The organism is Cohaesibacter haloalkalitolerans, assembly GCF_003574655.1.
Taxonomy (GTDB): Bacteria; Pseudomonadota; Alphaproteobacteria; order Rhizobiales; family Cohaesibacteraceae; genus Cohaesibacter; species Cohaesibacter haloalkalitolerans.
Genome location: NZ_QNUM01000006.1, coordinates 346028 through 403698, shown reverse-complemented (window position 1 = coordinate 403698; position 57671 = coordinate 346028). Strand labels below are relative to the sequence as shown.

Sequence of the window (57671 nt, the reverse complement as noted above, 5' to 3'; positions counted from 1 at the left end):
GCCTCGTTCATGGCGTCCTTCAGGGTGCCAGCCCCGGCAGTGACCGGATGGACGACGCCGCCCAGAAGGTTCATACGGAAGACGTTCGGCGCCTGACGCTCGACGTCGGTTGCACCCATGTAGACCTCACAGGGGAAACCGAAGCGGGCGCAGACGGTGGCCGTTGCCACCCCATGCTGACCGGCACCGGTCTCGGCGATGATGCGGGTCTTGCCCATGCGTTTGGCAAGCAGGATCTGGCCAAGGCAGTTGTTGATCTTGTGGCTGCCGGTGTGGTTCAGCTCTTCGCGCTTGAGATAGATCTTCGCGCCGCCCAGATGCTCGGTCAGGCGCTCGGCGAAATAGAGCGGGCTCTGGCGACCGACATAATTCTTGTGCAGGTCTGCCAGCTCGGCGTGAAACGCAGGATCTTCCTTGGCTTGGCGATAGGCGGCATCCAGATCCAGAATGAGCGGCATCAGGGTTTCCGAGACGAAACGCCCGCCATAGATGCCGAAAAAGCCACGGTCATCAGGCCCCTGGCTGACGCTGTTGGGCAATGAAGTCGGGTCAGTCATGTATGCTTCCTCGTTCAAAAGCTGTCCACGCCCGACTGCCGCCCTTGGAGCGGCTCTCAGAGCGGCTCTTAGAGTTGTTCGGCAGCCGACTTGGCGGCATGGACGAAATCAATAATCTTCTGCCGGTCCTTGACCCCCGGCGCACTCTCTATGCCCGAGGAGACATCAACTCCCTGCGGGCGTGTCAGGCGAATGGCTTCGGCAACATTGGCCGGATTGAGCCCGCCTGACAGGACGAATGGCTTCTTGAGCTTGAGATTCTGTATGAGGCGCCAGTCGAAGGTGATGCCATTGCCGCCAGGCAGTTCAGTGTTCATGTCCCGTGGCGGTTTGGCGTCGAACAGCAGGATATCGCTCACAGCCTCATAGGCAGGTATGGGGGCAAGATCCGCTTCATCCCGGATGGACAGGGCTTTCATGACGGGGCGGTTGAAGAGCGCCTTGATCTGGGAAACGCGCTCGGGCGTTTCCGTGCCGTGCAATTGCCAGATATCGGGATTGATCGACCGGTCGATGGCCTCAAGCTCATCGTCACTCGCATTGACAGTGAGGGCAACTATGGACGCTTTGCCGCGTACCGGACCCACCAGTTCCTTCGCTTTCCCATAATCCACATGCCTCGGGCTTTTCGGAAAGAATACAAATCCAATCCAGTTGGCACCACATTGCAGGCCCGTCGCAATCGTTTCTGGCGTCGACAGGCCACAGATCTTTACATACATTGGGAACCCTCTTGTTGCAATGGCTTTGTCTAGTCGCCCCTTTATGCGAAAGCCTACACCCGATGGAAGCAAGCCCTTTCGACCCGTTCTGACTGGTCCGGGTGCGGACAGGATATTGCACGACTTGCCGCACAAACAGACTGGCAAACAGAAATGCCAGCCGCAGGGCTGGCATCACTTCTGTGTCAGATCGAACAGCTTACGCTTACTTCCGCGCTCCGCCCAGACTTCAGCTTACGCACTGGGCGGCGCAACGGCCAATCCCTACATCGCCACCTTGGTGATGGCCGTCGGGCCGGACGCAGGCAATGCCGGAACATCGCTCTTCGGGTCGGCTGCCAGCTTTTCAAGGCGCTTCTGCTGGCGATCCGCTTCGTTACGCCATCTCTGCGCTTCATATCGTTTCTCACGGGCAGCCTTGCGATGACGGCCCTGCTTCAGCCAAGCCATGAATCCACCAATGAAAACACCGACAAGCAGCGCGCCGAAGATCACCATATACAGCGGCAGGGTGAAATCCAGAACCGGCTGTTCCGGCGAAAACGGATCCAGAGCAAGCTTGACGTCATGACGGTTGGCAACGGCCAACGAGATCATCACGATGCCAAATGGCACCAGAACGATCAGCTGCAGAAAGCGTTTGATTATTTTCATAATCGAAAGATATCCAGTCTTGATCGGCAGGTCTATTCGCTATCGTCCCCGTCGTTGAGACGCTCGCGCATTTCCTTGCCGGTTTTGAAGAAAGGAACATATTTCTCTGCCACAGGAACCTTTTCGCCCGTTCTCGGGTTGCGCCCGACGCGAGCCGGACGGTTCTTGACCGAGAAGGCCCCGAAGCCGCGCAACTCGACCCGATCACCGCGCGCCAGGGCGTCGGAAATCTCATCAAGAATGGCGTTGACAATATGTTCGACATCTCTCTGATAGAGATGCGGGTTTTGTTCTGCGATGTGTTGTACCAATTCGGACTTGATCATCGTCCGCTCCCCTTCATTGCTACCCTTACAGATTCGAATTCATTATTGAGCAGATCCCGACCAAATAAAATGCGTAAAATGCTCTTATTGTTCGTTTTTTTGAGCCTGCCAAACTGAGACCAGTCCGTCAAGTTGAACCGCATCATTTCGTTGGGCAAACAGGTCAATAATTGGTTGAGGCAACAGGCTTGCCATCATCCTGCTGGCAAATCCGAACGGAAAACTCTGGCTTATCGGCTCCGGCTTCCACTCGACCAGCTTCAGATTTGTATCGAGATTATGCTGTTTAATCAACCAGTTCTTGGCTTCTTCCGGTCCACCCAGCTCGTCGACCAGCTGCAGTTCCAGAGCCTGACCACCGGTGACCACCCGACCATCGGCCAGTTCGAGGGCGCGCGCCCGGTCAAACGGTCGATTTTCAGCAACAAGGTCAACAAACCATTGATAGGAATCATCAATCATCTTGGCAATCATTGCCTCGGCCTCCGGATTCTTGCCGGAGAACGGGTTTGGCTCGGCCTTGAGCGGCGCACTCTTGATCGATCTCATCTCGACACCGACCGTCCCCATCAGCTTGGACACGTCGGTATACTGGAACAGGACACCAATCGACCCGGTGATGGAAGTGCGACGGGCAAAAATGCGTTCTGCCGGCAGGGCGATCATATAACCGGCAGATGCAGCCAGGGCATCCATGCTGGCAACAACCGGCTTCTTCTTGCGCAGTTCCACGAGCGCATCATAGATCGCTTCACCGCCCGACGTTGCGCCACCGGGGCTGTTGATCGAGACGACCACACCCTTGACGTGGTCGTCCTTCTCCAGATCCTTGATCAGCTTCAGTTTGCGTTCCTGACCAACGATGGTGCCAGCAAAGACGATCTTGGCGATCTGGTCTTTCTTGGTGGTCAGATCTGCGGCATCCAGAATGAGGGACATGGAAGACCCGATCACCAGAATGAACAGCGCAATAACAGCGATGATGCGCCAGACCGAGAGTTTGCGCCTGAGCTGGCGACGCTCTATCAAATGATCCAAATCGAAAGACATGGTGGTGCTTCCCTCACGCTGTTCCACTGTGGTTTATCGCCCGCGACGGCTTAATTTGCAACGTCAATATAGGTGCGGATTCTAAAAAGAGTTTGAAAATACATGACAAACAAAAATGCCGCAGGCAGAAAACGCCTGCGGCATTCGTCATTTTTACCAATGCCATGAAGGCTTGGATAGCGACTTATTCGTCGTCGCGAGCCTTGAGGGCAGCACCAAGGATGTCGCCGAGAGAAGCGCCAGCGTCGGAGGAACCGAACTGTGCAATGGCTTCTTTCTCTTCTGCAACTTCAAGAGCCTTGATGGATACGCCGAGCTTGCGGTTTTTCTTGTCGAACTGGGTAACGCGGGCGTCAACCGTTTCACCAACCTGGAAGCGGTCGGTGCGCTGGTCGGCGCGGTCACGGGCCAGGTCGGCACGACGAATGAAGGAGGTCATGTCAGAGCCAACAACCTTGACTTCCAGACCGTTCTCTTTCACTTCGGTGATTTCGCAAGATACGATTGCGCCACGTTTCAGTTCGCCAGAAGCGTCTTCGAACGGATCGGATTCAAGCTGCTTGATACCGAGGGAAATGCGTTCCTTCTCGACATCCACATCCAGAATGACAGCCTTGACAACGTCGCCCTTGTTGAACTCTTCCAGAACCTGTTCGCCAGGACGGTTCCAGTCCAGATCGCTGAGGTGAACCATGCCGTCGACTTCGCCTTCCAGACCGATGAAGAGACCAAATTCGGTCTTGTTCTTCACTTCGCCTTCTACGACGGTGCCAGCCGGATGGGTTTCTGCAAAGACAGCCCACGGGTTGTCGAGGGTCTGTTTCAGGCCCAGAGACACGCGGCGTTTTACAGGATCGACTTCCAGGATCATCACTTCTACTTCCTGAGAGGTAGAAACGATCTTGCCCGGATGGACGTTCTTCTTGGTCCAGGACATTTCGGAAACGTGGATCAGGCCTTCGATGCCCGGTTCCAGTTCGAGGAATGCGCCGTAATCGGTGATGTTGGTCACGCGACCGGTGAACTTGGAACCAACCGGATAACGCTGTTCGATTTCAGACCATGGATCAACTTCAAGCTGCTTCATGCCCAGAGAAATACGATGGGTATCCTGGTTGACGCGAACGATCTGAACCTTGACGGTCTGGCCGATGGACAGCACTTCGCTCGGATGGTTGATACGACGCCATGCAATGTCGGTGACATGCAGCAGGCCGTCGATACCGCCCAGATCCACGAATGCGCCGTAATCGGTGATGTTCTTGACAACACCCTCGACGGTCTGGCCTTCCTTGAGGTTCTGAACCAGTTCGGTGCGCAGTTCTGCGCGGGTTTCTTCCAGAATGACGCGGCGGGAAACAACGATGTTGCCACGACGCTTGTCCATTTTCAGGATCTGGAAAGGCTGTGGGGTGTGCATCAGAGGGGTCACGTCGCGAACCGGACGGATATCCACCTGAGAGCGAGGCAGGAAGGCAACGGCGCCGTCCAGATCCACGGTGAAGCCACCCTTGACCTGGTTGAAGATGGTGCCATTAACTTTTTCTTCTGCTTCGAAGGCTTTTTCCAGCTTGCCCCAGCTTTCTTCGCGGCGGGCTTTGTCACGAGACAGAACAGCTTCGCCCATCGCATTTTCGATACGCTCGAGGTAAACTTCAACCTCGGAGCCAATCTCAAGACCACCGTCTTTTGCCTGCGCACCAAACTCCTTCAGTGCGACGCGGCCTTCAACTTTCAAGCCAACATCGATGATTGCCATGTCTTTTTCGATGCCAACAACGGTGCCTTTGATGACTGAGCCTTCATGCGGCTCGGTTTCACTAAAGGACGCGTCAAGAAGGGCGGCAAAATCTTCCATGGACGGATTAAGATCGCTCATAAAAACTCCTAAACAACCCCGTTTTCGGGGCCCTTCGCGCCAATTGGTTCGTGTTTCACCATGCTCCTGTCCCAACCATGTCTATTAAAAGACAAGTCCATCCTTTGGTATAAAGGAGTGGTCCGGCGCGTATGCGGTCGGTAGGGAGCTCAATTTTTACGGCACTCCGAAGAGGGCCCGCAGAGGCAAGACAGCAGGAAGGACAACTGGAAAGTCAAATCCGCCTGCGCACCACCCCAGCGCAACAGACTGATAGATAAAAGAAATCACCGAATGCTTGCGACTGATTGCATAGCAAAAAGGCCACAATCGGGTCCCCGATTGACGTGCCTTTATTTTTCCTGCGTTTCCTCAACAATCCTAACAGCTTGCTGGAATGCGCCTTCTATATCCAATTTTGTTGTATCAAGCAAGTGGGCATCTTCAGCCGGAATGAGCGGCGCAACCGCGCGGGTCTGGTCCCGTTCGTCCCGCTTCTTCACGTCTTCCAGAATCTGCGCATAGTCTGCAGCCTGCCCCCTGGCGAGGATTTCGTCGGTTCGGCGCCGGGCACGTATCTCGGCGCTGGCGGTCACGAACAGCTTGACGTCGGCATCCGGACAGACAACCGTGCCGATATCGCGCCCATCCAGAATGGCCCCACCCGGACGGTTGGCAAACGCCCGCTGAGCCTCCAGAAGAGCCTGCCGGACGCGCGGCATCACGGCGACCTTCGAGGCAGCCTCTCCGATGGCATGGGCAGACAGAACCGAGCGATCGAGAGCCGCCAGATCAAGAGCCTGCGCAGCCGCCTCCGCCAGATCCTCATCATCCAGAGGCTTGGCTGCGGTCAGCAGCGCATGGGCCACGGCACGAAAGGTCAGCCCCGTATCAAGATGCGGCAAGGCGAAATGCTCGGCCAGTTTGCGCGACAAGGTGCCTTTGCCAGAGGCCGCCGGGCCATCGATTGCGATGATCATAGCTTGTCCATCCGGTTTGTGTTGCCCATCCCGGACTTATGGTTCCGGTCAGATCCCGTTTTTGCCGACAGGACCGGCCTTTGAGGAAACGGCGGCTTTGGCCTCATTGTTTCCTTCATCCGGAGCCGGGTCACAGGATTTGTGCTCAGCTGTACCAGAGTCGGGTGCCAACCAATAGGCCTCGTCATAGATTTTTACAGAGTTTATGAGACAGGCGATCCTTGTATCCAGAGGCGCCATTTTCGCGGGAGCACAATAGAAACCCTCCAGCAAGAAGCCGTTGTGATAGTCCGGGCTTTGAAACGCCGTGCAGAGTTTACTCACCCCACTGTGCTTGTAGCCAAAGCTCGCCAGAGCCACGTCTCCAAGACTGGTCGAAATCTTGCGGTCAGGTCCCCAGAAGGACAGCCTGATTTTTCGGTTTTTGAATTCATTCAGCTTGGACACAGAGGCGCGCAAGCCATTCTTGCGTCCGCCAAGAGGGCTTGGCAATGTATATCCCAAGACAAATTGCTCGTCTTCATCGCCGATGGATCCATAGTGGATCCATGTTGCATCCCCATAGGAAGGCTTGTCGGAGATATAATTCCACGTGTAATTCAGCGACGTATTTATGAGATCTTCATCTAGAAATATTTTTCTCGGCTGATCGTATCCGGCGGTCAATGTGGCCGGTGCGTGAAGATCTATCTCTTGGCGAAACGAAGCTGCGATAGGCTCCATGGCCTTCTGGCTCAGTCTGTAAGGCGTGCCTCCCAGTCCCATCCAGGCAATTCCGACCATCAATCCGACCGAGAAATACATTATCCGCAACATCTGCCGTCTCCATCAAAAGCAATGGGAAGACAATACAATCTCAGGGTGTAGACTTTCTAACCACACAGATCCACCCCCAGCTTCTGCCTCCTATGGTTAAGCCGCCCTAAACGCCCTAGGGGCGAAGATATTGCTCAAGGAATTCAAGGCTTCTGATGCCGTACCAACTCAGGCGCTCACCATCAACAAAGGCATGGGCAAAGGGCAGCTCCGCCATTTGCCTTTTCCGTCCCAGAAAGGGGTAAGGTTCGGAGGAGCACAACAGGAGAGTCGTTTCCGGATCGAAAGCGGCAAGATCAATGACCGGGTATTTCTCTTCGAAGGCCTCGATCTCGACGCCGAGCCGCGCCAGACTGTCGCCGATGAAGCTTTGCCTGCTCACTGCCATCCATGGCTTGCGCCAGATAAGATAGAGTATCTTGCGGATCGGCTGCGTGGGACGTCGTCCCCAGTCCATCAAGGCTGGCAGCGGCAGATCGGACTGCCAGGGGTCACGGCTCAGACCATGCAGCGCCCTGCTCCGCTCGGCCATGGCCCGGAGCCCTCCAGAGCCGAGGCGGTCGGCAAGCCCCTCCAACGCCAAGGTCATGTCATCAAGCGAAGACACATGGGTAACGTGGCAGGGCACCTCGTCCTGTTCGGCCATGAAACAGGCATTCTCTTCCCGATCAAGCAGGATGAGGTCCGGATTGACGGCCAGCACCTTGTCCCAGTTCCAGTCCTTGGTGCCACCGACGACCGGGATTGCTCCGACCGTCGCTGATGGATGGATGCAGAAGCGCGTACGACCCACGACGGCAATGTCCGCGGCGAGCAGGGTTTCCGTCCAACTGGGGACAAGGGAAATCACGCGCATCGGCTTCCTCGATATCGGCTTTATTCGAAGGTGGCGCCAAGGGCTTCCATCAGGTCGGCAAAGCCGGGGAAGGAGGTGTTGATGATGCCTGCATCATCAACCGTGACCGGCTTTTCACAGCCGAGCCCCAGCACAAGGAAGCTCATGGCAATGCGGTGGTCCAGATGAGTGATGACACGGCCACCGCCAGCAACGGCTGCCCCGCCCTTGACGACGAGATAGTCCCTGCCCTCTTCGAAGGTGACGCCATTGGCCTCAAGCCCCGCTGCAACGGCGGCCAGCCGGTCGCTTTCCTTGACGCGCAGCTCTTCGAGCCCCTCCATGCGGGTCTCCCCTTGCGCAAAGCTCGCGGCAACGGCCAGCACCGGATATTCGTCAATCATCGATGGAGCCCGCTCGGCAGGTACGGTCACGCCCTTCAGCGCCGAGGAACGCACACGAATGTCGCCAATGGTCTCGCCACCACTGTTGCGCTCATTCTCGATTGTGATGTCAGCCCCCATTTCGAGAAGTGTGGTGATGAGGCCGGTGCGGGTCTCATTGAGCAGGATGTCTTCCAGCACCAGCTCGGAGCCTGGCGTGATCAGCGCGGCCACAATCGGGAAGGCCGCAGAGGACGGGTCGCCCGGCACGATGACGTCCTGTGCCGTGAGCTCCTGCAGCCCCTCGATGGTCAGCACGGTCTCGCCTTCGTCGTTGATCTCTTCGCCGAGCGTCGCGCCAAAGCCGCGCAGCATCTTCTCGGTGTGATCGCGGGTCTTGACCGGTTCGATGACGGTGGTGGTGCCAGCCATGTTGAGGCCCGCCAGCAGCACGCAGCTTTTGACCTGCGCCGATGCCATTGGCACGCGGTAGGTGATCGGCTGGGCCGGGTCAGCCCCCTTGATGGTCAGCGGCAGGCGATCGCCGGACCGGCTCAGCACCTCCACGCCCATCTGACGCAGCGGATTGAGCACGCGCGCCATCGGTCGACTGGACAGCGAGGCATCGCCCATGAAGGTCGTTGCAAAAGCATGGGCTCCGGCAACGCCCATGACCAGACGCGCCCCGGTGCCAGAATTGCCGAAATCAAGCACGTTGGCCGGTTCGAGGAGAGACCCGGTTCCCAGCCCCGTCACATGCCAGACGTCCGCTTCATCCTTGCGCACAGAGGCGCCAAAGGCGGCCATGGCCTTTGCCGTGTTGAGCACATCTTCCGATTCCAGCAAGCCGTGAATGGTGGTGTCCCCGCGTGCCAGCGCACCGAAGATCAGGGCGCGGTGCGATATGGATTTATCGCCGGGAACACGCAAATGGCCACGCAGGCCAGAGGACTTGCACGCGGCAAGCGGAGACAGGTTGGTGCTATCGTGAGCCATTTCCACCTCTTGCTTGGAGTTCTCGTTGGCCTTCTGCCCAGTTTTGCCAGGTGCAGAGGATAAGTCCAAGGCCATTTCTTCGTTGAAACCGGCCCCGACTTACACCATATTGCCCACTACGTCACGCCAACATCCGAAGAAAAGAGTTTTTTGCGGCCTTTTTCGACTTTTAGCTTTTGACAGGCCGTACAAGGTTAGCTAATGGAGTTGGTCAATTCTTAGAATCGAAAACCTTGCTAGGTGAAGAGGCAAAGCTGTGGCACGACCAGAACTTGGAACCAAACGCGTCTGTGCAGATTGCGGCGCTAAATATTACGATCTGAACCGCGATCCTATCGTCTGCCCGAAATGCGGATCTATCTTCGAGATGACCAAACCTTCCGCAATCGAAGTGGCGGAAATTGATGATCATGACGATGATGTCATGACTGCGACCGCCGCAAGCGCAAGCGACGACGACGCAGATGTCATCTCCCTTGAGGACGCCGATGCCGAACAGGCATCCGATATCGACGTTCCGGATCTGGATGACGATGACGACAGTGACGACGCGGATGTCTTCCTTGATGACGAGGAAGACGAGGAAGCCCTCGACGCTATCGGCCTCGACGTGGCTGTTCCGAGCGAAGACGAAGAATAATCGTCTCCCTTTCGACAAGCGCCCGTCGGTTTCCCTCGGGATGACAAGACAGGGCGTCCATTTTCAAAAGCGCGGCTGTAACCAGCTGCGCTTTTTGTTTGTGCGGTGTTGTAGCACCAAGACGTTCCCCCTCTTCTTTCTTCCGCCAGCCCTCTGGCAACTCGTCCTGTTGTCCATCACGAGCACAAGCCCTCTCCCGTCTACGGCTCCCCAGCCCACCAACAAGTCAAGCCCTCAGCTGCCTGCCACCTCGTCTCCGGGAAGATGTTTTCCAACAGTATTTTCAGCTCTGTTCGAAACCGGAAGAGAGCCCTCCTCCGCAGAAACCCGCGCGATCCGTTTCCTGCCAGACAGCTTCTTCATCAAACTGGGGAAAGAATCCACATTTTCATGAAAATGGGGATTGATTTCACATAAGCGCTTCAATATGTTCCGCTTCACCACGAAGCGATTATGTCGCTTTGAAGTGGGGCTATAGCTCAGTTGGGAGAGCGCGTGAATGGCATTCACGAGGTCAGCGGTTCGATCCCGCTTAGCTCCACCATTTCTTCCTTGCATGAATGTTCTATACGTTATCAATCCCTTAGACAGACGTGAACTTTGACTGCGTACCCACGTTCGTAGCCAGATTGCGTACCCATGTGGATAATGCCGCTCCTCTCCTAGCGCTGTCGGTCCGAAGCATCCCTTTTCCTGCGCTGTCTCGCTCAAATGGTTGTGTTGCCCCCACATCTTCACCTTGATAGTGTGGAGCCGTTCGCTTCCACTCTCAGGCATCCCCATGATCCCCGATTATCAAACACTCATGCTCCCAGTCCTGCAAACGGCCGCCGACTCAGAAATCAGCACCAAGCAGGTGGTCGAAATACTCGCCGAGGAGTTTTCGCTGTCCGAAGATGAACGAGAAGAGCTCCTTCCGAGCGGACGGCAAAGGCGTTTCGACAATAGGGTGGCTTGGGCTAAGGGCTATTTGAAGCAGGCAGGTTTGGTAACCTACACCAAGCGTGGCTTTTTCATTGCAACAAACAATGGGAGACAAGTTCTCTCAACCGGGCCACAACGCATCGACAACGAATTTCTCTCGCAGTTCTCTGCGTTTCAGGATTTTCGAAGCAGAACCGGCACTATGACCGAGAAACGCTTGGCAGAAGCGCCTTTACCCGCTGAACAAGAGCACCATTCAACACCTGATGAAGTCCTCAGAGAGGCGTACACCAAGATCAATGCATCCCTGGCTGACGATCTTCTCGAACGCGTCAGAAGCGCTAGTCCCACATTCTTCGAAGAGCTCATCATCGAGCTTCTACTTGGCATGGGCTATGGGGGTACATCCAAGGAGGCAGGGCATGCTCTCGGGCGCTCAGGCGACAACGGGGTGGATGGAGTGATCGATCAGGATCCTCTCGGTGTTGATCAAATCTATGTTCAAGCCAAGCGTTATGCAGAAGGCAACAATGTCGGAGCCGGTGAGCTTCGAGATTTCTTTGGAGCTCTCCACCTCAAGAAAGCGACCAAAGGCATCTTTTTCACGACATCTAGTTTCAGTCCTGCAGCAACGCAAACTGCCAAGGATCTCGGCTTGCGCATCGTGCTGATCGATGGCCAGAAACTAGCTGCTCTCATGATCCGCTACAATATTGGTTGCAGAACCGAGGAAGTCCTGCACCTGAAGAAAGTCGATGAAGATTTCTTCGGCTAGTTCTCACTCGTTGAGCAACACCTCGGCCCAATCATCAAGCTTGGCCTTGATCGGCAGCCAGCCGGGTTGGTAGAGGTCCAGCAGGTCATAAAAGGCCTCGCCGCGATCCTTATCTCTCCTGGACTTGCCTTGGATGCTGTTATTGGAGCCAGAAGTCCACTCAAAGCCAATCAGGCTGCCGCAAAATAAGAAATGAACACAAATATCCCACAGTGAAATTCATGCAACGTCAATGACCCTTACAAGGAATTGCATACCCAGAGGGCTGCCGGAGGAAGTGGGAGCGTACTTTGCGTTTCTCTGCTCTGACAAGGCAGGCTTTATCACAGGGCAAAATCTGCTGATCGACGGGGGCGGCTACCCCGGCACCTATTGAGCAGGAAAAGCCGAACGCTGTCATGCCGTCAAAAACGGAGCCCCCAATAGGCTCGAACCCCGGGCGTTGCCCGGCGTTCAAACATCATTTCATCGCATTTCGCTGGTCGTGCATCTGGCGGATCTGGGCTGGCCAGCGGCTTTTGATGTAGGAGAGTGCGGCAGTGATTTCCTCATCGCTCAGCACATCCTTGAACACCGGCATGTCGGTCTGGTAGTCCGGCATGTTGGCGATCTGGGCCAAGCCATATTTGGTGACCCCGAACAACACCTCGTCCGCATGATGCCAGGTGTGGCCTGTTTCATCATGCGGTGGCGCTGGCAGGCGACCCTTTTCATTGGCCTCGCGCCAGTTGGGCTGGCCTTCGAGGTTGTCGCCATGACAGGAGGCACATTGTTCGGCATAGATGATCTTGCCTTGTGCCACAATCGCCTTGTCATCAGGGCGCAAGAGACCGGCAGGGCTCCGGTCTCTTGCATAGAGCATCCCGCCAAGGCCTGCTGCAAGCAGGCCCGACAGGATGGTTGCCAAGGTGACAACTTTTGGCATGGATCGTTTCGCGCGGCTTGTCTTCTTGCGCCCCATCAAACCACCTCAAACCAAGTTGTCATGCCAGCGGCGGCATGTTCGAGCATGTGGCAATGAAGCAGCCATTTGCCGGGATTATCCGCAACAAAGGCGATTTTTGTTGTCTGACTGGGACCAATCAGAAACGTATCCTTCCACGGTCGTCCTTCATCGATTGTGCTGCCCTCGCGCTCCTCGATGCGGAAGTGATGGCCATGAACATGCATCGCGTGCGGCCAGGCGGTGTCGTTGACCATTTCGATGATGACCGTTTCTCCGCGTTTGGCGGTGAAGAATTGCTGCTCCGGCAGGTTGGCAACCCCATTGAAAGCCCAGAATTGCCTGCTCTGCATCATGCTTGCCCGACCGAGGGGCTTCCCCTGATAGGTAATGCCGTCAAACCGCCCCATGGCACCGCCGGTGATCAGCAGAGGATGAACCGTTGCCTGCGCCAGATCCGGCTCTGCAAGCGGGTTAGGCGTGAGCTTCGGAACCATGGCTGGCCCGGTGCCGGTGCCCGTTCCCGTCACACGGAAGGTGAGGAAAGGAAAAGGCGAGTTACCGGAAAGCTCTTCCAGGGCAAAATCCTGCCCCTGTTTCGGGATGACCAGCAGATCGACGCGCTGGGCCGAGGACAGCAGATAGGGCTCATAGGGCATGGCAATCGGCTCTGGCAACGGCTGACCGTCAAAGGCCAGGATCTTCGCGTCGAAACGGTTTGGATCCAGCTCCAGCGTACGGGCATTGCAGACGTTGATGAGACGCAGACGATAGGCCTCCCCGGCCTTCAGGGTCAGTTCCGGGTGGCTGATGCCATTGACAGTGATCCAGTTGCCCAGCCTGCCGCCGTGGCTCCAATCCATCATCATGCCCATCGAGCCTTCATCGAACTGGCCGTTCTGATTGAGCAGCCAGTCATCGATAACCAGCGTCATGTCATGCTCGGCATCAAATGTCGGGTAAGGCTCCTCCACAATCAGCGGGCCATAAAGCCCCCGCCCAACCTGACTCCAGCTCTTGTTGTGGGCATGATACCAATAGGTCCCGGCATCGGGCGCCACGAAGTCATATTCGAAACGCTCACCGGGTTTGACGGCCTCCTGTGTGAGGCCGGGTACGCCATCCATGGCGTTGTCGATGCGGATACCGTGCCAGTGGATCGAGGATGGCTCCTCCAATTCGTTGATAAAGCGAACCCTCACCCGCTCGCCCTGTTTGACGCGAATTTCAGGGCCGGGTGCTGTGCCGTTATAGGTCCAAAGGGTTGATGTCGGGCTATCCGGATAGAGCGATTGCGCGGCTTTCACGGCCCGGATTTCCAAAAAGCCGTCGTCGGCAAGGGCAAAGTGATAGGGGGCAAGGACAGTCGCCGCCGTGGCGCCAGCACCGAGCCGGAAAAAATCTCGTCTGTTGATCTTCATGGGTCTATTCCAATTGTAGATCGCAGCGCGGGCACCGGCTTCGGCTTTCCCGTTTGCGAACAATAACAATATCTCCGCCCCCTCTATCAGGGGCAGAGGATGAAGAGATCAAATGGGTTTTGGCGAAGAAACAAGAGCGTATCGATCGGCACGCCCGTCACGCGTCAGGCGATACGCGGCGGCGGCGGATCGAGTATAAAGATATGTGCAATCAGATCGCGGGCATTGTGCACAGGGACGTCGTAGAAGGGGACCGGTCGGTGAACGACACTCTCTGAGCTGAGAACCAGCATTGGTGCGCCACAATGCATCTGATGCCCATCCTGCATCGCTGGACAGCTTTGGCAGGGCAAAGCTTCATATCGTGTTGCCTGACTTGCCCTTGTGTGATGGTCTGTCTCCATCATCGGGCTCGCCATCTGTGATGCGCTGGCGGGCGCGAAGCTGCCGCCCGAATAGACGAGACCAAGCACGCTCATCATAAGGAGCATCCGTCCAATCCATCTCAATCGAGCTGCAAGGCGCATCATTCCAAGGGTCCTGTTGCCTGAAGTACCCGCACCATGCCACAAAATGATGCATAACGGGGTCATAAATTCGCAAAGACCATAAGGGCTCCAGTGGCGGGAAGGTCAAGCCCCAACTTTACAGCCGCTCCCAGGTCTGGATTTCCCGTCTATTTGCTTACACGAACTGGGCACCTCTGGATCTGACGACATGCATTCAGACGCCATGCCAGAGCCCATGCCAGAGCCGGATGGCGTTGCAAAGATTTCTGCGCTCGGCTTCTACAGTATGATGACCATCGGCGCGTATCATCAGAGGCATCCCCTGAAGATTGCCGAGGGCCATCATCCACACTGAAGAACGTGCCGGTCCTTAGAGGCAGAGGCAGAGGCAGAGCGTCACTTCAGCAGATATTTGACGAGAGCTGCGATGATCAGGATACCGATGATCAGAATGATCCACATCCCGATGCCGCCAAAGCCGAAGCCCATTCCAAATCCCATTCCGTTACCATACATGGTTCAATCCTTTCATTCCCGGGGTCAGCCAGAGGATCCAATTCCCCATAGTTAGAGGTCGACCCGCCTTAACCTGAGGGCATTGGCAATAACCGAGACGGACGACAGGCTCATGGCCGCCGCCGCGATCATCGGCGAGAGCAGCAGTCCGAACACCGGATAGAGGATACCGGCAGCCAGCGGCACACCCGCCGAATTGTAGACAAAGGCAAAGAAAAGATTCTGCTTGATGTTGCGCAGCGTCTTTGTCGCCAGCTTTCTCGCCCGCACGATACCGGAGAGATCGCCACCAAGAAGGGTGATACCTGCGCTTTCCATCGCCACGTCTGCACCGGTCCCCATGGCGATACCGACATCGGCCGCCGCCAGCGCCGGGGCGTCGTTGACGCCGTCGCCTGCCATGGCAACGAAGGCGCCCTTCTTGTGAAGCTCCTCGACAAGCACCTTCTTGTCTTCCGGCAGAACCCCTGCCCGCACTTCATCAATGCCAAGCTTGCTGGCCACTGCCTTGGCCGTGCGTTCGTTGTCGCCGGTGGCCATGATGACAGTCAGCCCCAGCGCATGCAGGTCCTCGATGGCCTTTGCTGTCGTTTCCTTGATTGGATCGGCAACCGCCACGATGCCAGCAAGTTTGCTGTCAATTGCCACGAACATGGCGGTCTTGCCCCCTTCCTGAAGAGCGGCGGCCTTTCTGGCGGCTTCATCCGTATCGATCGACAGGGCGTCAAGCATGGCGGCGTTGCCAAGGGCTACGTCCCTGCCCTTCACGGCGCCTTTCACACCCTTGCCTGTCATGGCCTCGAAGTCGGAAGACTCAAGTCGTTCCACACCACGTTCCCTTGCGCCGCTGACAATGGCCTCCGCCAGCGGATGTTCAGAGCCCCTTTCGAGAGCCGCCGCCATCGCCAACACGGCCCCCTCGTCGAGGTCGCCGAGCGACAGTACATCGGTCAGTTTCGGCTTGCCTTCTGTGAGGGTGCCGGTCTTGTCGACGATCACGGTGTCAACCCGTGCCATGCGTTCGAGCGCCTCGGCGTCCTTGATCAGCACACCAGCCTGCGCACCGCGCCCGGCAGCTGTGGTGATCGAAATGGGAGTTGCCAGACCAAGCGCACAGGGGCAGGCAATGATCAACACCGACACAGCCGCTGCGATGGCGAAGGCAAGGGCTGGATCAGGACCAAAGATCAACCAGACAACAAAGGCGAGCAACGCTACGCTGACAACAGTGGGTACGAATATCGCCGACACCTTGTCTGCGAGCGCCTGAATGGGGGCGCGGGATTGGCGCGCGCTGGCGACCATGCCGACGATCTGGGACAATACGGTTTCCGCCCCGATATGGGTGGCGCGGATGGCTAGTGTGCCGTTCTTGTTGATGGTGCCGCCGGTCACCTTGTCGCCTTCGTTCTTTTCGATTGGCACAGGCTCACCGGTGAGCATGCTCTCGTCGACCGAGGAGTGACCTTCTGTCACTTCCCCGTCCACCGGAATGCTGTCACCGGGGCGAACACGCAACAAATCGCCCGCCACCACATTCTCCAGAGGCGCGTCATATTCAGTACCATCGGGCAGGATACGCCGTGCCGTCTTGGGGGCAAGGTCTAGCAATGCCCGGATGGCATCGCCCGTCCGCTCGCGTGCTCGCAGCTCCAGCACCTGTCCCACAAAAATGAGGGCAACAATGACGACAGAGGCCTCGAAATAGGTGCCAACCCCTTCGCCGCTCCGATACTGCTCGGGGAATATACCGGGCAGGAAGGTTGCAAAGAGCGAGTAGATATAGGCCGCGCCAACGCCGAGTGCAATCAGCGTCCACATGTTGGGCGACGCATTGCGGATCGAGTCCCAACCGCGCTTGAAGAAGGGTTGCGCCGCCCATAAGACGATCGGCGTTGCAATGACAAATTCAATATAGGCGGACAGCTGGTGGCCGAGCCATTCCCGCACGGGAAGACCAACCATGCCACCCATGGTAAGGATAATCAACGGAACGGCCGCTGCCACGCTGATCCAAAGGCGCCGGGTGAAGTCGACCAGCTCATCCGACGGTTCGTCCGAGGGAACCGTCGGCTCCAGCGCCATGCCGCAAATGGGACAGGAACCGGGCTCGTCGCGGATGATTTCCGGATGCATCGGGCAGATCCACTTGGTGCCCGGCTGGGTCTGTTGCCCTGCCTCCCTGGCGTTGCCGGAGGCATAGAAGTAGGGATCCGCCTTGAACTTTTCCTGGCAGCCATCGGAACAGAAATAGAAGGTCTGGTCCTGGTACTGCTCGGAACGCACACCCTCCTTCACCGTCACCTGCATCCCGCAAACCGGATCTGTCGCCACCTCAGCTCCCGGTTCCGCCGGGCCATGATGATGGTGCTGGTGGCCATGGGTATGCCCATCGTGATGGTCGTGCATATGGGGGTGCTCATGACCATGACCATCGCCATGCATCATGTGGTTATGATCATGATGATCGTCATGATCGGGGTGTTCATGCGTGTGTTCCTGGTTGGCCATGACGGCCTCCTGTCATCCTGTTTTCATTCAAAAGAGTGTGCTACCCCCCAACTGCTCCGCCAACGACGCATCAGGCGGCATCATCTTCCGGCTCGGCAACGGTTGCCGAAAAGCCAAGCTCGCTGACGATGGCGGCAAGCTGTGCGGGATCGGTTCGACCTTGCCAATATTTGATGGCTGCCTTGCCGTCAGCCAGATCGATATTGGTATGCAGAACCCCTGGCGTGGCTTTGAGGGCGCTCTCAACCTTGCTGACACAGCCATTGCACTTCATCCCACCGACGGCGAGTTCTGTCAGTGATGTGACGGCAGAGTAGCCAATCTTGTCTAAAGCCTCCGACAACTGGCTTTCATCAATCGGGTGATCAAAGGCAAGGGAAATTGTCTGATGGGCAAGGTCGACGGTGGCACTGGAAACGCCATCAATGTGCTCGGCCACTTTCTCGGCGTGCCGGGCGCAATTTCCGCAGGACATGCCCTGCAGTTGGTATGTGCCATTCGATGTCTGGGTCATGGTCATCCTCTCCATCCTTCGGCGCAGAACTGTCTTGGTCTCGCACTTCAGGGCTTTGTTGTTTTCCCCGTCCGAAGCCGGAATTGCACCATGGCCGCGAAGGGTTTTCTCATTCGATGACCTCAATATGGAGTTTCCAGTAACTGGAAGGTCAATGGGGCCGTGGGCAATTTGTTCCAAATAAATTTCTGCTTGACCTTCCACCAGCTGGAAACTTTAAGCTTGCGTTTGAAGGGAGCGCTTCGCCAGTCGGTGAAGCCTTTAAGACAGAGTAGAACCAAGCATCGCCATGTCGCGCCAACTGCAAAGCACCATCGCTGCCGTGATCTTGCTGTTCGGGCTTTTCGCCGGAACAGGGCAAGGCTCTGCGATTGGGCCGTCAAACCCGGTCTCCTGCAGTGAAGCAACCGTCGCACTCGCCTCGGTCGCAGCAGAGGTGCCCGGATGCGACAAAGCCATGCAGCACCAGACCTGCACATCTGATGGTGTCTGCTCCTTCCTGATCATCAAGGCTGCGGTTGATAGTTGGGCTCATCTTGAGCTGCCTGCCCCCTACCCGATGGGGATTGCCGACCTTGTTGGGGCGCATACGCCGCCTGAAACACCACCTCCGAATTTCTTGCTCTGATAGCAGCCCTGTCAAACCTTTCGATGCCACAGCTCCATGCGGCGACAGGTCTTGATGAGGCCCCCCCAACCAACCACACCGGGTTGCTACCCTGCACCCCCGGATACAGGCCGGTTGCCACTCCGCCCAATCGGAAAAAACAGGCGACAGCAGACCGGCGTCTATCAGACCAACTATTTTACGGAGAGATCCATGCGTAAATTTCTTCTTTTCACCACAACCAGCCTTCTCGTTGCTCTTGGCATGAAAGCGGCCTTCGCCAATCCGGCGCATCACCCGGACCAGTCCCCCCAGATGATGCAGGGCGAAATGATGTCCGAAGGAATGATGGGTAACGCCATGATGTCCGGAGGCAAGGCGTCCGCAGGAATGATGGGAGGCATGATGGGAGGCGGCATGATGAATCCTGACATGATGATTGTCATGCTGGACACAGACGGGGACGGTTCCCTGTCGTTGGAAGAATTCCAGAGCCTGCATGCCCGCATGTTCGCCTATATGGACAAGAACAAGGATGGCAAGCTGGAAGCTTCCGAGTTTGCCGCCCATCACGCGGGTGGCATGCCTATGTCACAGAGCAACAATCAGGACTGAGGAGCATAATGATGAAGAAACGATCAACTGAACTTGCTCAGGCTGGCCTTGTCGGTGCTGGCATTGTGGCCTTTCTCCTGACCATCCCGGCAGCCATGAGCGCTCAGCCAGACATCCCGACCGGAGCCGGTATTTCATCCTGGGTCGAGAACGGTTCGGGCGGCAAATACACCCTCCAGATTCTGGAAGGCACTCTGCCTGCGGCGGGCCAATCCGTCACGGCCAAAGTCCTCACTGACACCGATTGCGCTCCGGACGAGGAGGGCATCAATCACTGCCGCAACGAGATTGAACTCTCGGACGGCAGCAAGCTGACGGGGATCGACAATCACCGGATGAGTGCCAATCGATGCCTTCGCCCAGGCGAAGAGGTCACCGTCTCCATGCTGACGGATGGCTGGGCTACGGTGCTGGTCAAGGACGCAGAGAAGGTCGACTAGTCCTTCACTGTCATGACAGGAAGGGCCGCATGACCATGCGGCCCTTCAGAATGCTGCGTGGTAAGGCTTTGCCTGAGGGAGGCCAACGGGCCTTGGCCCAACCACCGATCTACAGATCAGAGGCAAAGAACTGGCACTAGCACAAAGCCTTCAGGATCGAGTGCTTGAGGCCGCCTAGCCCTCCAACAAGCCTAGTCCTCCAACAGCCAGACCAGCATGCCCCCCGGTTCCCGGTTGGCCCACAGGTGATAGGGAATGGCGGTGATGGCTGTTTCTATCATCGCCGGTTTCTGCCGTGCATAGAGCCCGTCTTTCCAGCCTGCGCCATCGGCGGCCATTGCGTGCCCCTTGAGAATGGTGGCTCCCCCCAGAAGGCTCTCGTCAAAATGGGCTTCAAGGCTCGCGTCTTGCGGCAGGCGCAACCGCTGTGGCGGAAAGCCGATATCGGTCTCTTCCATGCAATAGACAACCGGACCGCGCTTGATGGCCACGCGGCCGAAAGCGTCCGAAACATCCGGATGGGCATGAAGGCGCTCCACAGGCATAGGCAAGGCAAGGCGGATCACATCACCGCGTTGCCAGTGGCGCTGCAGGGTCGCATAGCCCTTGACCATGACGGCGGGCAGATCAACCGCTTCGCCATTGACCGTGAGGCGAGCCTCATCGCTCCAGCCGGGGATGCGCAGACAAAGGGCAAAGTCCATGGCCTCTTCCGGCTCAAGGGTGAGGCATATGTCGCCATCCCACGGGTAGGCGGTATCCTGTCGGATGGTAACGGCCCGTTCCCCCAGCATCACCTTTGCCTCGCTTTCCGCATAGAGGTGAACGGCCAGAGCATCGGGCTTGCTGGTGTAGACATATCCTCCAAGCGAGGCGATGAAGCGAGCGATATTGGTCGGGCAGCACGGGCAATAGTGCCATTTCCAGCGCCTGTGCTGACCGTGGCTTTCCAGCACATTCTCATAGAAATAATGCTCCCCGTCCCGCGCGATACCCGAAAGGGCACCGTTATAGGCGACCAGTTCGAGGATGTCGGTATAACAGGAATCAAGATCGATCTGCGCCATGCGGTGAACCCAGAAGCCCAGAGCAATCGCTGCGCAGGTTTCGGCATAGGCCGTTTCGTTCGGAAGGTCGAAGTCGCGGGTGAAGCCCTCGTTGTCCCCCGATGAGCCGATGCCGCCGGTGACATAGAGCAATTTCGCCGTCATGTGGGCAAACAGCTTCTCAAGCGCCGTCCAAAGCGTCGGGTCGGCGGTCTCGAAAGCGAGATCAGCCATGGCGCTGAACAGATAGGTGGCGCGGACGGCATGGCCTTCCACTTCTTCCTGCTCGCGCACCGGCTTGTGCGCCTGCGAATAGGCGTAGGTATGGAAGACATAATCGTCAGGATCTTCCCCTCGCCGACGGGCCTCCTCATCGAAATAGGAAGGCATCTGGCCGCGTTCGTCGACGAAATAACTGGCCAGCTGGCGATGGCGCTCCTCGCCGGTCAGGCGATAGAGCTTCATCAGTGCCAGTTCCACCTCGGCGTGGGCATCATAGCCCCTGAGCTTGCCGTCTTCGGTGCCGAAGGTTTCGATGATGTGATCCACGGCCTTGAGCATGATATCCAGAAAGGCCCGCTTGCCCGTGGCCTCGAAATAGGCCACCGCCCCCTCAAGCAGATGGCCCATGGAATACATCTCGTGCAGGTCGCGCAGATTGGTCCAGCGCTTTTCCGGCTCGCGACGGATGAACCAGGAATTGAGATAGCCATCGGGCATCTGCCCGTCACCGAGCCTTGCGACAATGTCATCGATCCGGGCTTCGATTTCAGGGTCGCGCCGATATTTCAGCATGTAGCTCGCCGCCTCGATCCATTTGCCGAAGTCGCTGTCGAAGAAATGCTGCATCGACAGGCCCGAGGGCTGAATGGGGCGGGCGAGCGGACCGGGAGGGCTGCGGAAATCGAGGACTTCAAGAAACTTCTCCTCCTCCAGCCGCATATACTGGGTGGGAATGGTGATGTCGCGCACCGTATCCTGCCAGCTTTTCCAGAAACCGCCCGTGAAATGCACCGCAGCGTGATCCACCGGCACAAAGCGCCCCGCGCCGCCGGAAAAAAGCGTCGTTCCGGTCTGGTTGCCCTTATTCATGAAGCTATCCTCGCATTCCCTTCGGAGCCTGTTCGCAGTCAACCGGGCTGACCTCAGCCAGTCCGGAGCAATGCCGCTCAAGTCACTTTCGATTGCGGGCGGACACCGGTCTGCTCGCGTTCGGTTCAGCTTAGCGCAGAACAAATTAATGTCTACACAGTGTCGACAAACAGTATTCAATGCGGTGTAATTGGACTCGAAAGCCTCGAAGGCTTGCGCAAGTGGCCTTGCGGAGGCTCTCGACTACCAGTTGTAAGATGATGTTTTTAATTACTAAATTTCGATCCTGCTAACAAACCTGTTCATCCGTCTGAACCTGGTTTGCGTAGCGGAACAAGGAGAAACCCGGTTCCCGATTGCCCCAAACGGCTCCGTAAAACGCCCGATTGAACGGCAAAAGAGACAAAGTTATCCCCAGTTTCGTTTCCTTCAAATTGGTCAGACCTATTACCAAAGAGCACTTCGTTGAAAGACCGCAAAAAGACCATCGCAGGATTGAAACCGCTTCCTCAACAAGGGCGCAGCGAGCAAGTCATCAAGGCGCTGGCCAAGTTCATTGACCGCCAGAAGATGGTGCCGGGGGACAGGCTGCCGCCCGAGCGCGACCTTGCCGAAGCATTGGGCGTGGCGCGCACCAGCATCCGCGAAGCGGTGAGCCAGTTGGCGGCGCTTGGCATTCTGGAACCGCGCATCGGATCGGGCACTTTCCTTCTGCGCACCATCACTTCGGACACGGTCTACATGCCATTGTCGCTGGATACGGACGGCCTTGAAGACCTTCTTCTGAAAGCACTGGAAGTGCGGCGCGGCATCGAGGTGGAGGCCTCCATTGCGGCAGCCAAGCGGCGCACCGAGGAGGACCTGCACCGCATGGAAGCGGCGCTTCTGCACATGGAAAGCCTGTTCAAACCGGAGGGCGGCAGCGGCCCGGCAGACCTCGCCTTCCATCTCAGTATCTATGACGCCGCCCACAATCCGCTGTTTCGCCAGCTTCTGGAACAGTTTCGCGACCTGTTCCAGCGCTTCTGGACACGCCCCTATGGGCGACCGGATTTTGCGTCCAATTCCTTCCCCTATCACCGGACCCTGTTCGAAGCGATACGCGATCAGGACCCTCACAAAGCCGAACAGGAGACCCGAAAGCTTCTGAATTCGGTCGAAGACGACATCAGGATGATGAAACCATGACTTCAAGCGTGGAACGGGCACAGCTGATCCTGGCCCATGACGATCACAATCCGCAGGACGCTGTTGTTCCCCCCATTGTGCAAACTTCGCTATTCACCTTCAGCAGCTATGAAGAAATGGTCGCCACCTATCGTGGCGATCTGGAACGCCCGGTCTACAGTCGCGGCCTCAACCCGACGGTGCGGGCGCTGGAAGACAAGATGGCCGCCCTTGAGCTGGCCGAAGACGCGATCGCCTTTGCCTCCGGCATGGCCGCCATTTCGGCTGCGGTGCTGTCCAATGTCGCTCCGGGCGACCGCATCGTGGTGGTCCGCAATGTCTATCCCGATGCCTTCCGGCTGTTCGGTACCTATCTCAAGCGCATGCAGGTGGCCGTGACCTATGTGGATGGCACCGACCACGACGCTGTCGAAGCAGCCCTGCCCGGCGCCCGCCTGTTTTATCTGGAAAGCCCGACGAGCTGGGTGATGGAAGCTCTGGATGTGGGCGCTCTGGCTGCCATGGCCAGACGGCACGGGGTTTTCAGCGTCATTGACAACAGCTGGGCCACGCCGATCTTCCAGAATCCGCTGGAGCTGGGCGTTGATCTGGTCGTTCATTCGGCTTCCAAGTATATCGGCGGGCACAGCGATGTCGTGGCCGGGATCGTCGTCGGGTCGAAAGAGGATATCGGCCGCATCCGAGGCGAGATCTACCCCTATCTTGGCGGCCGTATCGCGCCAATGGATGCCTGGCTGCTGCTGCGCGGGCTGCGCACGTTGCCCCAGCGGGTGCTGGCCCATCAGGAAAGCGCGTTGACGCTGGCCCGGCGCCTGTGTGAGCGGCAAGAGGTAGCTTGCGTCTATCATCCGGGCCTCGCCTCACTGCCAGCGGGCTTGCGGGGAACCACCGGCCTGTTCTCCATCGTGCTTGCGGATGACATTGACATGCGCACCTTCTGCAACACGCTCAAGCTGTTCAAGCTTGGGGTCAGCTGGGGTGGGCATGAGAGCCTGATCGTGCCGGGTGATGTCGGGCTGCAGCAGAAGTCCGAGCCCAACTCCGCCCGCGCCTTTGGACAATCGCCACAATCGGTGCGCCTGCATGTCGGTCTGGAAGGAACCGAGGCGCTCTGGCAAGACCTCAGCGGTGCCCTTGTCGCCGCACACAAGCCTTGATCGCCTTAACCCTCAGCAGAATTGTCAGGCCCGGAAAGGAGGTTTCAACTGCGCCGAAATGATATGTCGACAATTATTATACAAATCATTGACGAATTAATATTCAATGATAATACTGCTAGAATACAAAAATAAAAAACACACCTAACCAATCACCATCTTCAGAGGAGAAACTGATGTATCAGTTCAGTATGAAGACTCGCAGCCTCTCCGGTGCCATCACCCGGACGCTTCTGTGTGGTGTTGCTGCCGCAACAACCTTGTCTGTTGGCCTTGAGGCCAACGCGGCCCCGAAAACTGGAGGAACCCTCAAGGTCGTCGGAACCGCCGATATCGATCGCTTCGATCCGACCAGTGCCGGTCTCGTGACCACCAACAACTTCCTGCGCCCGACCCAGCGCACCCTGATCAGCTACGAATCCTCGACCGATGAGACGGTCCGGATCACACCGGTCGGCGACCTTGCGACAGGCGTGCCGCAGCCAAGCGAAGACGGCCTTTCCTACACCTTCACCCTCCGGGATGGTGCCAGCTGGAATGCTCCGGGCGGTTCCCGTCAGATCACGTCGGAAGACGTCGAACGCGGCATCAAGCGCATGTGCAATCCGGCGCTCGGCTCCTTCGCGCTGACCTATTACACCTCCCTCATCGAGGGCATGGACAGCTTCTGCGAAGGCTTCTCCAAGGTCGAGCCGACCGTGGACGCCATGAAGGCCTATATTCAGGGCAACGACATCTCCGGCATCACCGAAGTCGACGACAAGACCGTCACCTTCAAGCTCAAGGAAAAGGCTGGCGACTTCATCTACATGCTGTCGCTGCCAAGCGCCACACCCGCTCCAGTGGAAGTGCTCGACTACATGCCGGACAGCCCGGACTATCGCGATCATTATATCGCCTCAGGGCCTTACACGCCGGTCGATTATGTGCCGGACAGCAAACTGGTGCTGAAACGCAACCCGTCGTGGAAAGCCGAGAGCGATCCGCTGCGTGCAGCCTATGTCGACACCATCGACATCACCTTCGGGCTGCAGGCCGATGCTGCCATCCAGCAGCTTCAGGCGGGCGATGCTGATGTGGTCTGGGATATCATCATCCCGCCTGCCATCCTGCAGATGTTGACCATGACGGGCGACGAAAAGCTGATGACCATGGGTGTGGGCCGCACGTCCTTCATCTTCATCAACACCGTTTCGGACAACAACAAGGGTGCGCTCAAGGACCTGAAGATCCGTCAGGCCCTCAACTATGCAATCGACAAGACCGCAATCGTCCAGCAGATGGGTGGCCCGGCTGTTGCTGCGCCACAGAATGGCATCTTCGGCCCCGGCGTTCTGGGCTATCATGACTTCGACCTCTATCCGTCCGATGGTTCCAAGGGCGATCCGGAAAAGGCAAAGGCCCTGCTGGCCGAAGCCGGATATCCGAACGGTATCACCCTCAAGATGCCATACCGCAACTCGGGCATTCTGCCCGCCGTTGCCCAGACCGTTCAGGCCTCCATGGCAAAAGCTGGCATCACGCTGGAGCTGACGCCGGTTGCTCCGGCTGACTATTATTCCAAGTTCATGACCAACCAGCGCAACACCAAGGAAGGTGCGTGGGACATTGCTCCTGTAGGCTGGTCTCCGGACTGGGTCGGCGGGGCGGCTCGTTCTGTCTTCCAGCCGCAGTTCTCCTTTGATGGCAACCATCAGACCTACAACTACACCGACTACGACAATGCGGACGCAACGGAGCTGGCCAAGGCGGCCATCAATGCGACCACACCGGAAGAGACGGCCAAATTGTGGGGTCAGGTGGACGAGCTGGTCATGAAGGATGCCCCGGTCGTGCCGATGGTCAGCGAGAATATCGTCATGTATCACGGCGAGGCTGTTCAGAACTTCCAGCCATATGCGCTCAGCGCACAGGGTGACTACACCAATATCTGGCTGGATCGCTAAGGCGCTTCTCATCGCAACAAGGGCAGGTCCGGTCCCGTTTCGGGCCCGGGCCTGTCTATCCATCCCTGTCTGTCGCCGGTCTTTTCCGGCGGCAAGCCCCTATGCCTTGCGCAAGGCCCGATGAACAGACGAACGGAAAGCCGCCGATCATGCCGCTAATCGAAGCACACAACGTCACGATCCGCATTCCCACCGAGGATGGGATCATCTATGCCGCCAATTCCATTTCCTTCTCGGTGGAAGCCGGCGAGGTCTTCGGGATCGCGGGCGAATCCGGTTCCGGCAAGAGCGTTCTGATGCAGGCCATTACCGGACTGCTGCCCGGCGCGGAGATTTCCGGCGAGGTGCTGTTTGAGGGGCGCGACCTCCTGAAGATGTCGCAGCAGGAGCTGCAGGCCCTCAGGGGCTCTCATATCGGCATGGTCTTTCAGGACCCGCTTTCCAGCCTGCATCCCTATTTCACCATCGGCTCCCAGATCACCGAGATGATCCATGCCCACAGCAAGGTCAGTGCAGCAGAAGCGCGGGCGATGACCGTGGACATGCTCGGAAAAGTCGGCATCGAGAATGCCGAGAGCCGGTTTGATGACTATCCGCACCAGTTTTCCGGCGGCATGCGCCAGCGCGTGATGATCGCCATGGCGCTCGTTCTGCATCCGCCGCTGATCATCGCCGACGAACCGACAACCGCGCTCGATGTGACCGTCCAGATGCAGATCATGGAACTGCTCGACGAGATGCGCAAAAGCTTTGGCACCACCATCATCATGATCACCCATGATCTGGGGTTGCTGGCCAATATTGCCGATCACGCCATGGTCATGTATGCGGGCACACGGCTTGAAATCGGCGCGACGCGCGGGATGTTCTCCGCCCCAACACACCCCTATACGCTCGGGCTGCTCAAGTCTTCCCCCTCCAGCGAAACCGCTCAGGGCACCAACCTGGTACCGATCGAGGGTAATCCGCCGAGCCTTCTCGATCGGCCGCAGGGCTGTATCTTTGCCGAACGCTGCCCCGATGTTCAGGCGCTGTGCCGGTCCACCTATCCGCCGGTGCAGATCTATGACGACGGAGCCGAGGCTCTCTGCCATTTTGTGCCCGGCGACAAAGACATGGTGCTTCCCGCAAGAGCGGCCTCCCCTGACCACGCCTCGCGCCCCATCGTCGTCGACGTACAGGATGTCCGGCTGACCTTCACTGCCAAGAGCGGCTTTGGCAAGAAGCGCTCCATCGAGGTGCTCAAGGGCATCGACCTGCAGATCCGCAAGGGCGAAACTTTCGGCCTTGTTGGCGAATCCGGCTGTGGCAAATCCACCCTTGCCCGTGTCATTGCTGGGCTCATCCCCGCAACTTCCGGCGAGGTGACCCTCGACAGCGTGCCAATCCATTCGGTGACCGGCGAACGCTGGCGCCAGATGCGTCGCCACGTGCAGCTGGTGTTTCAGGACCCGGTGGGATCGCTCAATCCCCGCCGCCGGGTCGGGGCCATCATCGGCGATCCCTTCCGCATCCACAATGTCGCCCATGGCGAGGAGCAGAAGAGGCAGGTTCAGGAACTGATGGAAATGGTCGGCCTCAATCCCGAACATTACAACCGCTTTCCCTCGGAGTTCTCCGGTGGTCAGCGCCAGAGGATCGGCATCGCCCGGGCCCTCGCCATCAAGCCGTCCCTGATCATTTTCGACGAGCCGGTCTCGGCCCTCGATGTATCCATTCAGGCGCAGATTCTCAATCTGATGCATGAGCTGCAGCGGGATCTCAATCTCACCTATCTCTTCATCAGTCACGATCTGTCGGTCGTGCGCCATGTCTGCGACAAGATTGCGGTGATGGATGCGGGCCAGATCGTTGAACTCAACGAGTCCGATCGCCTGTTTGCCGATCCTCAACACCCCTTCACGTGCAAGCTGCTGAGTGCCATCAAGGATCCGCCACCGCTTGCAGGGAACAGTGACCGCCGCATCATCAACACGCGCCCGGCCTCTCCCAATGCCGTCATGATGGAGGCCGTTTGATGACCAACCAGACCACGCACCCGAAAGCGCCCTCCGCAGACAACGGAAAGATTTCCGAACAGGTGGTGCAGCGCAGCTCCTTTGAGCTGACCATGCGGCGTATTCTCAAGGACCCGGCCTTGCTGACGGCGGTGGTTTTCATCGTCCTGCTGACGCTCTTTGCGGTTTTCGCACCGCTTGTTGCCTACTGGACGGGCCATGATCCCAATACCCAGTTCCGCGAAACCGGCATGTCGCCCTTCGGCCTGCCGGTGGGGCCCAACCATGAGTTCCTGCTGGGCGCCGACCAACTGGGCCGCGATGTGCTGGTGCGGCTTGCCTATGGGGCACGCATTTCCCTCGCCGTCGGGGTTTTGGCTGCGCTTGCCTCGGCCCTGATCGGCATCACGATCGGCATGATTTCCGGCTTTTTTGGCGGTTGGGTCGATGTGGTTCTGGGGCGCATCATGGATCTGGTCATGAGCGTACCCTTTCTGTTGTGCGCTCTGGCGCTGGTGTCTGTATTCGGGCCATCGCTCGGCCTGTCGATCGGCGTGATTGTCTTCTTCAGCTGGACCACCATGGGCCGCGTGATCCGGGCCGAAACGGCCTCTCTCACCAAGCGCGAATTCATCGAAGCGAGCCGCAGCCTTGGTGCCGGACCCATATCGATCCTCATTCGGGACATTCTCCCCAATCTTTCCGTGCCGATCATCGTCTACACCACGATGATGATCCCCAGCTCCATTGTCTTTGAAGCAACGCTCAGCTTTCTGGGTCTCGGCATCACGCCTCCGACGGCAAGCTGGGGCGGCATGCTGGCCGACGCGGGGGCCAATTCAGTCTATCTGGTGGCCTGGTGGCTGGTCATCTTCCCCGGCATTGCCCTGCTGACCTCAACCCTTGCCTTCAACATTCTTGGTGACGGGCTGCGCGACGCGCTGGACCCCAAGGGGCGCCGCATCAAGCCGAGAAAGAAGAAATCGGTGCTGTCAGGCTGGCTGACCAGCAGAAAGACACCCGAGGGAGGACCCAATCAATGATCCGTTACCTGATGCAGCGGTTGCTGTTTGCCTGTCTGGTGCTTGTCTCGCTGTCGGTGTTCGTCTTTTTCCTGTTTTTCGTCGCTCCCGGCGATCCGGCCCGCGTGGTTGCCGGTGACAAGGCAACCGAAGCCCAGCTTGTGCAGATTCGCGAGAATCTCGGCCTTGATCGGCCCATCGTCGTGCAATATGGCAGTTTCGTCAGCAAGGCACTGCATGGCGATCTGGGCTATTCCTATCGCAACCAGCAACCGGTTCTCGACCTCATCACCCGCCGAATTCCGGCGACCGTTTCCCTCGTTATCGGTGGGGTGATCGTATGGCTGGCCATCGGCATTCCCATCGGGGTCATGTCAGCCCGCAATGCAGGCACAAGGAAGGACCGGCTCGGGCAGACCTTCATTCTGATCGGGCTCAGTTTTCCCACCTTCGTGCTCGGAATGCTGTCGCTCTATTGTCTCTATTTCCTGCCGCGCAAGGCTGGCTTCATGCTGTTCCCGGCTGGCGGCTACAAGCCATTTCTGGACAATCCCCTCGATTGGGCATGGCACCTCGTTTTGCCATGGACCACGCTGGCGCTCGTCACCTCGGCGATCTATGCACGCCTTACCCGCGGACAATTGTTGCAGGTGCTTGGCGAGGATTATATCCGGACTGCCCGCGCCAAGGGGATTTCCGAGCGCAAGGTGATCTACAAGCACGCCATGCGTGCCACACTCACCCCGCTGATCACCCAGCTTGGCGCCGATATCGCCTTCCTGCTTGGCGGCTCCATTGTCATCGAGCAGGTTTATGGCCTGCAGGGGGTTGGGGCGCTGGCCGTGCAGGCGGTGGCCAATCAGGACCGACCGATCATCATCGGTGTGGTGATGCTGGGAGGATTGTTCATCGTGATTGCCAACATCATTGTCGACCTTCTCTATACCCTTCTGGATCCACGCATGCGCTAGCCGCCGAGGCCTTGAGCAGCCCCGGGCCGGAAGATCGCCCGCGCCGGAAACACACTTTGCAAGAGGATGCTTTGTCATGAGCACCGAAACAACCCTGACGTTCCATGCTGACCGCCTCGCCGCCTTGCGCCTCTGGATGAGCGGGCAGCAGGTGGATGCCTATCTCGTTACCAGCGCTGACGCGCACCAGAGTGAGGATTGCCCCGGCCATGATCGCTGCCTGCACTGGCTGAGTGGCTTCTCGGGCTCGCTTGGCCGGGCGCTCGTGTTGAAGAAGGGGGCAGTCCTGTTTGTGGATGGTCGCTATCAGGTTCAGGCAAGCAGGCAGGCCGATCCGGGGCTATGGCAAATTGCACACCTGCACCAGACCCCTCCGGGCAAATGGATTGCTCGGGAGACCGGGCACCCCTGCTTGCGGATCGGCTATGACCCCATGCTCTGGTCGGTCAATCAGGCTGATGACCTGCGCAAGGCCCTCGCCTCTTGCGGCGCGGAGCTTTTGCCGCTGCCAGACCCGTTCAGCACAATCTGGGCAGACCGGCCTGCCGCGCCAAAGGGCAAGGTGCGGGTCATGCCCGAAGCCCTGTCCGGGCTTTCTGCCAGCGAGAAGCTGGAGACGATACGCAAGGACATGGCCGGAGAGCAGATCGATCTGTGGGTTGAGAGCCGTCCGGATGAAATCGCATGGCTGCTCAATCGGCGCGGCAGTGATGTTCCGATGCACCCTGTCCCGCTGTCCTTTGCCCTCATTCCGATGGACGGAGCCGTCAGCTGGTTCATTGATCCGGCAAAACTGGCGGACGACAGTCTTGACGCACTGACCGTCAAGACCGAGCCCCCCGAGGCCTTCCTCCCCCGACTTGCAGAGCTGGCGCAAGGCAGGAGGGTCGGGTTCGATCCGGTCTTTGCGCCGGATGCCGTTACGGTCGCAGCCCGGAAGGCCGGTGCCGAGCTGGTGCCCTCAACCAACCCGATCATGCTGCGCAAGGCCCGCAAAACAGCCGCCGAGCTCAAGGGATACCGCGATGCCCATCATGCGGACGGGATCGCCTGGGTGACCTATTGCCACTGGCTCAGCGTTGAAGTGCCACGACGCGCCGCCGCTGGCAATCCGGTGACCGAATGTGAAGCGGGCGACCGGATCAATCAGTTCCGACAGGCTGTGGCCGGTTATCTGGAGCCCAGCTTCAAGCCGATCTCTGCAGTTGGGCCGAATGCTGCCATGTGCCACTACAATCCGACACCGGGCAATGATACGCCACTCATGCCGGGCTCGCTCTATCTGCTCGATTGCGGCGGCCAATATGAGAGCGGCACAACCGATGCAACCCGCACCTTTGCCTTCGGCGACTGCCCCTCTGGTTTGAAAACGGCGGCGACAGCGGTGTTGCGGGGCTTCCTATCCCTGTCCATGGCGTGCTTTCCCAAGGGAACCTTTCCGCACCAGCTGGATGCACTGGCCCGCATGCATCTGTGGCAGCTTGGTCTCGATTATGACCACGGCACAGGCCACGGCGTGGGCCACAATCTGCTGGTACATGAATATCCCCATCGCCTCGGCAAACTGCCCAACCCTTTCGGGCTGGAGGCGGGCAACATCATGACGATCGAACCGGGCTACTATCTGGAAGACGGTTTTGGTCTGAGGGTGGAAAATCAGGTCGAGGTTGTGGCCGGAGATAATGGCTTTTGTTCCTTCCGTCCGCTGACGCTGGTTCCCATTGATCTTGGGCTATTCTCGCTTGATGCCCTGTCGCCGGAGGAAATCGGTTGGCTTGATGCCTACCACGCCCGCGTCAGGGCAGAGCTGATGGACGAACTCAGCCCGGAAAGCCGGGTCTGGCTTGCAAGCGCAACCCGCCCTATTGCCGCGCTTCAGTCCGGGGAAGCCTGAAGCCGGATAGACGACAGACAGACAGACGGGCGGATGGGTGGAAGGACGGGCGGAACGAAACTTCGTCCGTCCAGATGCTCTGTCCCTATGCTCTTGTCAGGCCGCGTCTCGCGCCGTTTCCAGATGCTCGATCGACTTTGAGAGGGCGTCAAGATGACTGATGACAATATGGCTGGCGCGGGTCATCTCTTCGAGATGCTTGAGAGCCGCGTCCTGATCGGCAGTTTCATGCGCAGCCAGCGCCTGTTGCGCACAGGCGTGGACCTTGCGATGCGGGTCCAGCAATTGCGTGAATTCCGGCATTGCCTTGATGTCCCGGTCGGCAAGAGAGCCATACCACTGGCCGAGGCGGCAGAGCTCGTGGCTGCTCAGTTCGTTTGACTTCAGCTTGATCCTGTCCATCACTGCATCGATAACCCGCTTGGTGAAGATGATATGATCCACCTTGGCCATTTCGCACAGGCCTCGAGCATCCTTCAACGCAGAGGTGTCGTCGGCATTCTCTGCCATTTCATCGTTGATCTCGGCAAACAGGGTGGAGATTTCCATGACCTGTGCCTGGCTTTCGTCCGCCAGCCGGGCAACACCGTTCACCCGTTCGGCAATCTCGGCGCTGGCTTCCTTCTGATGGGACAGGATCAGATTGATCTCCTGCATGCGTGTCGTGACATCGGACACCCGCTGCTGGGCCAGCTTCATCGTTTCGGTCGATTTCAGGATCGACTGATTGCCGCCACTCACTGCGGATCTGGTCTGATCCATCGTTTCCGAGATGTTGTTCATGCCGGACCTAAGCAGATTGATCCGGCGGGCAATATCCTCGGTCGTCTTGCTGGTCTGGTTGGACAGGCTCTTCACTTCATTCGCAACCACGGCAAAGCCCTTGCCTGCTTCACCGGCGCGCGCCGCTTCGATGGTCGCATTGAGGGCAAGCAGGTTGGTCTTCTCGGCAATATCCTCAATCACCGTAAGAATCTGGCCGATCTGGTCAGAGGCGCTGGACAGCTCTGACAGGCTTTCCACCGATGTCGCGACGGCTTTGGAAATGTCCTGAATGGCGCGTTCCGCTTCGCTGGCCGCGTCATTGGCACGTCTGACCATGTCGTCGGCGTCCTGCGCATGCTCGGCCGCACTTTCGCTGTTTCTCGAAATCTCGTCTACCGAGGTGACCAGTTCGGCGGCGGCGGCGGCGATCGACTGGCCGTTCGAGCTGACCTGCCCCGAGTGCCTGTTAAGATGATAGAGATTGATGGCGGTCGAATTCACCGATCCAAGGGTCGTTGCCATGTTGCTGATGCGGCTGATGTCTGCGTTCAGCTTGCTTCGCTCCTGAATGCGCCGCGCGTCTTCCTCCATCTTGCGGATTTCAAGAATGTTGCTCTTGAAGACGCTCATCGCCGAGGCAATGGCACCCATCTCGGCATTCTTGCTGAACTGGGGAATTTCGGCATCCATGTTGCCCTTGGCCATGTCTGCGATGACATCTGCGATTTTGCGAATTGGATTGCCGATGGAACGGCCAATCATGACCGACACGATCAGCGCAAGCAGAAGGGCGACGAACGAGATCAGCAGCGACAGATTGCGTGCAGTCGACAGGGCCTGCATGTTGGCCTCGGTTGAACTGCCCACCACAATCACACCAATCGGCTCGTCGGAATAGTTGGTCACCATCTCGGCATAGACGGCAAAGGGCTTGTCATTGAAATCAAGGTCGGAAAACTGCGTGTCGCCGGAAAAGGCGCTGTCGAGAGCCACAGTCGAGAAAGGTTCGACATCGCCGAAGGTTGTGGCGAATTTCTCATAGCCGTTGTCGCGCTTGAGATAGAGCGCTGCGTCGACCCCATAGTCCTGTTTGAATTTCTCAAAGAAGGCCGTTCCGAAGGACATCCCGAATTCGACCGATCCCAGATGCCTGCCTTCATTGAAGACGGGGACCATGCCCCTTACACCAAGCCCGGCGACCCCGACCTCCAGTCCGTAGGTCGGCTTTTTGCTGGCGTTGGTGCTGACCACTGTCTTGCGGAAGGAAGAAAGATCATCGCCGAATTTTTCCGGCTTGTGGACCCGCGCAAAGGATGTGGCCGGTGGCGTGTGGAACTGGAACTGCCGGACCGCATATTGCTGCTTGAGAACCTCAAAGGAGGGCGCGAACATCGCCAGCAGTTCATCCCGCTTGCCTTCGTCAAACCGCTTCTGCGCCTCGGGAATGTTGGCAACCAGAGCGCTCAGGCTCTCGGCGCGTCTGGCTTCGGCGATAATCGAGCTCTTGAGGGTCTTGTAGTTGCTCTCCAGCTTCGACCGGAAGGCCGTGTCCGAGAGCCTTTCCATCAGATACTCGTTTGCAAACACAATACATAACAAGGAGATCGAGAAAATGGACACAAACGCAATAATAATCTTCTTGCCAACAGACATTGCCCGCGCTCCTGCTTTATAAGGACACGCAAGAGTAGGTTGTTTATGATTAAAAATCCCTAAATTGTAAGTTCATGACTAAAATAGACGCAAATTCAAGTTGAACTACTTGCCGTTTTATTCTCGTTCAACCAGAGAAAATCCGGAGCAGGATTGGTTTTGTTACTGGAATGCCGCAGTGCGCAGAAAACCATAGATGAGGGCTGGCGATCGACACCGTTTTCGGCGATAGTGGCCCTTTAAAGATTCCTATATTGAGCATCTTTCTCTTGCAGCAGGACACCAGTTTGTTGAACCAGCCAAGCCTTGCCAATGCCCCCACCGAAGACTTCCGCCCACCCTGCCCGACGCGAGATCCGGGCAAGGTCAAGGTGTTTCGCCTGCTCAAGAAGGCAAGAAAGAACTATCTAGCCATCTGGTCCATCAAGGACTTCGACCAGCGCCTCATTGACTTCAAGATCCTGAACCGCCAGTTGATGGTCTGCAACGATCCCGATGTGGTCAAGGAAGCCTTCCAGACCAACCATCAGGCGCTGCAACGCAAGACGCCGCAGATGCGCAACGCCCTCAGCCCACTGATCGGCGATGGCCTGTTCATCAGCGACGGCGAGATCTGGACGGCCCGGCGCAAGATCGTTGCACCGATCATCCATGGCTCGCGCGTACCGAGCTTCGTGCCGATCATGATCGAGACCATCGAAGAGAAGAAGCGCGAATGGATGGCGCTGGAAGAGGGAGCCGAGATCGACGCCCTGTCGGAAATGGCCCATCTGACGGCAGAGATCATCTGCCGGACCATTTTTGGTCAGGATCTGGGCCGCGAATTCGCCACCGAGGTTGTCGAGGCCTTCTCCGACTATCAGCGTCACATCGACCAGATCGACCTGGTCTCCCTGCTCGGCCTGCCCGAATGGTTGCCGCGTTTTACCAAGCCCTCCGTCAGGAAGTCGATCAAACGCATTCACTCCGTCCTTGACCAGATCATCGATCGCTATGCCCACACCAAGTCGGAAGGCAGTGTCTCGGTGCTTGGCGGCTTGCTGGAAGCCTGCGACGAGGACGGCAAACCTCTGAGCCGCGAGGCCATCCGCAACGAAGCGGCGGTCATTTTCATGGCCGGTCATGAAACCACCGCCAATACACTGGCCTGGGCCTGGTATCTGCTGTCGCAATCGCCGCGGGTGGCCGAGCAGCTGACAGTCGAACTCGACAGCGTGCTCGGGAACAAGCCACTCGCCTTTTCAGAGGTTCGCAAACTGTCCTACACCAAGGCTGTGGTGGAGGAGACCCTGCGCCTTTATCCGCCGGTTCCCATTCTGGGCCGCGAAGCCATCGAGGCGACCAGCATTGATGGCCACCCGGTCGGCAAGGGCACCTTGTTGCTGGTGGTGCCGTGGCTCTTGCAGCGCAATTCCAATTTGTGGAACAACCCGCATGTCTTTCATCCGGAGCGCCATCTGGAACCGGAAGCATCGCTAAACGGCGAGAAGCGCTCGAAATACAGCTATGTTCCCTTCAGCATCGGCCCACGCATCTGTCCCGGGTTGGCCTTCGGCATGACGGAAGCAATCCTCAGCCTTGCCATTCTGGCACGTGATCTGGAGCTGCGCCTGAAGCCGGGCGAGGATGTGCAGCCTGTCTGCCGCCTCACCGTGCGTCCGGGTGACACCCTGCCAATGACGGTGCATCACAAGAACAGACAAGAGCCATAAGTCATGAAGCCGCTGCTCCTGTCCGACATTCCGATCGAGGATACCCGCCCACCCGAGCCGGAAGGCCCGCCACTGTCCTGGGCCTTTTCTACTGATCGAAACCAGAAGGCCGCCTGGCGGCTGTACTGGGTATCGGAGCCGGTCATGGGCGGTCTCAACTATGTGACCCACCATGCACTGCGCCTGCTGACGGTCTCCGGCTGCTCCCGCTTCGGCGCAGCGTTGGCGCCATTTGCCAGAGCACGGTTTGCAAAATCCAATTTCGCCAGGAGGATCGAGAAGAACCTTAGCACCCTGCGTCCCGACCGGGCGGCATCCGATGAGGACTTGAATGCCCTGCTGACAAGCTGGTGGGACAATATCGGCCGGGTGTTTGCCGAGTTTTCCGTTACCAACCGCCATTTCAAGGCCGGACTTGTAGAGGTCTCCGGCAAGGAGCATTTTGAGGCGATCCGGTCTCGCGGGCAGCGGGTGATTTTCGTTTCGGTGCATGTGGGCCATTGGGAAGCACAGATGTTCGCGCTGGCCGAGGCGATGGGCACTGTGTTGATTGGCCCCTTCCAGCCAGAGCCAAGCCGCTTTACCAACCGTCTGGTCTATCAGTTGCGCAAACGCCGCGGACAATTCCTCTTCCCGCCGGGCCGCAAATCGGCCTTCCGGCTCAACAGGCTGCTGCAGGAGCGGGAAGCGAATGCCCTGATCTATGTCGATGACGTAAGGGACCGGCAGATCCATCTGCCACTATTCGGCCGTCCTGCCCCGGACCGGGGCAACGCCGTGGCGGCCATCAAGCTGGCGATGGCCAATGATGCCGCACTCATTCCGGTCTACATGGTCCGCACCGAGGGGGCACATTATCACCTGAGGATGCTACCGCCGATAGAACCGGCAAGCGGCAGCGGCCGCGCGGAAGATATCCGCCGGACCATCGAGGCACTCAACAGTGCGCTGGAACCGGTGGTGCTGGAGCATATCGACCAGTGGTACATGCTGGCAGAGCTGAGGTTCTGATCCCGCCAGTGAGGCGCCGCCACTCCGGAGAGTGGCAGCAAGACTTTCAGTTGCCAGACGCTTCGAGCATTGCTGTCAGATTCTGCTTCACCGTCGCGCCAGCCTTGAAGGTCGCGCTGCCCGAGACAATGACGTGGGCACCCATTGCACGGGCAACGGGGAAAGTCGAAACAGTGATACCGCCATCGATGGCGACAAGCGGGTCGACACCCTGCTCCCCGGCCATGACCTTCAGCTCGGCGATCTTTTCGGCGACCACCACATCGGGGGCGCCTCCTGACCAGCCCGGATCGACGGCGATGAATGTCACCATCTCCAGCGACCGCAACAGCGGCTTGAGGATCGAAACCGGCGTGCCCGGATTGAGCGCCACCGAGCGCAGAACCTTGCGGCCACTCTCGCACCCGGCCACCGATACATCGAGTGCGACAAGCGCCCTGTGCAGATGGATCATGCCCTCGGCATGAACATGGACAATATCGGCACCAGCGGAAAGATGGGCCGGAATCTGGGCCAGCGGATCCGCCACCATCAGATGGACATCCTTGAGCATGGCGGTCTTGCTGGCCTTGACCAGCCCCGGTCCGGCTGTCATCTGGGGGCAGAAGACGCCGTCCATGATATCAAAATGGAGAAGAGATACACCGGCCTCTTCCAGTTCGGTGATGGCCTTGCCATAGGCCATGGCGTCTGCGGCCATGAGGCCAACGCTGATGTGCGGCCCGCCGCTGCGCAGCCATTCTACGAGGGCCTCGCGGCTGGCAAGATCCTTTAGTGAAAGATCCGGCATCTGTTTCTCCCGGGGGATTGTCGTTTGTGAAACTGCGGGTGCAGAATGATACGAGTCTGGCGCCTAGCGGGGCAGCCAGACGCCTGTCAGCACCTTGTGGGTGCGCGGGCCGGTCATGATGTCTTCCAGCTCGGCCTTGACCTTGAGATAGTGCGGGGTCTGCTTGTGGGCCTTGACCGCGTCCTCGTCTTCATAGGCTTCGTAAATGGTGAATTTGGTCTCGTCTTCCGGATCGCGCAAAACATCGAAGCGAATGCAGCCCGGCTCCTTGATCGAACCGAGGTGATTGGGGTGGAAGACGCGCAGAAAATCATCGACGCGATCAGCTTTGACCTGGATTTCAACGAGCGTTACATGCATGGGTCTGTCCTCACAGTGAGAATGGCAGGGAAGAGGGCAAAAAACGGTGACCAAAGGGGCGCGCCCCTCTGGTCCTGCTAGTCGATCTTCAGCTTCCGTTGAGGCTTAGAAGTCGAAGTTGTCGATGTTTTCCTTGGTGAAGACCTGACGTTCCGGCAGGATGATGATGCCGTTGCCGTCAGCTTCATAGTCATAGCCCTGAACGCTGTTCGGGCTGACTTCCACGGTGCCCATGCCAGGAACATCGAGCTTGTCGCCGACATTCATCGGGCCATCCTTGACCAGTTTGTTGGCTGCATAGATGGTGAGCGCGCCCTGTTTGGTCACGTCCCAAAGGCCGAACTGTTTGACCGTGTCGCGTTTGACATAGGGGCGCATGACGTTCGGGGTGGAGAAGCCAACGATGGTTACGTCACCAGCGCGTTTCAGGTTTTCCGCAGCCTGAGCGGCAGCAGGCAGAGCGTTCGCATCCGGGCAGAGCATGACGTCCAGATCAGGATAGGCCTGCAGGATGCCTTCTGCGGTCTGCAGGGATTTCTGGGCATCGTTGTAGCCATACTGGGTGGTGACGATTTCCCAACCCGGATATTTCTCGGCCAGCACTTCCTTGGCGCGTTTTACCCAAGCGTTCTGGTCGGTAACGGTCGGGCTGGAATAGAAGAAGGCAACCTTGGCCTTTTCCTTGGTGACCTGATCTGCGGCCATTTTCACGAGCATTTCACCGAGCTGATCAGGTGTACCCTGGTTGATGTAGATGCTGCGGCATTCCGGGTTGGTATCAGAATCCCAGGTCAGAACCTTCACGCCGCGTTTCATGGCGCGTTTCAGAGCCGGGCACAGGCCGTCCGGAGAGGTTGCGCCGATTGCGATGGCGTCATAGCCCTGGTTCACAAAGGTATTGATATACTGTACCTGACCGGAAACAGATGGTTCGGTCGGACCATCATAGGTAACGGTTACACCCAGATCCTTACCGGCAGCAACTGCGCCCTGACCACCAGAGTTGAAGAAGCCAACGCCAACCATTTTCGGAATGAAGGCGATTTTGGCATCAGCCGCCATGGATGGCGTCATCAGGCAGACTGAAGCAACCCCGAAAGCCAGTGCAGCAGAGATTTTGCCAAGATGTTTCATAATTCTACTCCCAAATATTCCTCGTTATACCTGCGAAAGACAATGAGCGTCTCCGCCGATAACCTCCCAGAAATGCGCTGAATCAGGCTTTTTGCTTGCCAGCGCTGTTGAGGACACGCCACAGAAGAAAATAGGCGCGTCCGATTTCACTCAGGCTGCGCATCGCGACAACCACCACCAACAGGGCTCCGGACAGAGCGCTGGCGATATGGCTGGAAACCCCGATGATTTGCAGACCTGTTTGAAAATACCCGACTACAAGCACAGCCAGTGCCGTACCCAGGATGGTGCCAGAACCGCCGTAGATACTCGTTCCTCCCAGAACAACGGCGGTGATGGCAGGCATCAGTGCGTCCGAACCGAAGTCCGAGCGGGCTGAGCCGAAGTAGGATGCCAGGACAAGACCGGACAGGGCGGCCATGAAACCGGTCAAGGCATAGGCGATGGTCAGGGTCCGGAACTGCGGAATGCCGGCATAGCGCGTGGCCCGCGGATTCTGACCGATCAGATAGATGTAGCGACCAAAGCGGGTGCGATGCAGCAGCACCATGAAAATCGCCGTTGCCACGATGAAGATCACCAGCGGAAAGGGCATGCCCATGACCTCAAGGTTGGCCAGTTCGACAAAGCTGTCGTCAAAGCCGGAAATGCCCTCGTAACCGGAAGCGCCACCAAGACCGGACAGCACCAGAGCAGCACCGGCATAGAGGAAGCTCGAGCCGAGCGTGATGACCAGCGGGTTGACCTGGGCAATCTGGATGGCAACCGAGTTGATGATCCCGGCCATGGCACCCGCACCAAGGGCACACAGGCAGGCAACCCAGATGTTGACACCAGCCACCCACAACAGCCCCAGCGTAATGGCCGACAGCCCCATGACCGATCCGATGGACAGATCGATGCCGCCAGTGATGATCACCAGTGTCAGGGCCAGTGCCACGATCCCCACATGAATGAAGTCACTGGTGGAATAGAGCAATGTGCTGACATTCAAGAAAGCCGGGTTGATGGCTCCGAAGAACAGGATCTCGACGACCAGAAGCAGTGCCAGAACGGCCTCCCAGCGTTTCAATAAGCCTAGGGATTTCATACTCTTGCCTCCTTGGAATGGGTTGCGAGGGCGGCATCCTTGGTTCCGGCCTTGCCTGCACCGGTCAAGGGTTCGGCTGGTGTAGCAGCATTGGCAGGAGCCGGATCGGCAGCCCGAAGCTCGTCCGGTTCCAGGAACTTGCGATATTTCTGATAGCGCAGCGACTGGGCCATGGCTTCGCGGATGCGACCATCACCGATCAGCACGATGAGCAGGATTGCGCCAGCGATCATGTCGTTCCAGTAGGCATCAAAGCGCAACATGACCAGAACCGAGTCGATGGAGGTCATGAAGAAGGCCCCGAGTGCAGCCCCGATCACGGTGCCGGTGCCACCCAGGAGGCTGACGCCGCCAAGAACGCCAGAGGCAATGGCACGCATTTCCATGCCGTTGCCCGCCGTGTTCGGAATGAAACCGATCTGGGCGGCAAAGATGATGCCCGCCAGTGCCGAGAGAATGCCGTTGATCGCATAGGCGGTCAGCTGCACCGTGTTGACGCGGATACCCAGAAGACGGGCACCTTCGCGGTTGTCGCCGACAGCAAAGATGGCGTGTCCGAAGGCCGTGTAGCGCAGGAACACATGAGCAGCAGCCAGCAGCACCAGCACCAGCCAGGCAAAGGGCGACAGCCCCAGCACCCAGGCATGGGACAGATCCTTGAAGGATTCCGGCAGACCTTCGATCCAGCTGCCGCCGGTGGTCAGGTGCACACAGCCGCGGAAGAAGCCCAGGGTGCCGAGCGTAGCCACAATGGCCGGAACGCGCAGGATGGCGACCATGAAGCCGTTGAACAGACCACAGCACAGTCCCACGAACAGGGCGATGCCAATGGAGGCGACAATGCCGAACCCGTCGTTCATGCAGACACCGGCAATGGCTGCCGACAAGCCCATGATGGAGCCAACCGAGACATCAAGCCCGCGCGTGGCCATGACCATCGTGGCGCCAATAGCCAGCACGAACAGCGTCAGCGAGTTGCTGTAGATCGAGAGCAGTGTCTCGACCCTCAGATAGGAAGGATCGGAGATGGCGAGAATGGCCAGCAGCATCACGATAATGATGGCAACCGAAGCTTCGCGATTGTTTTGCAGAAAACGTATCATCAGGATGCTTTCGCCTCCTCTGTCTTCAAACCAAACGACATTTGGGCAATGGCATCGACCGTGATCTCATCCCCTTCGAGGATACCCGTCGGATAGCCATGCGCCATGGCCAGCACGCGATGGCTGAGACGCTGGATTTCGTCATGGTCTGACGAGATCATGAGAATGGCGACGCCGCTGTTGGCCAGATCGTCGATGATGCGGTAGATGTCCGCGCGCACCGCCACGTCCACGCCGCGGGTCGGCTCATCAAGGATGAGAACACGTGGCTTTGCCGCAAGGCATTTGGCCAGCAGGATCTTTTGCTGATTGCCACCGGACAGGGTGCGGACGGCCTGAGACGATGTTGCACAGACGATGCCCAGCTCCTTGACATATTGCTGGAAGCGCTCTTCTTCCTGCTTCAGCTGGAGCCAGGAGGATTCCCGGTGCAGAACGAGCGAGGAGGCATTCCAGCTCAGCGGCGCATCGACAAACAGGCCACTGGTCTGGCGATCTTCCGGCAGGTAGACAAGCCCCATGTCGAGGCTGGCCTGAGGGTCGGTATGGGTTGCATCCTGCCCTTCCACCATAACCCTGCCACGAGCCGCCTTGCGAATGCCATAGATGGTTTCGGCCATTTCGGTGCGGCCGGAACCGACAACACCAGCGAGGCCGAGAATTTCTCCCTCATGCAGGGTAAAGCTCAGATTGGCAAAACCTTCGCCACACAGATTGTCCACTTCGAGCACGACCTTGCCATGTCTGGCAGTCTGGTGACGTTCTCCGAGGACATTCTCGCCGCCACCCTCAACCTGGGTCATCGCCCGGACGATTTCCGCATCGGTGTAGGATCTGGGTGGCCCCGCCATGACAACGCGGCCGTCGCGCAGGATACTGACGATGTCTGCGATCTCGCGGATTTCATTCAGCTTGTGGCTGATGAAGAAAATACCCACACCTTGCGCCACGAGTGCCCGCATACGATTGAACAGAAGGCTCACTTCACGCGGGGTCAGGGCAGAGGTCGGTTCATCCAGAATGAGAATTTGGGCGTCGCGGATCAGACCGCGCAGGATCTCAACCATTTGCTGGTCTGCCACTTCAAGCTGACCGGCCGGAGCCTGCAGATCCATGTTGGTGCCAATTTCCTTGGCCAGTTTGACAAGCCGTGCGTGCAGGGCGACACGGTTGCCCTTCATGTTCATGAGAACATTTTCTTCGATGCTGAGATTGGGAAACAGCAGCGGTTCCTGCGGAACCATGTGAATTCCCATTTGGCGCGCCAAGACCGGGGTCAGCTTGTTGGCATGCTCGCCGTTGACATAAAGGTCACCCTGGTCAACGGAGTGCAGACCGGCAATGATGCGCATGAGCGTGGATTTCCCCGCCCCGTTGCCTCCCAGGAGGGCGTGAATTTGGCCGGACTCAAGAACAAGATCAACACCTTTAAGGACAGTTACATTCCCGAAAAACTTCCAGATGCTGTCTGCTTTAATGAGCTGTTTGCGTTGGCCAGACGGCTTTTGGTCCGTCATAACTGAAGCGCTCCTCAATCACTTTCTTGTTTGCGGCTTGCTGCCGCTTCCTCCCCTCTGCGGCCCAACGAAAAGGTCGCAGAGTCAAGTGCTGTGTACGCTTGCAGATCAGGCAGAGGCCTTTTCCGACTGATAGATTTCGTAGGCCTTCTCCGGCTTTTCACCATCGTGAACGATGGAGCGGATCGCCTTGATCATGCCAACCGGGCTATCGGACTGGAAGATGTTGCGGCCCATGTCGACACCATGCGCGCCCTGATCGATCGCCTTGTAAGCCATGGTCAGGGCTTCCATTTCAGGCAGTTTCTTGCCGCCAGCGATGACGATTGGCACCGGACAGCCGGCAACCACCTTCTCGAAACCCTCTTCGATGAAGTAGGACTTGACGATGTGGGCGCCCAGCTCGGCACAGATGCGCGTGGCAAGCGAGAAATAGCGCTGGTCACGAGCCATGTCCTTGCCAACGCCGGTCACGGCCATGGTCGGGATACCATAGCGGTTGCCGGTATCGATCAGCTTGATCAGGTTGGCGAGCGACTGATGCTCATATTCGGCACCGACATAAACGTTGGTGGTGATGGCGGATGCGTTGAGGCGGATCGCGTCTTCGATATCAACGGCAACCAGCTCGTTGGACAGTTCGGTCAGAACGCTCATGCCGCCGGAGCAGCGCAGAACGACCGGCTTGCGGGTATCGGCAGGCATCGTGGCACGCAGGCCACCGCGGGTGCACATCAGCACATCAGTATAGTCAGCCAGCGGGCGAATGGTCAGGTCAAGGCGTTCAAGGCCGGTGGCCGGTCCCTGAAAATAGCCATGGTCAAAAGCCAGCATGACGGTGTTGCTGCTCTTTTTCTGGAAGATGCGGGCCAGACGGTCCTGCATACCCCAGTCAAGCGCGTTGGCGCCTCTTACCGGGAATGGGTTGGTTTCAACCGGAACATCAATGCCGAAGTCCTTGCCTTCTTTAATGTCATCGATATCAGCCATGAATTTCCTCCGTTAAATTTCTGCATGGCGATGCTCGGGGCATCATCTTGGCGCGCTCAAATGCGTTCATATGAACAGCGCACCATCAAATTCTCATAAAAGCTACGCGCAGGGATTGGTCCTTGTCAACCCAATTTGCTCGTCATTTGTTTCATCAGTGGACATATGATCATAATTCCGGATACCACTTTTTGCGTACAACTTTCGTTATCAATATGATTTTATTGGATTTATTCAGAAAATTGGCATATTGGTCGGGAAAATTAAAATTATATGTCTGCGGAAAGGGTTGATCACAATGAAGTTATGTGATCATATGAACGCATCATCCATCATCTGAAATGATCCGTGATCAAAATGAGCGACGACAACAAATATGAACATCATGATGCCGAATTGCTGAGCCGTGTGGCCTGGTACTATTATCATGACGGCATGACGCAGAGTGAAATCGGCACGATTCTCAACCTGTCTCGCATCAAGATTTCGAGAATGCTCGAAAAGGGTCGCAAGATGGGGTTGATCCATATTCATATCAATTCCAGCTATGGCGGCTGTTTCGAGCTTGAAAGCCGCCTGCAACAGCTGTTCGGACTGCAGGAAGCACGGGTCATTCCTGCCGACAATGGCCAGCATTCGGTCGAACGCATCGCCGAAGCGGCCAGTCAGTATCTGATGGGCAAGCTGAACGAGGCGGATCTGCTCGCCGTCGGCTGGGGCGCGACCGTTATGGGCGCCCTTCAGAGACTGGCGCAGACCCTTTCGCACCGGGATATCTCGCTGGTCAGCCTGACCGGCGGTGTCGCCGCCTATATAGAAGGGGTCGCGACCGGGCGCACCGCCCAGAATGTCCACCTGATCCCTGCCCCGCTGATGGTTTCCAGCCCCGAGCTGGCCCAGAGTCTCAAGGTCGAACGCCACGTGGTTGACGTGATGGACATGGCAAGAACGGCAAACTATGCCCTTGTCGGTGTCGGGTCTGTTGCCAATCAGGCCACCCTGATCACCTCCGGTTATGCGACCGGATCCCAGTTTGAAGCCTTCCGACGCCAGGGTGCTGTCGGAGATATCATCGCAATTTTCTATGACAAAGATGGCAATGTTCTCGACTTGCCTTTCCACGACAACCTGATCGGCCTGGATCTTCAGGCCCTGCGGGAGATCCCCAATGTTGTCGCGGCAGCCTGCGGGCAAAACAAGGTCGAGGCCATTCGAGCTGCTGCACGCGGCAAGCACTTCAACGTGCTGATCACCGACGAGCCGACAGCTCTCGCCATAATTGAGGGAGAGAGTCATGAAAAAGAAAGAGGGATACGTCCTGGCGATTGACGCCGGAACAGGAAGCGGCCGAGCGGTCATCTTTGACAGCGCCGGCCATCAGATCGCGGTTGGTCAGGAGGAATGGAACCATCTCAGCGATCCAAGATATCCCGGCTCCATGGAGTTCGACTGCAAGGCCAACTGGAAACTTTTGAGCAAATGCGTTCGTGAAGCCCTGAGCAAAGCCGGTCTTGCCGGATCAGATATCCGTGCCATCAGCGCTACGAGCATGCGCGAGGGCATCGTAATCTATGACAGGGAAGGTCAGGAGCTTTGGGCCTGCGCCAATGTCGATTCTCGTGCTTCGGAGGAAGTACATGAATTGCAGGCAAAGAGCCCCGAGCTTGAACGCTATGCCTATTCGATCAGCGGCCAGAGCTTCGCGCTTGGCGCGATTCCGCGCCTGAAATGGCTGGAGAAGCATCTGCCCGAGGTCCATGCCAACATGGCGACCATGTCGATGTTGTCAGACTGGATTCTGGCGCGACTGTCCGGTGTCATTTCGTCCGATCCATCGAACGCCGGAACGACGGGCATTTTCTCGCTCAAGACCCGGACATGGGATCTGGAGATTGCCCGCCGGGCAGGCATCCGCACTGATATCTTCCCGCCGGTTGTCGAGACCGGCACCCCCATTGGTGAAGTCACCGCCGAGGCGGCGGCAGATACCGGCCTTGTGGCGGGCACGCTGGTGGTGATGGGCGGCGGCGACGTCCAGATGGGCGCGCTCGGGCTTGGCGTTTCACGCCCCGGCCATGCTGCCGTGCTGGGCGGCACCTTCTGGCAGGAGGTTGTCAACATTCCCGAGCCGATCACCGATCCGGACATGCGCATCCGCATCAACCCCCATGTGGTCCCCGGTGTCAGCCAGGCCGAAGGCATCGCCTTCATGGTCGGCATGACCACGCGCTGGTTCCGCGATGCCTTCTGTCAGGAAGAAATGCGGATTGCCAAGGAGCGCGGCATTGATACCTATGCACTGCTGGAAGAGGAATCGGCCAAGGTGCCGGTCGGTGCCAACGGCATCATCCCGATCTTCAGCGACGTTATGAATCTGGGCTCCTGGTATCATGCTGCGCCATCGCTGCTGAATCTGTCGCTTGACGCCAGCCAGTGCGGCAAACCCCAGATCTTCCACGCCATTCAGGAAAACGCGGCAATTGTCGCTGCCGAGAATCTCAATCTCGCGGCCAATCTCGCCGGGGTCAAGCTCGATGAGCTGGTGTTCGCCGGTGGTGCCTCAAAGGGCAAGCTGTGGGGCCAGATTCTCGCCGATGCCGTCGGCCTGCCGATCAAGATCCCCGAAGTGACCGAGGCAACCGCCTTTGCAGCCGGGCTCGCCGCCTGGGTGGGGTTGGGTGTCTATGCCTCCCTGCCGGAAGCGGCCGATGCCACGGTGCGCTGGAGCCGCCGGATCGAGCCGGATGCCCACAAGCACATCCTTTACACTGAACTCACCGAACGCTGGCGCGAAGCCTATGCCCCGCAGCGAGCGCTTGTCGGGCGCAATGTGACACAGTCGATGTGGAAAGCGCCGGGGCTGTGATCTGCCCTGATGGCTCCCAAGGCTCCCACGGCCCCCAAGACATCCGGACTTGCGGCCAACCGCCTCCGGACCGGACGTTTCTTCATTGAGCATGGCGGCAGAGCTACCCTCCGCCATGCCCATCCAATCGGCCTTTCGAGACGGCCAACCAAAACATGAGCGCATTGCCTGAAAGCGGACCTCCATCCTGTCAGGTCAAGATGCCAAAGAAAGAGGCTACGCTTTGATTTCAAACAGGCGTAGGCGGGAATATGTTCAAAACCAAAGAAGGTGACCATGCATATCGTTTTGAGGATCATGGTCCCAAGTATCTCCAGCGCGGCCCGCGCTCGGACATCGGCGTTGTTACCCTGCAGCCCGGCCAGCATTTTGCCACCCACAAGCACAGCGTGATCGAGGAGAATTTTCTCACCATCGAGGGCGAAGTGCATATGTATGTGAACGGCGAGCTGCACAAACTGGCCGTCGGCGATTTCCTGCGCTGCGACCCCGGAGAAGCCCACTATGTGATCAACAAGGGGCAGGTGCCATGGAAGGCCGTGTTCATCAAGGCGCCCTACAACCCCAAGGACGGCACGCCAATCGAATGGGAGCCCGGCGACGATCTCTCGGTTTTCGCTCCGGCCTGACCGACAGGAGATACCCGCATGCCTGCGGGCACCCGTAGCCTCATCGGGGCTATGCACTATCTGACGCCATGTTTACACAAATTTAACTTCAAAATCCTCCCTGAATGAGAGTACCCTTCTTCCGCTTCAACGGAAATGAGGGGTGCCCTCATTTTCATGTCCTGAAGCCGGGCTTGACAACGAGACCAAAGCGAGCAGCCCGCCCCTCCCCCAAAAATCGCAAGAGATATGCCCGCAAGGAGGCTTTCCCTGTTCTTGCCTCTTTCCTAGAAAGGAAGATCTGTCATGAAAGGTGTTCTTTCCATTCAATCCCATGTCACCTACGGGCACGCGGGCAACTGCGCGGCGGTCTTTCCCGTGCAGCGCATGGGGCTGGAAGTCTGGCCCATTCACACGGTGCATTTTTCAAACCACACCCAGTATCATCAGGGCTGGACCGGCAAGGCCGCGTCGGCCGATGCCATTGGCGAGGTTTTCGAAGGCCTCGAAAAAATAGGCGTCACCAGCCATATTCAGGCGATCACCACCGGCTATCTGGGAGATGCCTCGCACTGCGACGTGATCGCCCGGATCGTCAAAAGCGTCAAGGCCGCTAATCCGGATTGCCTCTATCTGTGCGACCCGGTGATGGGCAGCCCCGAGAAGGGCTGCATTGTCAGCGACGGGATTGCCGAAAGCCTCGTTGGGACCCTGATGCCGATGGCCGACATACTGGTGCCGAACCAGTTCGAGCTGACCCAGTTCACCGGGCAGGCCATTCACAGCCTTGAAGACGCGATTGTGGCTTGCAGGAAGGCGCAGGCACTGGGACCGAAGCTGGTTCTGGCCAAGCATTTGCACGGCGTCGAAGGCGATGACTTCTCGATGGTGATGGCCGCAGGCGAGACCTGTTATCTGGCGCAACGCCCACACCTCAAATTCGAACGGGAGCCGGTCGGTGTTGGCGACATGATCTCGGCAACTTTCCTTGCCGGGATTCTGACCGGCTCATCGGCTCCTGAGGCGCTTGAGCATTGCAACAATGCTGTCTATGGCGTTCTGGAAGAAACGTCCGCCTCCGGTGAATGGGAATTGCAGCTGATTGCAGCGCAGAAGCAATTCGAGACCCCGAGCCACCAGTTCAAGGTCGCCCTGCTCTGAGTTCATATAAAAGCCCTCATCATCGGAAAGCTTTTTGTCATCATCACCCAAATGGGCTATGGGGCGCTTTTTGGTGCCCCATCACGGCTGTGCGGTGCGCTCAAGGCGAGTGTGAAAGGGCTTCAGGGCGACCAGTATTTCCAATCTCTCATCACAGCTGTGCCACCTGCCCGCTCCTGTTTTCTGTGACTTTTTCATGCTGGATGGATTTGTGTCGCACTATGGTCGCGGTCAGGGTTTAGTGGTGGACTTGATGGAAAATACTTAATAATGTTCATGGACTGCAGCTTCAAAACCTATTGAAATTTAACAGCGATTGAACTGATTTCGTTGCGTTCACTGCAACTATTCGTGAGGACACATCATGGCTGAAATCGTACCCAGCTCCGCCCTTCAATATCTCGACAAGGCAATGACAACCCTGCGGGATCTTGGTCTTGTGCATGACGAGACAGAAGAAACGCCGATTGTCGGGCTTCTGGAAAAGATTGCCGATATCGAGCCGGACAAGATCGCCATCATCAGCCGCACCCTGCAGCAGATGAGCATCTTCAACGAAGTGGTGCGCGAGCAGGTCTCGCAGATGTCGATCGGCCAGCGCTACGAAGAGATTTCCAAAGCCTTCAATTCCATTCGCGACGACGCCAAGACCATGGTCGACCAGATCGAGGACGGCAAGCTGGACATGTTCGAGCGGGCCACCAATGCCTGGATGAAGATCTCGCGCGGCGACATCGCCTCCCGCTTCGACAAGATCAAGGATACCTATCTGGAAGTCTCCAAAGACACCAAAGCCAACATTGAGCGCGAACAGACAATCCTTGAAGCCTATCGCGATTTCCGTGGCGCGCTGAAGCATGGCGAAGTGGCCGCCCTCGAAATCCTCAAATCGGCTGATGCCAAGCTTGAAGATGCCAAGGCTGGCCTCAAGACTGCGTCCGACGCCGTAGCTGCCTTCCCGGAAGGTGGAGAAGTTGCCGAGCGGGCCAAACTGGAACTGGTGCGCGATGAACATCTGCGCAAGGTGCAGAATGAAGAGAGCCGCTACCAGATCGCCAAGGACCTCGCCGACAACCTGACCATCAGCTACAACACCTCCGACGTGGTGATGGCGCGCCTTATGCAGACCACCAACGCCAAGGAGCGCGTCTATCAGCAGGCAGTCTCCTTCTTCTCGACCAACGAGTCGGTGCTCACCGCTCTCAAGGCCTCGTTCACTGGCCTGTTCGGCCTGCATGAAGCCACCCAGACTCTCAACGAGATGAAGGAAGGTGTCTCCAAATCGCTGGAAGTGCTGGCAGAGATCGGCGGCAAGGTGCAGGAAGAGGCCCTCAAGGCCGGTTATGGCCCGACCATCCGCGCCGATGCGGTCAAGAAACTGGTCGACAGCGTAATCAATTTCCAGGTTCGCTCGGTCGAGATCGTCGGCGAAATGCGCGAGCTTTCCACCAGGAACAGCGAAGAGATCCGCAACGCCGTGGAAGATGGCAAGAAGCGCCTTGCACGCCTTGCCACCGAAGGCAAGGCACTGCCGCTGATGCTGGACGCTGAATAAGCGGACGACCGAGATGACCAAAACCAATTCTGCGCCAGCCCTTGACGAAGTCATGCTGGCCATGGATGTCGTGGACACCCTCCGGCACCATGAAGATGTCGCCTTGCGGGAACTGGCTCAGGACGGTCGTGATGACGTCCTGAAGGAGAGACTGCGCAGCCTTTATGAAAGCCAGGGTCTCACGGTTTCCGACCGCATTCTGGAAGAGGGCATCAAGGCTCTCAAGGAAAGTCGCTTCACCTATGAGCCGACCCCGGCGGGGTTTTCTCGCACGCTGGCCGGATTGTGGATCAAGCGCGGGGCGATTGCAGCCGGAATAGGGGTTTTGGTCCTTCTCGCCTTCGTCTGGACAGGCTGGTCTGTCTGGCAGCAGACGTCGGCAGAACGGGCGGCGGAAGTGGCCCGGGTCGAACTGACCGTCACCCTGCCGGAACAGGTCACGGCAGCGGCCAAGGCCGCTATTGCCGAGGCCAATACCGACGGGGCACGCAAGCGTATCGGCCAGTTGCAGGCCGATGCCACATCGGCACTGGCCCGCTCGGATGCGGCGGCGGCGAAAGTCGCCATCGCCTCGCTTGAGACGGTGCGGCAGGAGCTGGTGCAGACCTATGACCTTCGGATCGTGACCGGGGCCAACGAGCGCAGCGGCGTGTTCCGTGTGCCCGATGTCAACAGCGGTGCCCGCAACTATTATCTGATCGTTGAGGCGGTTGCGGCAAATGGCGCGCTGTTGTCTTTCCCCATCCTCAATGAGGAAACCAACAAGACCGAAATCGTCAAGAAATGGGGCGTGCGGGTGCCGGAAGCGACCTACAATGCTGTTCGTGACGACAAGATGGACGACGGCATCCTGCAAAACAACATTCTGGCGTCCAAGCCGAGAGGCGCACTCGATCCCGTCTATTCCATGCGCGTCTCCGGTGGCGCGATAACCGAGTGGTAGGTTTGTCATGATCAGCGTTTTCGATACCCTCAACTCCATCGAACAGGCCGGAGCAGGCCTGCGCAATGACGAAGACAACATGACCCGGATTGTCGAAGCCGCCTCCGGGGAACTGGCCAGCTTGCAGACAGAGCAGGCCGCGCTCTACAAATCCCTCGCCAAGGTGCGCCTTGATATCCTGCAGCAGGATCAGGTTGTCGGTCGGCTGGATAGTGCCGAGCGCAAGGCCCTTTCGGCGCTTGACGCGCAGAAAGACAAGCTCGCCGATCTGGCAAAAGAGCGCGAAACGCTGGCCGCCGATCTGACTGCGGCACGGGCAGACCGGACTGCACTGTCCGGCACGGTTGCCGATGCGGCAGGCGGCATCAGCGCACTTCAGGAAGCCACTGAAAGCCGGATGGCCGACAATCTCGAATGGCAGGCGCAGGAGGCCCGGGTAACCGGCGCCGAAGCACGGATGCATGCAGCCGACGAAAAGGCCAGCCAATCGGAAGCAGATTGCGAAGAGAAGTCCAAGCCCTATCTTGCCGACAAGCTGTTTGTCTATCTCTGGCAGCGTGGCTATGGCACCTCGAAATACTCGGCTGGCAGCATCATCCGGATGGGGGACGGTTATGTCGCCCGCGTCGTCAATTATGAGCCAGCCCGACAGAATTATTTCACCCTCACGGAAATCCCGAAACGTCTGCGTGAACATGCTGAGCGGCTGAAAACCGAGTTGCAGGAAGAAGAGGCAAAGCTGGTGGCGCTTGAGCGCGCTGCGCTGGAAGAGGATGGCATCGTTGACAAGGAAAGCGCCTATGCGGCGGCCGTCGCCAAGCTGAAGACTGCGGATGAAACAATCGCCGCGCTGGAAGCCCGCGATCAGGCACTGGAAAAGGAGCGGGCGGACCTGCTTGCCGACAGTTCCGAGTCCTCGCTCGCCAAGGCGCTTGCCGACCTTGCCGCGTCGATGCAGCGTCAGGACCTCCGTGATCTTCTCAGTGATGCACTTGAGACGCCGACCACGGCGGATGAACGCATCGTGCTGCAGCTTCAGAAGCTTGACAAGGCGATGAGACGCAAGCAGCAGGAAATTGAAGAGGCCCGGCAAACCGCCATCGACATTGCCCGCAAACGGACAGAACTCGAACGCTCGGCCAATGAATTCCGTCGCGTGGGCTATGACCGCATGGGCGGCGGATTTGCCAACGACCGACTGATTGGTGACATCATCGGCGGGATTGTCGGCGGGGCACTATCATCCCGCGAGCTCCGAGATGCCTTGCGCAGTGGCTATCGGCAGGGTCAGAGACGGTCTTCCCGTTCGCGCCGGGGTGGTGGCGGCTTTGGCGGTGGATTTGGCGGCGGCGGCGGTTTCGGAGGAGGCTTCGGAGGCGGTGGTGGTTTCGGCGGCGGCCTCGGAGGCGGTGGTCTCGGTGGTGGAGGCGGTTTTGGAACCGGCGGTGGCTTTGGCGGTGGAGGCGGCGGTGGCTTCAAGACCGGGGGCGGCTTCTGAGCTCCCCCGGTTACCAATCCGCAGCACCATCAGTCGTCAAGCACCCGATGTCAGCTCCATCATGCCACGAACAAACAGGATGCAGGACAGTGCAAAGAGCAAGATCTGGATCACCCGCATGTAGATCGCTTCGGACAGAATACGCGTGAGATAGCGCCCAACCAGCGTGCCGACGATACCGGCGGCAGCCAGCTGGGCTATGAGGCCCCAGTTGAGCCCTTCCATCTGTCCGATCGCATAGTAGGCGGGCAGCTTGACCAGATTGCCAACGGCAAAGGTCAGCGCAATGGTTCCGGCAAACTCCAGCTTGGGCAGCTTCTGCGGCAACAGATAGGCCTGAGACGGAGGCCCGCCGGAGTGAGTGATGAAACTGGCAATGCCGGTGAGCGTACCCCAGAAAATTCCGGGCAGGATGTGCGCTTCCGCCTTGCCCTCGTCCTTCCGTTTGAGCCACGCCCGGGCGCAGAACCACAGGCCGATGCAACCGGTAAAGATCAGCAGCACAGCCTCGGGCGTATAGGGCGTGATAATCGTGGCAATGAAGACGCCAAACAGCAGCGACGGCACCAGAATGGCAACATTGCGGCGCGAGAAATTGCGCCGGTAGAGCCACACCCCGATCCAGTCGGTGATGATGTAGACCGGCAGCAGCGTCGCGGCTGCCTTTACCGGATTCATGAACAGCGCCAGCATCGGCACGGCAATCGCCGCAGCAGACGCCAGTCCGCCCTTGGACAGGCCCACCATGAAAGCGGCGAGCAACAGAAACAGCGTATCAGTCAAGACGGGATAACCGAAAAGGGCTCGGAAATGAGCCTTCCGCAGGCAGAATGCCTGCAGGGACAAGGTATACGCTGCTGCCGGTGCAAGTCCAGTGCGTCGATGACATCGTCCATAGGCAAACCGATGTCTTGCTACGACCAAATGACGGGATGTGCGAGCGGCAATACGGGTTATCTTCTACCCCCGGCTTGCTGAGCCTGGGCGTTGACCCTTGCAGCCTGAAACAGGGCTCTTTTGGGCAGCGGCAGAAACCACTGAAGTGGCTCGACAGAAAGGCAGACCCGTGACGGAAACCGGACCGAACCCTACGCAGCCCCAAAGCAGCACACAGACCCAAAGCAGTTCCGGCCATGCCGCACCGCTGGCGGGGATCAAGGTGCTTGACTTTTCGCGGATCCTGTCCGGACCCTATGCCTCCATGGTGCTGGCCGATCTGGGGGCCGAGGTGATCAAGGTCGAACCGCTCACGGGCGGCGATGACACCCGCCACTTTCCCCCCTTCCAGAACGGTCAGAGCCACTATTACATGGCGATCAACCGCAACAAGAAGAGCATCTGCCTCGATCTCAAGTCGTCAGAGGGAAGCGGGATCGCCAAAAGGCTCGCCCGTCGGAGCGATATCCTGCTGGAGAATTTCCGCCCCGGTGTCATGAAGCGGCTGGGGCTCGATTTCGACACGCTGTATGGTGAAAACAACAGGCTGATCTATTGCTCTATCACGGGCTTTGGCACCCACAGCCCCCATGGCAACAAACCGGCCTTCGACATCGTGGTGCAGGCGCTGTCAGGGGTCATGCACATGAACCGCGAACCGGATCAGGCCCCCAACAAGCTTGCCCTGCCGATGGGGGACATGGCGGGCAGTTTCTTTTCCCTGTTCGGGCTTCTGGCCGCCCTGCATGAGCGCAGCCAGACCGGTATCGGGCGGCATGTGGAAATCGCCATGCTCGACAGCCTCATTGCCATGCAGGGCTATCTGTCACAGATGTATTTTGTGACCAGCCAATGCCCGCAACCGGTCGGCACGCGCCATCCGAGCATTGTGCCTTATGGCTCCTTTCCAACGTCTGACGGCCATGTCATCGTCGCCTGCCTCACCGAGCGGTTCTGGCAGAATTTTGCCAGCTGTCTGGAACTTGAGGCCCTGTTGGAGGATGCACGCTTCTCAGTTTATGAGAACCGGCTCGCCAACCGGGATGTTCTGGACGAAACCATCTCAGCCAGAATGCGGCAAGATACGACCGGCTACTGGCTTGACCGGCTCGAAGCCTTTGACGTGCCGAGTGCGCCCATTCTCGACATTGCCCAATCGCTCGATCAACCCCACGTCGCCGACAACGGACTGGTCGAAAGGGTATCCCATCCGCAAACGGGGGAGATGCGGCTGGTGCGCGGCCCGATCCGCTTTGATGGCATGGGCCCGGCAGAGGCTCGGCCCCCATCCCTGTTGGGCGAGGACACAGCCGCCGTCCTCTCGGAGGCGCTGGGGCTTGACGCCGACGAGATTGCCGATCTTGCTGCCCGCGGTGTCGTGACCCTTCGCTGAGCACAGCGGGCCAGCTGTGGCCATGCTTCCGCACCCTGTTCTGTTCAGAAAATTCATTCCTGCCATGCGTGTTTGTGCGGATTAATCCACAATCGGCTTTGCCTTGAACGGAAAGAAATACGCATGATTGGCCAGCCGGGAAATCATTTCGTTTCTCAAAAGGCGTGCCACCTTATCGAAACGAACAAAATAGTCTTTCTTAAACCAAATATCGGAACGTAGACTTCCATCCTCTTCAAATTCCAAAACATACATGCTAATATATAGGCTATAAACGGAATATATCTTCCCACTTTCCGTTGGTAGAGGATTAGAAAATGAGAAACTTGACCCATTCCGAAATTAGCAACGCTCTAGCGCGTGGGCATTTCGAGCGATCAAAACAGTTCCATTTCCTCCTGTCGCTGTTGTTCAAAAGCAATAGCGGCCACACCATGAAACACGCTTCGAAATCCCGTACAGCAGTAAAGACACGCATCGCTGCCTAAAACATCCGTCCAAGGCGAAGACTGCTTTTGGTTCCAGGAACCAATACCGGCGCATAGAATGCATAAAGAAAAAGGGTGATTGCGATCCCACGCAATCACCCTTTTTCTGTGCCCCCACATAAAGTTTCTATGCCCCACATAGAACCCCAGAGCGTCGGACTAGTCTTCCAGCACCAGATCAGCCGCGATGCTCTCGGCGAGAACAAGACGGGCATTGACGAGATCATTGGTCTCGGCTCTCTTTGCAGCAGCTTCCGGGTCCAGCCCGTATTTCAGCCATCTGGCGTTGAGCCGTTGGGTCAGAACATCAAGGCCGGGATTGATGAAGACGCTCGCGGTGAACCAGTCCGCCAGCGCATTCCATGGCTCCGTCCTGAGCAGTAGATAGTTGCCCTCCACCACGATGATCGGCGTTGTTGGCTGAATCTCGATGGAGCCAGCGACAGCCAGATCCAGACTGCGATCAAAGCTCGGGAAATAGGTCGCCGGGCCGGACGTGGCAAGCCCCCTGACCGCCGCGCAGAAGCCGATCGCATCGAAGGTTTCAGGCGCACCCTTGCGCGGCAGCAGACCGTGGGCCTCAAGGATCCGGTTGTCCAGATGATAGCCATCCATCGGCAACAGAGCGGCGCGGGGCGCCTGCTTCGGGCGGCCCTCATTGAGCCTTTCAACCACGCTGGCGGCCAGCGTCGACTTGCCGGAGGCCGGAGCCCCGGCAATGGCGATGACGGTTCGGCCAGATGGGTGCATGCGACTGGCAACAAAATCGCAGACCTCGGTCGTCTTCTGTTCCAGTCCCGCTTTGCTCATGCCGCAACCTCCTGATCTGGCGGCGCCATCGCACCAGTCATCAGGGCTACCGCATCCGACATCGTATAGTCCTTGGGATCGATAACGCAAAGGCGCTTGCCCAATCGATGCACATGAATGCGATCGGCAACCTCGAAGACATGGGGCATGTTGTGAGAGATGAGAATAATGGGAATGCCCTTGCTCTTCACGGTCTTGATGAGATCCAGCACCTTGCGGCTTTCCTTGACGCCGAGCGCGGCAGTTGGTTCATCGAGGATGACGACATTTGTGCCAAAGGCCGCGGCCCTTGCCACCGCCACACCCTGCCGCTGGCCACCGGAGAGGGTTTCCACCGTCTGGGCGATATTCTGGATGGTCATCAGCCCCAGTTCCGAGAGCTTGTTGCGGGCAAAATCCTGCATCTTCTTCTTGTCGAGCTGGCGGAAGAGGCTGCCCATGATGCCAGGCTTGCGAATCTCCCGCCCCATGAAGATATTGTCAGCAATGGTCAGGGCCGGAGACAGGGCCAAAGTCTGGTAGACAGTCTCGATGCCGTGTTCCCGCGCCTGAATGGGCGAGGAGAAATGCACCAGTTTGCCGTCAAGCCGGATTTCGCCGCTGTCCGGTCTCAAAGCCCCGGACAGGGCCTTGATGAGGGTGGATTTTCCGGCGCCGTTGTCGCCGATCACGGCGAGAATTTCGCCGGGCAGCAGGTCGAAGTCGCAGTCTTCCATGGCCACGACACGACCATAGCGCTTGTTGAGTTTGCGAGCGGTCAGAATGGGACTGGTCATCACAGGCTCACTTTCCTGATGGTTTGGTCGATGGTGACGGCAAAGATGATGAGCGCACCGATGAGCAGATAGGTCCATTGCACGTCTGCCCCGAGCAGGCGCAGACCGAGCGTAAAGACACCGACGATCAGGGCGCCGAACAGGGTTCCGGCCACCGATCCGCGGCCACCGAACAGCGAGATGCCCCCGATGACCACCGCGGTGACGCTTTCGATGTTGGCGAGCTGGCCTGCCTGTGGCGAAACCGACCCGAGACGGCCTATAAGCGCCCAACCGGCAAAGGCACAGATCAACCCGCCGATGGCATAGACCGAGACAAGTGTTGCCTTGACCTTGACGCCGGACAGCTCGGCGGCATCGGGGTCATCCCCCACCGCATAGACATGGCGGCCCCATGCGGTCTGGCTGAGGATGTAGGACATCAGCAGCACCAGCAGGAGCAGCAGGATGACGCCATAGGTGAAGATAGCCCCGCCAACCTCGATGGTGCGACCGAAGAATTGCAGGATCGGCGCGCGCTGGGCGATCTCTTCACTGCGGATGACCACGCTACCGGAATAGAGGAAGTTGGCTGCAAGCACGATCTGCCACATGCCCAGCGTCACGA

49 protein-coding genes, 1 tRNA gene and 1 pseudogene (2 of these 51 running past the window's edge) are annotated in these 57671 nt (G+C 58.1%); 24 read left to right on the top strand and 27 right to left on the bottom strand.

What is annotated here, in order from left to right:
- The 10 genes from trpB to aroA form a co-directional block, all read right to left on the bottom strand.
- On the bottom strand, window positions 1-557 hold the start of the coding sequence (gene trpB, locus DSL70_RS17020; protein ID WP_119309146.1) for a tryptophan synthase subunit beta. The gene continues 676 nt to the left of window position 1, outside the view; 557 of the gene's 1233 nt are visible here — the first part of the coding sequence; the start codon lies at window positions 555-557; the stop codon falls past the left edge of the window.
- A gap of 68 nt (window positions 558-625) precedes the next feature.
- On the bottom strand, window positions 626-1279 hold the full coding sequence (locus tag DSL70_RS17015) for a phosphoribosylanthranilate isomerase (protein ID WP_119309145.1): 654 nt from the start codon (window positions 1277-1279) through the stop codon (window positions 626-628).
- Window positions 1280-1543: 264 nt separating this feature from the next.
- Window positions 1544-1933: a LapA family protein gene (locus tag DSL70_RS17010; RefSeq protein WP_119309144.1), complete on the bottom strand. Its 390-nt coding sequence runs from the start codon at window positions 1931-1933 to the stop codon at window positions 1544-1546.
- A gap of 32 nt (window positions 1934-1965) precedes the next feature.
- Complete coding sequence (locus DSL70_RS17005) at window positions 1966-2259, bottom strand: integration host factor subunit beta (RefSeq protein ID WP_119309143.1); 294 nt, start codon at window positions 2257-2259, stop codon at window positions 1966-1968.
- 84 nt (window positions 2260-2343) lie between these two features.
- On the bottom strand, window positions 2344-3309 hold the full coding sequence (gene sppA / locus DSL70_RS17000; protein ID WP_119309198.1) for a signal peptide peptidase SppA: 966 nt from the start codon (window positions 3307-3309) through the stop codon (window positions 2344-2346).
- A 184-nt stretch (window positions 3310-3493) separates the two neighbouring features.
- Complete coding sequence (gene rpsA, locus DSL70_RS16995; RefSeq protein WP_119309142.1) at window positions 3494-5188, bottom strand: 30S ribosomal protein S1; 1695 nt, start codon at window positions 5186-5188, stop codon at window positions 3494-3496.
- A 332-nt stretch (window positions 5189-5520) separates the two neighbouring features.
- Window positions 5521-6147: a (d)CMP kinase gene (gene cmk, locus DSL70_RS16990; protein WP_119309141.1), complete on the bottom strand. Its 627-nt coding sequence runs from the start codon at window positions 6145-6147 to the stop codon at window positions 5521-5523.
- Window positions 6148-6195: 48 nt separating this feature from the next.
- Window positions 6196-6963, bottom strand: coding sequence for a hypothetical protein (locus tag DSL70_RS16985; protein WP_119309140.1), 768 nt, complete (start codon window positions 6961-6963; stop codon window positions 6196-6198).
- Between the two features lie 115 nt (window positions 6964-7078).
- Window positions 7079-7819: a helical backbone metal receptor gene (locus DSL70_RS16980; RefSeq protein ID WP_119309139.1), complete on the bottom strand. Its 741-nt coding sequence runs from the start codon at window positions 7817-7819 to the stop codon at window positions 7079-7081.
- A gap of 20 nt (window positions 7820-7839) precedes the next feature.
- A complete protein-coding gene (gene aroA, locus DSL70_RS16975; RefSeq protein ID WP_119309197.1) occupies window positions 7840-9177 on the bottom strand; it encodes a 3-phosphoshikimate 1-carboxyvinyltransferase in 1338 nt (445 codons plus the stop codon).
- A 256-nt stretch (window positions 9178-9433) separates the two neighbouring features.
- Here aroA and DSL70_RS16970 point away from each other — a divergent pair, with 256 nt between their 5' ends.
- From DSL70_RS16970 to DSL70_RS16955, 4 genes and pseudogenes are all read left to right on the top strand, one after another.
- Complete coding sequence (locus DSL70_RS16970; protein ID WP_119309138.1) at window positions 9434-9817, top strand: TIGR02300 family protein; 384 nt, start codon at window positions 9434-9436, stop codon at window positions 9815-9817.
- A 468-nt stretch (window positions 9818-10285) separates the two neighbouring features.
- Window positions 10286-10361: transfer RNA gene (locus tag DSL70_RS16965), tRNA-Ala, on the top strand.
- A gap of 237 nt (window positions 10362-10598) precedes the next feature.
- Window positions 10599-11516 (top strand): restriction endonuclease, encoded by a 918-nt coding sequence (locus DSL70_RS16960; protein WP_119309137.1) that lies wholly within the window; start codon window positions 10599-10601, stop codon window positions 11514-11516.
- A 262-nt stretch (window positions 11517-11778) separates the two neighbouring features.
- Window positions 11779-11892, top strand: a pseudogene (locus DSL70_RS16955) (SDR family oxidoreductase); the annotation flags it as partial.
- A gap of 84 nt (window positions 11893-11976) precedes the next feature.
- Here the strand turns inward: DSL70_RS16955 and DSL70_RS16950 are convergent.
- The 4 genes from DSL70_RS16950 to DSL70_RS16930 form a co-directional block, all read right to left on the bottom strand.
- On the bottom strand, window positions 11977-12441 hold the full coding sequence (locus tag DSL70_RS16950; protein ID WP_119309196.1) for a c-type cytochrome: 465 nt from the start codon (window positions 12439-12441) through the stop codon (window positions 11977-11979).
- 35 nt (window positions 12442-12476) lie between these two features.
- Window positions 12477-13880 carry a multicopper oxidase family protein gene (locus DSL70_RS16945; RefSeq protein WP_119309136.1) on the bottom strand — a complete coding sequence of 468 codons (1404 nt, stop codon included), beginning with the start codon at window positions 13878-13880 and terminating at the stop codon, window positions 12477-12479.
- A 1076-nt stretch (window positions 13881-14956) separates the two neighbouring features.
- Complete coding sequence (locus DSL70_RS16935; protein WP_119309195.1) at window positions 14957-17314, bottom strand: heavy metal translocating P-type ATPase; 2358 nt, start codon at window positions 17312-17314, stop codon at window positions 14957-14959.
- Between the two features lie 172 nt (window positions 17315-17486).
- Window positions 17487-17930, bottom strand: coding sequence for a heavy-metal-associated domain-containing protein (locus DSL70_RS16930; RefSeq protein ID WP_162916826.1), 444 nt, complete (start codon window positions 17928-17930; stop codon window positions 17487-17489).
- Window positions 17931-18219: 289 nt separating this feature from the next.
- On the opposite strand from DSL70_RS16930, the gene DSL70_RS16925 reads away from it, so the two are divergent.
- From DSL70_RS16925 to DSL70_RS16915, 3 genes are all read left to right on the top strand, one after another.
- Window positions 18220-18558 carry a hypothetical protein gene (locus tag DSL70_RS16925; RefSeq protein WP_119309133.1) on the top strand — a complete coding sequence of 113 codons (339 nt, stop codon included), beginning with the start codon at window positions 18220-18222 and terminating at the stop codon, window positions 18556-18558.
- Between the two features lie 192 nt (window positions 18559-18750).
- A complete protein-coding gene (locus tag DSL70_RS16920; protein WP_119309132.1) occupies window positions 18751-19152 on the top strand; it encodes an EF-hand domain-containing protein in 402 nt (133 codons plus the stop codon).
- 11 nt (window positions 19153-19163) lie between these two features.
- Complete coding sequence (locus DSL70_RS16915; RefSeq protein ID WP_162916824.1) at window positions 19164-19592, top strand: hypothetical protein; 429 nt, start codon at window positions 19164-19166, stop codon at window positions 19590-19592.
- A 191-nt stretch (window positions 19593-19783) separates the two neighbouring features.
- Here DSL70_RS16915 and DSL70_RS16910 read toward each other — a convergent pair whose 3' ends face one another.
- Window positions 19784-21730: a glycoside hydrolase family 127 protein gene (locus tag DSL70_RS16910; protein ID WP_119309130.1), complete on the bottom strand. Its 1947-nt coding sequence runs from the start codon at window positions 21728-21730 to the stop codon at window positions 19784-19786.
- 465 nt (window positions 21731-22195) lie between these two features.
- Between DSL70_RS16910 and DSL70_RS16905 the strand changes: the two genes are divergently transcribed.
- The 7 genes from DSL70_RS16905 to DSL70_RS16875 all read left to right on the top strand — a co-directional run bounded on the left by DSL70_RS16905 (window position 22196) and on the right by DSL70_RS16875 (window position 31905).
- Window positions 22196-22918, top strand: a complete 723-nt coding sequence (locus DSL70_RS16905; RefSeq protein WP_119309129.1) for a FadR/GntR family transcriptional regulator — start codon at window positions 22196-22198, stop codon at window positions 22916-22918.
- The gene (locus tag DSL70_RS16900) at window positions 22915-24075 is read left to right on the top strand and encodes a PLP-dependent transferase (protein ID WP_119309128.1); all 1161 of its coding nucleotides are present in this window, start codon (window positions 22915-22917) and stop codon (window positions 24073-24075) included. Before DSL70_RS16905 ends, DSL70_RS16900 begins: the two co-directional genes overlap by 4 nt.
- Window positions 24076-24251: 176 nt before the next feature.
- Window positions 24252-26021 carry an ABC transporter substrate-binding protein gene (locus DSL70_RS16895; protein ID WP_245418244.1) on the top strand — a complete coding sequence of 590 codons (1770 nt, stop codon included), beginning with the start codon at window positions 24252-24254 and terminating at the stop codon, window positions 26019-26021.
- A gap of 149 nt (window positions 26022-26170) precedes the next feature.
- On the top strand, window positions 26171-28039 hold the full coding sequence (locus DSL70_RS16890) for a dipeptide ABC transporter ATP-binding protein (protein WP_119309127.1): 1869 nt from the start codon (window positions 26171-26173) through the stop codon (window positions 28037-28039).
- Window positions 28039-29061, top strand: coding sequence for an ABC transporter permease (locus tag DSL70_RS16885; RefSeq protein ID WP_119309126.1), 1023 nt, complete (start codon window positions 28039-28041; stop codon window positions 29059-29061). The genes DSL70_RS16890 and DSL70_RS16885 overlap by 1 nt, the downstream gene beginning before the upstream one ends.
- Entirely contained in the window at window positions 29058-30011 is a 954-nt protein-coding gene (locus DSL70_RS16880; RefSeq protein ID WP_119309125.1) for an ABC transporter permease, read from the top strand. The genes DSL70_RS16885 and DSL70_RS16880 overlap by 4 nt, the downstream gene beginning before the upstream one ends.
- Before the next feature lie 76 nt (window positions 30012-30087).
- A complete protein-coding gene (locus DSL70_RS16875) occupies window positions 30088-31905 on the top strand; it encodes an aminopeptidase P family protein (RefSeq protein WP_119309124.1) in 1818 nt (605 codons plus the stop codon).
- 96 nt (window positions 31906-32001) lie between these two features.
- Here DSL70_RS16875 and DSL70_RS16870 read toward each other — a convergent pair whose 3' ends face one another.
- Complete coding sequence (locus tag DSL70_RS16870; RefSeq protein ID WP_162916822.1) at window positions 32002-34236, bottom strand: methyl-accepting chemotaxis protein; 2235 nt, start codon at window positions 34234-34236, stop codon at window positions 32002-32004.
- Between the two features lie 374 nt (window positions 34237-34610).
- On the opposite strand from DSL70_RS16870, the gene DSL70_RS16865 reads away from it, so the two are divergent.
- Complete coding sequence (locus DSL70_RS16865) at window positions 34611-36035, top strand: cytochrome P450 (protein WP_205563304.1); 1425 nt, start codon at window positions 34611-34613, stop codon at window positions 36033-36035.
- A gap of 3 nt (window positions 36036-36038) precedes the next feature.
- Entirely contained in the window at window positions 36039-37046 is a 1008-nt protein-coding gene (locus DSL70_RS16860; protein WP_119309122.1) for a lysophospholipid acyltransferase family protein, read from the top strand.
- A 46-nt stretch (window positions 37047-37092) separates the two neighbouring features.
- Here DSL70_RS16860 and DSL70_RS16855 read toward each other — a convergent pair whose 3' ends face one another.
- The 7 genes from DSL70_RS16855 to lsrF all read right to left on the bottom strand — a co-directional run bounded on the left by DSL70_RS16855 (window position 37093) and on the right by lsrF (window position 44030).
- Window positions 37093-37836 carry a ribulose-phosphate 3-epimerase gene (locus DSL70_RS16855; RefSeq protein ID WP_119309121.1) on the bottom strand — a complete coding sequence of 248 codons (744 nt, stop codon included), beginning with the start codon at window positions 37834-37836 and terminating at the stop codon, window positions 37093-37095.
- Between the two features lie 63 nt (window positions 37837-37899).
- Window positions 37900-38196, bottom strand: coding sequence for a (4S)-4-hydroxy-5-phosphonooxypentane-2,3-dione isomerase (lsrG, locus tag DSL70_RS16850; RefSeq protein ID WP_119309120.1), 297 nt, complete (start codon window positions 38194-38196; stop codon window positions 37900-37902).
- A gap of 105 nt (window positions 38197-38301) precedes the next feature.
- Window positions 38302-39330: an autoinducer 2 ABC transporter substrate-binding protein LsrB gene (gene lsrB / locus DSL70_RS16845; protein WP_119309119.1), complete on the bottom strand. Its 1029-nt coding sequence runs from the start codon at window positions 39328-39330 to the stop codon at window positions 38302-38304.
- Between the two features lie 82 nt (window positions 39331-39412).
- Window positions 39413-40420, bottom strand: a complete 1008-nt coding sequence (locus DSL70_RS16840; RefSeq protein ID WP_119309118.1) for an ABC transporter permease subunit — start codon at window positions 40418-40420, stop codon at window positions 39413-39415.
- Complete coding sequence (gene lsrC / locus DSL70_RS16835; protein WP_119309117.1) at window positions 40417-41523, bottom strand: autoinducer 2 ABC transporter permease LsrC; 1107 nt, start codon at window positions 41521-41523, stop codon at window positions 40417-40419. Before lsrC ends, DSL70_RS16840 begins: the two co-directional genes overlap by 4 nt.
- The gene (gene lsrA, locus DSL70_RS16830) at window positions 41523-43040 is read right to left on the bottom strand and encodes an autoinducer 2 ABC transporter ATP-binding protein LsrA (RefSeq protein ID WP_119309116.1); all 1518 of its coding nucleotides are present in this window, start codon (window positions 43038-43040) and stop codon (window positions 41523-41525) included. The genes lsrC and lsrA overlap by 1 nt, the downstream gene beginning before the upstream one ends.
- Before the next feature lie 108 nt (window positions 43041-43148).
- Window positions 43149-44030 carry a 3-hydroxy-5-phosphonooxypentane-2,4-dione thiolase gene (lsrF, locus tag DSL70_RS16825; protein ID WP_119309115.1) on the bottom strand — a complete coding sequence of 294 codons (882 nt, stop codon included), beginning with the start codon at window positions 44028-44030 and terminating at the stop codon, window positions 43149-43151.
- Between the two features lie 357 nt (window positions 44031-44387).
- Here lsrF and DSL70_RS16820 point away from each other — a divergent pair, with 357 nt between their 5' ends.
- The 7 genes from DSL70_RS16820 to DSL70_RS22305 all read left to right on the top strand — a co-directional run bounded on the left by DSL70_RS16820 (window position 44388) and on the right by DSL70_RS22305 (window position 52661).
- Window positions 44388-45359 (top strand): sugar-binding domain-containing protein, encoded by a 972-nt coding sequence (locus DSL70_RS16820; RefSeq protein ID WP_119309114.1) that lies wholly within the window; start codon window positions 44388-44390, stop codon window positions 45357-45359.
- A complete protein-coding gene (lsrK, locus tag DSL70_RS16815; RefSeq protein ID WP_119309113.1) occupies window positions 45325-46896 on the top strand; it encodes an autoinducer-2 kinase in 1572 nt (523 codons plus the stop codon). Before DSL70_RS16820 ends, lsrK begins: the two co-directional genes overlap by 35 nt.
- A gap of 251 nt (window positions 46897-47147) precedes the next feature.
- Window positions 47148-47525: a cupin domain-containing protein gene (locus tag DSL70_RS16810; protein WP_119309112.1), complete on the top strand. Its 378-nt coding sequence runs from the start codon at window positions 47148-47150 to the stop codon at window positions 47523-47525.
- Window positions 47526-47810: 285 nt separating this feature from the next.
- Complete coding sequence (gene pdxY / locus DSL70_RS16805) at window positions 47811-48665, top strand: pyridoxal kinase PdxY (RefSeq protein WP_119309111.1); 855 nt, start codon at window positions 47811-47813, stop codon at window positions 48663-48665.
- A gap of 364 nt (window positions 48666-49029) precedes the next feature.
- The gene (locus DSL70_RS16800; protein ID WP_119309110.1) at window positions 49030-50220 is read left to right on the top strand and encodes a cell surface protein; all 1191 of its coding nucleotides are present in this window, start codon (window positions 49030-49032) and stop codon (window positions 50218-50220) included.
- 13 nt (window positions 50221-50233) lie between these two features.
- Window positions 50234-51163 carry a DUF6384 family protein gene (locus tag DSL70_RS16795; RefSeq protein WP_119309109.1) on the top strand — a complete coding sequence of 310 codons (930 nt, stop codon included), beginning with the start codon at window positions 50234-50236 and terminating at the stop codon, window positions 51161-51163.
- A 7-nt stretch (window positions 51164-51170) separates the two neighbouring features.
- Window positions 51171-52661 carry a coiled-coil domain-containing protein gene (locus tag DSL70_RS22305; RefSeq protein WP_162916820.1) on the top strand — a complete coding sequence of 497 codons (1491 nt, stop codon included), beginning with the start codon at window positions 51171-51173 and terminating at the stop codon, window positions 52659-52661.
- 36 nt (window positions 52662-52697) lie between these two features.
- Here the strand turns inward: DSL70_RS22305 and DSL70_RS16785 are convergent, their stop codons facing one another.
- Window positions 52698-53444: a sulfite exporter TauE/SafE family protein gene (locus tag DSL70_RS16785; protein ID WP_119309108.1), complete on the bottom strand. Its 747-nt coding sequence runs from the start codon at window positions 53442-53444 to the stop codon at window positions 52698-52700.
- Window positions 53445-53727: 283 nt separating this feature from the next.
- Here DSL70_RS16785 and DSL70_RS16775 point away from each other — a divergent pair, with 283 nt between their 5' ends.
- The gene (locus DSL70_RS16775) at window positions 53728-54990 is read left to right on the top strand and encodes a CaiB/BaiF CoA transferase family protein (RefSeq protein WP_119309106.1); all 1263 of its coding nucleotides are present in this window, start codon (window positions 53728-53730) and stop codon (window positions 54988-54990) included.
- A 647-nt stretch (window positions 54991-55637) separates the two neighbouring features.
- On the opposite strand, the gene DSL70_RS16770 is transcribed toward DSL70_RS16775, so the two are convergent.
- The 3 genes in view from DSL70_RS16770 to DSL70_RS16760 are tightly spaced (each overlapping or abutting the next) and all read right to left on the bottom strand, a layout consistent with a single transcriptional unit that may run on beyond the window.
- On the bottom strand, window positions 55638-56288 hold the full coding sequence (locus DSL70_RS16770) for a nucleoside/nucleotide kinase family protein (protein WP_119309105.1): 651 nt from the start codon (window positions 56286-56288) through the stop codon (window positions 55638-55640).
- On the bottom strand, window positions 56285-57067 hold the full coding sequence (locus DSL70_RS16765) for an ATP-binding cassette domain-containing protein (RefSeq protein WP_205563303.1): 783 nt from the start codon (window positions 57065-57067) through the stop codon (window positions 56285-56287). The genes DSL70_RS16770 and DSL70_RS16765 overlap by 4 nt, the downstream gene beginning before the upstream one ends.
- A protein-coding gene (locus DSL70_RS16760; protein WP_119309104.1) for an ABC transporter permease crosses the window boundary here: on the bottom strand, window positions 57064-57671 show its 3' portion. It continues 454 nt past the right edge of the window; 608 of the gene's 1062 nt are visible here — the last part of the coding sequence; the start codon falls outside the window, past its right edge; its stop codon occupies window positions 57064-57066. Before DSL70_RS16760 ends, DSL70_RS16765 begins: the two co-directional genes overlap by 4 nt.

What these genes read in the sequence shown, in the direction of transcription:
- DSL70_RS17015 (WP_119309145.1), bottom strand. Translation starts at nt 1,279, where the DNA reads ATGTATGTAAAGATCTGTGGCCTGTCGACGCCAGAAACGATTGCGACG.
- DSL70_RS17010 (WP_119309144.1), bottom strand. Translation starts at nt 1,933, where the DNA reads ATGAAAATAATCAAACGCTTTCTGCAGCTGATCGTTCTGGTGCCATTT.
- DSL70_RS17005 (WP_119309143.1), bottom strand. Translation starts at nt 2,259, where the DNA reads ATGATCAAGTCCGAATTGGTACAACACATCGCAGAACAAAACCCGCAT.
- sppA (WP_119309198.1), bottom strand. Translation starts at nt 3,309, where the DNA reads ATGTCTTTCGATTTGGATCATTTGATAGAGCGTCGCCAGCTCAGGCGC.
- rpsA (WP_119309142.1), bottom strand. Translation starts at nt 5,188, where the DNA reads ATGAGCGATCTTAATCCGTCCATGGAAGATTTTGCCGCCCTTCTTGAC.
- cmk (WP_119309141.1), bottom strand. Translation starts at nt 6,147, where the DNA reads ATGATCATCGCAATCGATGGCCCGGCGGCCTCTGGCAAAGGCACCTTG.
- DSL70_RS16985 (WP_119309140.1), bottom strand. Translation starts at nt 6,963, where the DNA reads ATGTTGCGGATAATGTATTTCTCGGTCGGATTGATGGTCGGAATTGCC.
- DSL70_RS16980 (WP_119309139.1), bottom strand. Translation starts at nt 7,819, where the DNA reads ATGCGCGTGATTTCCCTTGTCCCCAGTTGGACGGAAACCCTGCTCGCC.
- aroA (WP_119309197.1), bottom strand. Translation starts at nt 9,177, where the DNA reads ATGGCTCACGATAGCACCAACCTGTCTCCGCTTGCCGCGTGCAAGTCC.
- DSL70_RS16960 (WP_119309137.1), top strand. Translation starts at nt 10,599, where the DNA reads ATGATCCCCGATTATCAAACACTCATGCTCCCAGTCCTGCAAACGGCC.
- DSL70_RS16950 (WP_119309196.1), bottom strand. Translation starts at nt 12,441, where the DNA reads ATGCCAAAAGTTGTCACCTTGGCAACCATCCTGTCGGGCCTGCTTGCA.
- DSL70_RS16945 (WP_119309136.1), bottom strand. Translation starts at nt 13,880, where the DNA reads ATGAAGATCAACAGACGAGATTTTTTCCGGCTCGGTGCTGGCGCCACG.
- DSL70_RS16935 (WP_119309195.1), bottom strand. Translation starts at nt 17,314, where the DNA reads ATGCACGACCATCACGATGGGCATACCCATGGCCACCAGCACCATCAT.
- DSL70_RS16930 (WP_162916826.1), bottom strand. Translation starts at nt 17,930, where the DNA reads ATGACCCAGACATCGAATGGCACATACCAACTGCAGGGCATGTCCTGC.
- DSL70_RS16925 (WP_119309133.1), top strand. Translation starts at nt 18,220, where the DNA reads ATGTCGCGCCAACTGCAAAGCACCATCGCTGCCGTGATCTTGCTGTTC.
- DSL70_RS16920 (WP_119309132.1), top strand. Translation starts at nt 18,751, where the DNA reads ATGCGTAAATTTCTTCTTTTCACCACAACCAGCCTTCTCGTTGCTCTT.
- DSL70_RS16915 (WP_162916824.1), top strand. Translation starts at nt 19,164, where the DNA reads ATGAAGAAACGATCAACTGAACTTGCTCAGGCTGGCCTTGTCGGTGCT.
- DSL70_RS16910 (WP_119309130.1), bottom strand. Translation starts at nt 21,730, where the DNA reads ATGAATAAGGGCAACCAGACCGGAACGACGCTTTTTTCCGGCGGCGCG.
- DSL70_RS16900 (WP_119309128.1), top strand. Translation starts at nt 22,915, where the DNA reads ATGACTTCAAGCGTGGAACGGGCACAGCTGATCCTGGCCCATGACGAT.
- DSL70_RS16895 (WP_245418244.1), top strand. Translation starts at nt 24,252, where the DNA reads ATGTATCAGTTCAGTATGAAGACTCGCAGCCTCTCCGGTGCCATCACC.
- DSL70_RS16890 (WP_119309127.1), top strand. Translation starts at nt 26,171, where the DNA reads ATGCCGCTAATCGAAGCACACAACGTCACGATCCGCATTCCCACCGAG.
- DSL70_RS16885 (WP_119309126.1), top strand. Translation starts at nt 28,039, where the DNA reads ATGACCAACCAGACCACGCACCCGAAAGCGCCCTCCGCAGACAACGGA.
- DSL70_RS16880 (WP_119309125.1), top strand. Translation starts at nt 29,058, where the DNA reads ATGATCCGTTACCTGATGCAGCGGTTGCTGTTTGCCTGTCTGGTGCTT.
- DSL70_RS16875 (WP_119309124.1), top strand. Translation starts at nt 30,088, where the DNA reads ATGAGCACCGAAACAACCCTGACGTTCCATGCTGACCGCCTCGCCGCC.
- DSL70_RS16870 (WP_162916822.1), bottom strand. Translation starts at nt 34,236, where the DNA reads ATGGAAAGGCTCTCGGACACGGCCTTCCGGTCGAAGCTGGAGAGCAAC.
- DSL70_RS16860 (WP_119309122.1), top strand. Translation starts at nt 36,039, where the DNA reads ATGAAGCCGCTGCTCCTGTCCGACATTCCGATCGAGGATACCCGCCCA.
- DSL70_RS16855 (WP_119309121.1), bottom strand. Translation starts at nt 37,836, where the DNA reads ATGCCGGATCTTTCACTAAAGGATCTTGCCAGCCGCGAGGCCCTCGTA.
- lsrG (WP_119309120.1), bottom strand. Translation starts at nt 38,196, where the DNA reads ATGCATGTAACGCTCGTTGAAATCCAGGTCAAAGCTGATCGCGTCGAT.
- lsrB (WP_119309119.1), bottom strand. Translation starts at nt 39,330, where the DNA reads ATGAAACATCTTGGCAAAATCTCTGCTGCACTGGCTTTCGGGGTTGCT.
- DSL70_RS16840 (WP_119309118.1), bottom strand. Translation starts at nt 40,420, where the DNA reads ATGAAATCCCTAGGCTTATTGAAACGCTGGGAGGCCGTTCTGGCACTG.
- lsrC (WP_119309117.1), bottom strand. Translation starts at nt 41,523, where the DNA reads ATGATACGTTTTCTGCAAAACAATCGCGAAGCTTCGGTTGCCATCATT.
- lsrA (WP_119309116.1), bottom strand. Translation starts at nt 43,040, where the DNA reads ATGACGGACCAAAAGCCGTCTGGCCAACGCAAACAGCTCATTAAAGCA.
- lsrF (WP_119309115.1), bottom strand. Translation starts at nt 44,030, where the DNA reads ATGGCTGATATCGATGACATTAAAGAAGGCAAGGACTTCGGCATTGAT.
- DSL70_RS16820 (WP_119309114.1), top strand. Translation starts at nt 44,388, where the DNA reads ATGAGCGACGACAACAAATATGAACATCATGATGCCGAATTGCTGAGC.
- lsrK (WP_119309113.1), top strand. Translation starts at nt 45,325, where the DNA reads ATGAAAAAGAAAGAGGGATACGTCCTGGCGATTGACGCCGGAACAGGA.
- DSL70_RS16810 (WP_119309112.1), top strand. Translation starts at nt 47,148, where the DNA reads ATGTTCAAAACCAAAGAAGGTGACCATGCATATCGTTTTGAGGATCAT.
- pdxY (WP_119309111.1), top strand. Translation starts at nt 47,811, where the DNA reads ATGAAAGGTGTTCTTTCCATTCAATCCCATGTCACCTACGGGCACGCG.
- DSL70_RS16800 (WP_119309110.1), top strand. Translation starts at nt 49,030, where the DNA reads ATGGCTGAAATCGTACCCAGCTCCGCCCTTCAATATCTCGACAAGGCA.
- DSL70_RS16795 (WP_119309109.1), top strand. Translation starts at nt 50,234, where the DNA reads ATGACCAAAACCAATTCTGCGCCAGCCCTTGACGAAGTCATGCTGGCC.
- DSL70_RS22305 (WP_162916820.1), top strand. Translation starts at nt 51,171, where the DNA reads ATGATCAGCGTTTTCGATACCCTCAACTCCATCGAACAGGCCGGAGCA.
- DSL70_RS16770 (WP_119309105.1), bottom strand. Translation starts at nt 56,288, where the DNA reads ATGAGCAAAGCGGGACTGGAACAGAAGACGACCGAGGTCTGCGATTTT.